General features: G+C 42.4%; 47 protein-coding genes and 1 rRNA gene (1 of these 48 running past the window's edge). 30 read left to right on the top strand and 18 right to left on the bottom strand.

The genetic code is table 11. From position 1 onward, the window contains the following. Positions 1 to 631 carry the 3' portion of a glycoside hydrolase family 16 protein gene (locus BM378_RS07460; protein WP_074988913.1) on the top strand. It extends 401 nt beyond the left edge of the window, so the window shows 631 of its 1032 coding nt (coding positions 402–1032); its start codon lies beyond the left edge, outside the window; the stop codon is at positions 629 to 631. Positions 632 to 696: 65 nt separating this feature from the next. Here the strand turns inward: BM378_RS07460 and BM378_RS07455 are convergent, their stop codons facing one another. The 4 genes from BM378_RS07455 to BM378_RS07440 all read right to left on the bottom strand — a co-directional run bounded on the left by BM378_RS07455 (position 697) and on the right by BM378_RS07440 (position 7226). After that, a complete protein-coding gene (locus BM378_RS07455; RefSeq protein ID WP_065979718.1) occupies positions 697 to 1707 on the bottom strand; it encodes a cupin-like domain-containing protein in 1011 nt (336 codons plus the stop codon). Beyond that, complete coding sequence (locus BM378_RS07450) at positions 1707 to 2432, bottom strand: SapC family protein (protein WP_074988912.1); 726 nt, start codon at positions 2430 to 2432, stop codon at positions 1707 to 1709. Before BM378_RS07450 ends, BM378_RS07455 begins: the two co-directional genes overlap by 1 nt. Before the next feature lie 20 nt (positions 2433 to 2452). After that, positions 2453 to 3994: a tryptophan halogenase family protein gene (locus BM378_RS07445; RefSeq protein ID WP_074988911.1), complete on the bottom strand. Its 1542-nt coding sequence runs from the start codon at positions 3992 to 3994 to the stop codon at positions 2453 to 2455. A 283-nt stretch (positions 3995 to 4277) separates the two neighbouring features. Next, on the bottom strand, positions 4278 to 7226 hold the full coding sequence (locus tag BM378_RS07440) for a TonB-dependent receptor (protein ID WP_074988910.1): 2949 nt from the start codon (positions 7224 to 7226) through the stop codon (positions 4278 to 4280). Between the two features lie 317 nt (positions 7227 to 7543). On the opposite strand from BM378_RS07440, the gene BM378_RS07435 reads away from it, so the two are divergent. Continuing rightward, positions 7544 to 8155 carry a fumarylacetoacetate hydrolase family protein gene (locus BM378_RS07435; protein WP_036966270.1) on the top strand — a complete coding sequence of 204 codons (612 nt, stop codon included), beginning with the start codon at positions 7544 to 7546 and terminating at the stop codon, positions 8153 to 8155. Here the strand turns inward: BM378_RS07435 and BM378_RS07430 are convergent. The 3 genes from BM378_RS07430 to BM378_RS07420 all read right to left on the bottom strand — a co-directional run bounded on the left by BM378_RS07430 (position 8118) and on the right by BM378_RS07420 (position 10662). Further along, positions 8118 to 9032 carry a hypothetical protein gene (locus BM378_RS07430; protein ID WP_083422886.1) on the bottom strand — a complete coding sequence of 305 codons (915 nt, stop codon included), beginning with the start codon at positions 9030 to 9032 and terminating at the stop codon, positions 8118 to 8120. The genes BM378_RS07435 and BM378_RS07430 overlap by 38 nt on opposite strands. 136 nt (positions 9033 to 9168) lie before the next feature. After that, positions 9169 to 10221 (bottom strand): aldo/keto reductase, encoded by a 1053-nt coding sequence (locus BM378_RS07425; protein WP_074988909.1) that lies wholly within the window; start codon positions 10219 to 10221, stop codon positions 9169 to 9171. A 12-nt stretch (positions 10222 to 10233) separates the two neighbouring features. Beyond that, positions 10234 to 10662, bottom strand: coding sequence for an acyl-CoA thioesterase (locus BM378_RS07420; RefSeq protein WP_036966275.1), 429 nt, complete (start codon positions 10660 to 10662; stop codon positions 10234 to 10236). Between the two features lie 151 nt (positions 10663 to 10813). Between BM378_RS07420 and BM378_RS07415 the strand changes: the two genes are divergently transcribed. The 4 genes from BM378_RS07415 (at position 10814) to BM378_RS07400 (ending at position 15553) form a co-directional block, all read left to right on the top strand. Continuing rightward, a complete protein-coding gene (locus BM378_RS07415; protein WP_074988908.1) occupies positions 10814 to 11020 on the top strand; it encodes a hypothetical protein in 207 nt (68 codons plus the stop codon). A 70-nt stretch (positions 11021 to 11090) separates the two neighbouring features. Next, entirely contained in the window at positions 11091 to 12143 is a 1053-nt protein-coding gene (dinB, locus tag BM378_RS07410; RefSeq protein ID WP_036966279.1) for a DNA polymerase IV, read from the top strand. Between the two features lie 108 nt (positions 12144 to 12251). Then, positions 12252 to 13934, top strand: a complete 1683-nt coding sequence (locus BM378_RS07405) for a carbon starvation CstA family protein (RefSeq protein ID WP_036966280.1) — start codon at positions 12252 to 12254, stop codon at positions 13932 to 13934. A 95-nt stretch (positions 13935 to 14029) separates the two neighbouring features. After that, complete coding sequence (locus BM378_RS07400; protein ID WP_074988907.1) at positions 14030 to 15553, top strand: M17 family metallopeptidase; 1524 nt, start codon at positions 14030 to 14032, stop codon at positions 15551 to 15553. 62 nt (positions 15554 to 15615) lie between these two features. Here the strand turns inward: BM378_RS07400 and BM378_RS07395 are convergent, their stop codons facing one another. Together BM378_RS07395 and BM378_RS07390 are read right to left on the bottom strand one after the other, a co-directional pair. Beyond that, positions 15616 to 17253 carry a methyl-accepting chemotaxis protein gene (locus BM378_RS07395; protein WP_036966284.1) on the bottom strand — a complete coding sequence of 546 codons (1638 nt, stop codon included), beginning with the start codon at positions 17251 to 17253 and terminating at the stop codon, positions 15616 to 15618. Between the two features lie 150 nt (positions 17254 to 17403). Then, a complete protein-coding gene (locus BM378_RS07390; RefSeq protein WP_074988906.1) occupies positions 17404 to 19629 on the bottom strand; it encodes a S9 family peptidase in 2226 nt (741 codons plus the stop codon). 112 nt (positions 19630 to 19741) lie between these two features. Between BM378_RS07390 and BM378_RS07385 the strand changes: the two genes are divergently transcribed. Beyond that, on the top strand, positions 19742 to 20146 hold the full coding sequence (locus tag BM378_RS07385; protein ID WP_065979726.1) for an HIT domain-containing protein: 405 nt from the start codon (positions 19742 to 19744) through the stop codon (positions 20144 to 20146). A gap of 86 nt (positions 20147 to 20232) precedes the next feature. Continuing rightward, positions 20233 to 20958 (top strand): substrate-binding periplasmic protein, encoded by a 726-nt coding sequence (locus tag BM378_RS07380; RefSeq protein ID WP_227006813.1) that lies wholly within the window; start codon positions 20233 to 20235, stop codon positions 20956 to 20958. A gap of 83 nt (positions 20959 to 21041) precedes the next feature. Here the strand turns inward: BM378_RS07380 and BM378_RS07375 are convergent, their stop codons facing one another. Then, on the bottom strand, positions 21042 to 22745 hold the full coding sequence (locus BM378_RS07375) for a dipeptidyl-peptidase 3 family protein (protein ID WP_065979727.1): 1704 nt from the start codon (positions 22743 to 22745) through the stop codon (positions 21042 to 21044). A 269-nt stretch (positions 22746 to 23014) separates the two neighbouring features. Here BM378_RS07375 and BM378_RS07370 point away from each other — a divergent pair, with 269 nt between their 5' ends. Beyond that, positions 23015 to 23857, top strand: a complete 843-nt coding sequence (locus BM378_RS07370; RefSeq protein WP_036966295.1) for an HDOD domain-containing protein — start codon at positions 23015 to 23017, stop codon at positions 23855 to 23857. A 55-nt stretch (positions 23858 to 23912) separates the two neighbouring features. Here BM378_RS07370 and rdgC read toward each other — a convergent pair whose 3' ends face one another. After that, a complete protein-coding gene (gene rdgC, locus BM378_RS07365; RefSeq protein ID WP_036966297.1) occupies positions 23913 to 24821 on the bottom strand; it encodes a recombination-associated protein RdgC in 909 nt (302 codons plus the stop codon). A gap of 90 nt (positions 24822 to 24911) precedes the next feature. Next, on the bottom strand, positions 24912 to 26675 hold the full coding sequence (locus BM378_RS07360; protein ID WP_036966299.1) for a sensor histidine kinase: 1764 nt from the start codon (positions 26673 to 26675) through the stop codon (positions 24912 to 24914). 235 nt (positions 26676 to 26910) lie between these two features. Between BM378_RS07360 and BM378_RS07355 the strand changes: the two genes are divergently transcribed. The 4 genes from BM378_RS07355 to thrC all read left to right on the top strand — a co-directional run bounded on the left by BM378_RS07355 (position 26911) and on the right by thrC (position 32169). Next, positions 26911 to 27285: a response regulator gene (locus BM378_RS07355; RefSeq protein ID WP_036966301.1), complete on the top strand. Its 375-nt coding sequence runs from the start codon at positions 26911 to 26913 to the stop codon at positions 27283 to 27285. 228 nt (positions 27286 to 27513) lie between these two features. After that, a complete protein-coding gene (gene thrA, locus BM378_RS07350) occupies positions 27514 to 29931 on the top strand; it encodes a bifunctional aspartate kinase/homoserine dehydrogenase I (RefSeq protein ID WP_036966303.1) in 2418 nt (805 codons plus the stop codon). A gap of 9 nt (positions 29932 to 29940) precedes the next feature. Further along, the gene (gene thrB / locus BM378_RS07345) at positions 29941 to 30867 is read left to right on the top strand and encodes a homoserine kinase (RefSeq protein WP_074988905.1); all 927 of its coding nucleotides are present in this window, start codon (positions 29941 to 29943) and stop codon (positions 30865 to 30867) included. Between the two features lie 18 nt (positions 30868 to 30885). Continuing rightward, positions 30886 to 32169 carry a threonine synthase gene (gene thrC / locus BM378_RS07340; RefSeq protein WP_074988904.1) on the top strand — a complete coding sequence of 428 codons (1284 nt, stop codon included), beginning with the start codon at positions 30886 to 30888 and terminating at the stop codon, positions 32167 to 32169. Between the two features lie 35 nt (positions 32170 to 32204). Here the strand turns inward: thrC and BM378_RS07335 are convergent, their stop codons facing one another. Next, the gene (locus BM378_RS07335; protein WP_036966310.1) at positions 32205 to 32573 is read right to left on the bottom strand and encodes a hypothetical protein; all 369 of its coding nucleotides are present in this window, start codon (positions 32571 to 32573) and stop codon (positions 32205 to 32207) included. Between the two features lie 293 nt (positions 32574 to 32866). Here BM378_RS07335 and glyA point away from each other — a divergent pair, with 293 nt between their 5' ends. From glyA to BM378_RS07280, 11 genes are all read left to right on the top strand, one after another. Continuing rightward, positions 32867 to 34123, top strand: coding sequence for a serine hydroxymethyltransferase (gene glyA / locus BM378_RS07330; RefSeq protein WP_036966312.1), 1257 nt, complete (start codon positions 32867 to 32869; stop codon positions 34121 to 34123). 107 nt (positions 34124 to 34230) lie between these two features. Further along, positions 34231 to 34680: a transcriptional regulator NrdR gene (gene nrdR, locus BM378_RS07325; RefSeq protein ID WP_036966316.1), complete on the top strand. Its 450-nt coding sequence runs from the start codon at positions 34231 to 34233 to the stop codon at positions 34678 to 34680. A 2-nt stretch (positions 34681 to 34682) separates the two neighbouring features. Beyond that, on the top strand, positions 34683 to 35822 hold the full coding sequence (gene ribD, locus BM378_RS07320; RefSeq protein WP_036966319.1) for a bifunctional diaminohydroxyphosphoribosylaminopyrimidine deaminase/5-amino-6-(5-phosphoribosylamino)uracil reductase RibD: 1140 nt from the start codon (positions 34683 to 34685) through the stop codon (positions 35820 to 35822). 4 nt (positions 35823 to 35826) lie between these two features. After that, positions 35827 to 36480 carry a riboflavin synthase gene (locus BM378_RS07315; protein ID WP_074988903.1) on the top strand — a complete coding sequence of 218 codons (654 nt, stop codon included), beginning with the start codon at positions 35827 to 35829 and terminating at the stop codon, positions 36478 to 36480. A 42-nt stretch (positions 36481 to 36522) separates the two neighbouring features. Next, a complete protein-coding gene (ribBA, locus tag BM378_RS07310; protein WP_065979732.1) occupies positions 36523 to 37638 on the top strand; it encodes a bifunctional 3,4-dihydroxy-2-butanone-4-phosphate synthase/GTP cyclohydrolase II in 1116 nt (371 codons plus the stop codon). Positions 37639 to 37868: 230 nt separating this feature from the next. After that, entirely contained in the window at positions 37869 to 38333 is a 465-nt protein-coding gene (gene ribH, locus BM378_RS07305) for a 6,7-dimethyl-8-ribityllumazine synthase (protein ID WP_036966328.1), read from the top strand. A 15-nt stretch (positions 38334 to 38348) separates the two neighbouring features. Beyond that, positions 38349 to 38759, top strand: coding sequence for a transcription antitermination factor NusB (nusB, locus tag BM378_RS07300; protein ID WP_036966330.1), 411 nt, complete (start codon positions 38349 to 38351; stop codon positions 38757 to 38759). A 44-nt stretch (positions 38760 to 38803) separates the two neighbouring features. Next, the gene (thiL, locus tag BM378_RS07295; protein ID WP_074988902.1) at positions 38804 to 39778 is read left to right on the top strand and encodes a thiamine-phosphate kinase; all 975 of its coding nucleotides are present in this window, start codon (positions 38804 to 38806) and stop codon (positions 39776 to 39778) included. Beyond that, positions 39775 to 40260: a phosphatidylglycerophosphatase A family protein gene (locus tag BM378_RS07290; RefSeq protein ID WP_036966334.1), complete on the top strand. Its 486-nt coding sequence runs from the start codon at positions 39775 to 39777 to the stop codon at positions 40258 to 40260. The genes thiL and BM378_RS07290 overlap by 4 nt, the downstream gene beginning before the upstream one ends. A gap of 33 nt (positions 40261 to 40293) precedes the next feature. Next, positions 40294 to 43380 (top strand): ligand-binding sensor domain-containing diguanylate cyclase, encoded by a 3087-nt coding sequence (locus tag BM378_RS07285; protein ID WP_065979734.1) that lies wholly within the window; start codon positions 40294 to 40296, stop codon positions 43378 to 43380. A gap of 73 nt (positions 43381 to 43453) precedes the next feature. After that, positions 43454 to 44566 carry a hypothetical protein gene (locus BM378_RS07280; protein WP_036966338.1) on the top strand — a complete coding sequence of 371 codons (1113 nt, stop codon included), beginning with the start codon at positions 43454 to 43456 and terminating at the stop codon, positions 44564 to 44566. 76 nt (positions 44567 to 44642) lie between these two features. On the opposite strand, the gene BM378_RS07275 is transcribed toward BM378_RS07280, so the two are convergent. The 4 genes from BM378_RS07275 to xseB all read right to left on the bottom strand — a co-directional run bounded on the left by BM378_RS07275 (position 44643) and on the right by xseB (position 50142). After that, positions 44643 to 46823, bottom strand: coding sequence for a hypothetical protein (locus BM378_RS07275; protein ID WP_074988901.1), 2181 nt, complete (start codon positions 46821 to 46823; stop codon positions 44643 to 44645). 233 nt (positions 46824 to 47056) lie between these two features. After that, entirely contained in the window at positions 47057 to 48919 is a 1863-nt protein-coding gene (gene dxs / locus BM378_RS07270) for a 1-deoxy-D-xylulose-5-phosphate synthase (protein WP_065979736.1), read from the bottom strand. An 88-nt stretch (positions 48920 to 49007) separates the two neighbouring features. Beyond that, entirely contained in the window at positions 49008 to 49895 is an 888-nt protein-coding gene (ispA, locus tag BM378_RS07265; RefSeq protein WP_036966342.1) for a (2E,6E)-farnesyl diphosphate synthase, read from the bottom strand. Between the two features lie 4 nt (positions 49896 to 49899). Then, a complete protein-coding gene (xseB, locus tag BM378_RS07260) occupies positions 49900 to 50142 on the bottom strand; it encodes an exodeoxyribonuclease VII small subunit (RefSeq protein ID WP_074988900.1) in 243 nt (80 codons plus the stop codon). Between the two features lie 271 nt (positions 50143 to 50413). On the opposite strand from xseB, the gene pomA reads away from it, so the two are divergent. The 4 genes from pomA (at position 50414) to BM378_RS07240 (ending at position 54690) form a co-directional block, all read left to right on the top strand. Then, the gene (gene pomA, locus BM378_RS07255) at positions 50414 to 51181 is read left to right on the top strand and encodes a flagellar motor protein PomA (RefSeq protein WP_036966347.1); all 768 of its coding nucleotides are present in this window, start codon (positions 50414 to 50416) and stop codon (positions 51179 to 51181) included. A gap of 2 nt (positions 51182 to 51183) precedes the next feature. After that, positions 51184 to 52107 carry a flagellar motor protein MotB gene (locus tag BM378_RS07250; protein WP_036966350.1) on the top strand — a complete coding sequence of 308 codons (924 nt, stop codon included), beginning with the start codon at positions 51184 to 51186 and terminating at the stop codon, positions 52105 to 52107. Between the two features lie 129 nt (positions 52108 to 52236). Beyond that, positions 52237 to 52713: a hypothetical protein gene (locus tag BM378_RS07245; protein WP_036966353.1), complete on the top strand. Its 477-nt coding sequence runs from the start codon at positions 52237 to 52239 to the stop codon at positions 52711 to 52713. A 66-nt stretch (positions 52714 to 52779) separates the two neighbouring features. Next, positions 52780 to 54690, top strand: coding sequence for a DNA topoisomerase III (locus tag BM378_RS07240; RefSeq protein WP_074988899.1), 1911 nt, complete (start codon positions 52780 to 52782; stop codon positions 54688 to 54690). Positions 54691 to 54701: 11 nt separating this feature from the next. Here BM378_RS07240 and BM378_RS07235 read toward each other — a convergent pair whose 3' ends face one another. Then, positions 54702 to 56012, bottom strand: coding sequence for a M20 metallopeptidase family protein (locus tag BM378_RS07235; protein WP_074988898.1), 1311 nt, complete (start codon positions 56010 to 56012; stop codon positions 54702 to 54704). An 83-nt stretch (positions 56013 to 56095) separates the two neighbouring features. On the opposite strand from BM378_RS07235, the gene BM378_RS07230 reads away from it, so the two are divergent. Together BM378_RS07230 and BM378_RS07225 are read left to right on the top strand one after the other, a co-directional pair. Continuing rightward, a complete protein-coding gene (locus BM378_RS07230) occupies positions 56096 to 56953 on the top strand; it encodes a tetratricopeptide repeat protein (RefSeq protein WP_074988897.1) in 858 nt (285 codons plus the stop codon). Between the two features lie 653 nt (positions 56954 to 57606). Continuing rightward, positions 57607 to 57671 (top strand): 16S ribosomal RNA (locus BM378_RS07225); the annotation flags it as partial.

Raw genomic sequence — 57671 nt, 5'->3', positions numbered from 1 at the left:
AGTTCGCGCTAAATTGCCAGCAGGACAAGGGGCGTGGCCTGCTATTTGGATGCTGCCTACGGATTGGCACTATGGTCGCTGGGCGTCATCAGGCGAAATTGACATTATGGAAGCGGTTAATTTAAACACTCAAACCGATGATAAAACAGCCCCAGCTGGTAGCTTGGAAACACGCGTGCATGGCACCTTGCATTACGGTGGACCTGCTCCTGAAAATGTTTACAGTGGCACGCCTTATCGTTTTAGTGATGCAGATAACCCCGCTGATAATTTTCATGTTTATGCGCTTGAATGGCAGCAAGATGAAATTCGTTGGTATGTTGATAATGTGCACTATGCAACGTTTCGCCATGACCAGTGGTATTCAACATCACAGCAAGCCGATGGCTCATTTGTAGAAAACAGCGGTTTTGCCCCTTTTGATCAGCGTTTTCATTTATTACTCAACTTTGCAGTTGGGGGTAATTGGCCCGCCAATGTCAATGACAAAGGGGTTGACATGAGTGGTTATCCAAAGCAAATGCTAGTGGATTATGTGCGTGTTTTTCAGTGTAGTCAAAACAGTGAAACGGGCAAGGGGTGCGCTTCTGTGCAGCCATCAGCAGTGCACATAAAAGGCAAGCGTCAGTGAATTATGAGCCAAGAGCCTGCAGGTGTTTCGCCGAACTCGTTGCATCTGCTGGCTTTTGGCTCATTCTATCGGTTGAGCTTTTGTAGTAATAATTGTCTTATTTTTCTTGCGGTTAATTCATCAATATCAGCCAAAATACCGTGTGCAGGCTGTGCAATATGGCTGGTTAAATCGAGCTCATCAGCAAATACATAGTGATTAAACAATTGCTGCCATTTTTGTTTATGCTCTTTTGGTAAGTCCTTTATCGCCAACATGCTATGCAACATAGCATCAAAGGGGTTGGCCAAATACTCCGGAGCTTGTCGCCACCAATAATTAACTAACACATTAAATGGCTGTGTTGCACTGACTTGGTGCCACCAAAGTGCAGGAATATAAATAGCATCCCCAGGTGTTAATGTCGCTGTTTGCGCCTTTTCTGCTGCCTCTTTGAAACGTGGAAAACGCGTGAAATCAGGGTTATTAAAATCGACTAAGCTAATAGCCTGACCCGCGGGTGTAAACTCAAGAGGCCCAACATATAAATTATTTACCTGCTCAGTGGGTAGTAGGGTAAAGGTGCGCTTACCCGCAGCAACACACGCCAAGTTATCGGCATTGTCGTAATGAGCCGCAATATGACTGTGATTTCCCACCCAGAGACTTGTTAGGCAGTTATAATCGGTCACCTCTAATGGGTTGTCGAGACTAAAGCCCGGCGCGCAGTATTCCACAGCGGTTGACCCCATATACAGCGAGTCAGCCTGTGTGTGCGCTAATTTATCGACTAACTTGTCTAGCACGCTTTTGAGTGAGTCGGCGTGTTGTGAAAAATTAAGTCCCGATAAATCAGCATTATAAAAATAGCGGCCTTGATGCATAGCATCGGCACTAAAACTACGAACAGGCGCATTATTGGCCAGCTCTAAAAGGTAGCTCAATGCCTGTTTTTCGCCTTTTTTGGCTGCTGCAACCTGAGGCCAGTGAGCACACAGCTCTCTTATCACCAAAGGCTCAGTTAAGTCGGCTAAAAACGCTTTGAGGTTGGTAATCTCTGAGGCATTGCACTCATTAATTGGCGCTGCGCTAAACATTACTGCTGCGCCCACTTCTTATTCAGTAAGTGTGGGATCTGTTCCATTGATGCAAGTACCATATAAATGGCTTGTAAGTCGCCTTGCTGTTGCAACTGCTTTAACTGTTGCGGTGTTAAATCATTTAGTGCGTGTTGATTAATGGTATAAAAACCTGTCACTGTGACTTTTTCGCCATTCTTTTGGGCATATTCGATACTGAATGCTTCCAGTAGGTTGGCGGCAAGTAGGCGCTCAAAAAAACCATTAATTGTTTGATGCTCTTGATGCAGGGTATTCAGTACTTGAGCAATGTGATTTAAGTAATCACTGTTACCGCCATGCTCAAGGAAAATGGCTTCCCCCTGACTTGTACTAACACGAGGGCTGTCTAAATCAATATGCACCACTAATGATTGCTCAGGAATTCCATTGTTATATTGCGTCTGTTGGCCTATTAAAAACGGTTGGCGCAGCATGCTAAGCGGTAAGTAACTTAGTTTTAATTCGCCTTTTTCATCAAGCAGTAGGTTTTCACCATTTTCAAAACCAAATAATGCCAATGCTTCAAACTGGCCTGTTTGTGGCTGCTTACGAAATACGATCGGTTGGTTTGCTTGTATTTTTGCAAACTCGCTTGGGAAAATAGTGGCGCAGCTAATTTTATCGCCCCAGTCGGCACCGCGTGCGGTGATCACTTTCAGGTCTTTATGGCTAATATTATCAAGTAAAACGTGATTGGCCATTGGGCCTCCTAATGCTGATATTAAATAGGTTGAATACCAAATTGCTGAATATGGTTTAGCAGCTCACGATTTGTTGGTAGCTGCTGTAAAGCATGTTTGGCATGTTGTTGATTAGCAGTAAAGTGCTCAACAATTGCAGCAGGCATTGCCATGCTTGGAAATTTAGGCAGCTGTTTCATGCCATAGAGCACATACTGATAACTGGCCGCAGAGAATACCTCTTGGGCACGATCAAAATCGTTGAGCCATGGACTTTGATACTGCCACAGCGCTAAATTCTCTTGCAGTTGCGCCGGTACACTTGCGGCTTCTTTATGTGCTTGCCAGTATGGACTGGTCCGTTTTGATAACACGTAATGCAGTTTTAAAAATTCGATTATGCGCTGCCAGCGATAATGGCATTGGTCATCAAAGCGTTTGGCAAGCGTAAGCATCGCTGCACGGTGTGTGGGGAAATTAGCCAGTAAATTATTAAGACCAAGCTCCACCATCACGAGTGCAGAGGCTTCTAGCGGTTCAATAAAGCCAGCTGACATTCCGATTGCTAAACAGTTTTTATGCCAAAAAGTACGCCTGTAGCCGGGTGTAAAACGAATCTCGCGAAATGTTAATTGGCTTTGGTCTGTGCCTGGCTGGGTGCTTTCAATGTAGCGGCCAAGCGCTTGTTTGGCATCATCACTGTTGGCAAAACGACTTGAGTAAACCATACCAAGCCCACGACGACTTTGTAGGCCAATATCCCAAATCCAGCCCGCATCTTGAGCGGTGGCTTTGGTATAAGACAAAATGTCTTGTTGTGGGCTTGCATAAGGTACTTGCACTGCCACTGCGCGGTCGTTAAATAGCACATCTTGTTGCTCGATTAATTCAACGCCGTAATGCTGATGTAAGAGCTTTGCGTGTGTCCCCGAGCAGTCAATAAACAAGTCGCCGGTAATTATTCCATGATCGCGTGTTTCTAATGAGCTGATGTAGCCTTCATCATCGTTATTAATGCTTTCAACATGGCTTACAATATGCTCGACATTAAGTTGAGTGGTGCAGTGAGTTTGCAATAACATTGCAAACTTTCCAGCATCTAAATGATAACCATAGTTTGCTTCGCCTTGGTAGGCGCTGTGTAGGTGGTTTTTTGGGGCTTTGTGGTGATCGCATAAGTAGGTTTGACTTGCGACGGCATGGCTAAAACTTACGGCCTCTTTATTGGCGAACCAATAGGGAGCAATGTTTAGCTGCTGATAGGCAACAGGCAAACTAAACGGGTGGTAATAATGGGTGCTGCCATCATCTTCGCACCAGCCATCAAAGCGTGAACCTTGTTTAAATGAAGCATCGCAGGTTTGAATAAAGTCACTTTCACTAATGCCGATGGTTTTCAGTGTTTGGCGCATTGTCGGCCAGGTACCTTCACCAACACCAATGGTGGCAATATCAGGGGATTCAATGAGGGTGATCTGTGCGTTATGGGTTAAATGTGGCTGTGCGGCAATTAAACCCGCGGTTAACCAACCGGCAGTTCCCCCTCCTAAAATGACCACTTTTTTTACATTATTCTGTTGCATGTTCAAAGCTACCTTAAACGCTATAAAGACAAACTAGCATATTTGTGAAAAAAAAAGCCGCTGTTGAGTAATGCCAGTCAGTTAAGCAGTTTTTTGAATAAATATGTGAATATTATTCAGTTAAAGCTGCTTAAAGCAGGTGGGGATAAAATTAGCTAAAGACCATATAGCAAAAGGGCTACAGTAAGATTTTTATAAATCATCGCTGTAACCCTTTATTTTATTGGTTTTTCCTTAACTGATCTGCATTACGCTGTTGAGCGGCTTTTTTGACAACAAAATGCTAGAACGAGTAGCGGAAGCCGATGTTGTAGCGCGCACCGTACTGGTTTGCACGTAACAGCTGCTCAGAGTAACGAACGTAGGTACGCTGCGTTTCATCTGTCAGGTTTAGACCTTCAACAAACACCGTTAGCTTTTCGTTCACGGCGTAGTTCACGTTGATATCCCACTGGCCATAAGACTCAGTAAAAACAGGTGATGAGTGTTGATCAAAGCCTGTTAAGAATTCATCGCGCCAGTTATATGAAATACGCGCCGATAAGCCGTTTAAATCATAAATAGCTGAGAAGTTTGCTGAATCACTTAAGCCCGGTAAGGCAAATTGATAACCGATAGCATCTCTGTCTGCTTCAACATCACCAAATACAAACGTTGCGTTGGCTGCGATACCAAATCCAGTTTCACCAAACATGTGCTGTGCAGCAAGCTCCCAACCCCAAAGGTTAGCGGTCTCAACGTTGTTATCGCGAGATACAAAGAAGTTTGCCAGTGGGTCAGTGCTATTGCCCACAATCGGTGTGCCTTCTTCAGTGCCTTGGTTTTCGTTGATTTTATCGTGAATTGCTTGGTCAGACGGTTGCTCACCTGCTGCAGCTAGGTCTTCACGCGCTTGCTCAGCACGGTCACCAATGAATGGGTCTGTGATGCCGTCAATTGTTTCTTCTGTGGTGATGTTCACTAAGAAGTTATCAACTTGCTTACGGTAGTAACCAGCAGAAACATAGCTGCCTTCACCGTAGTAGTACTCAAGTGATAAGTCGATGTTATCGGCTGTATAAGGTTTTAAGTTCGGGTTACCTACCGCAACTTTACGTTGACCCACTTTGGGGTTACCCAAGAAAGACGTTGTTGAACGCAGTGCGCCAACAGGTGGGCGAGCTAGGGTACGACTATATGAGAAACGAGCAATCACATCTTCAACCACTTCGATGTTCATATCGATATTTGGTAAAAATTCTTTCGTGCTGCCTTCACCGTTTGAGAAGGTACGCTCATCAGCATAAATGTATGACCATTCGTTGCCGTTTACCCATTCCATTGCAACAGCAGGGCGCTCTAGGCTGTTTGCTGTAACATCTGTCGATTCGTAGCGTAAGCCTGCGGTAATGTTAATTGGCATGCCGTTGAATTCTGTTTCGAAGTTAGCTTGTGCATAAAATGCCGTCGTTTCTTCGCTAACACGGTGGTCATCATCAATTGGACCCGCTTGCACATTGCCGTTTACATCCGCTGGCCAACTACATGCACCAATGCCGCCATCTGGGTGGTCACAGTCAATGCTTTCGGCGATTGCAACGATTTCATCAAAGTCAGCATCGTAGTAGTAGTTTAATAGCTTGTCGCTACCGCCACCTGAGAAGCCATCAAGTAAACCAGAGCTGTCAACGCGCGTAAACATGCTGTCATCATACCAATCAGCAGAATTTAGCCACCAACCAGCCGCTAACTGACCTGAATAAGCCGTGGTAGTACGGAAATCAACTTTTGTATGTGATACACCAAAGTTAATGCTTGAAAGCGCGCCTGTGTTTTCATTGTACCAAGTACCTTTTAACTGGTACTGGTCTAGATCGTTAGTGTTCGTGTCTTTATTAACACCAGCGAATAGGGTTCCCATATCGCTTGGTAATAGCTCTGCTTGACCGTTGGTCAATGTCATATCGATCAGTGGGATTTCGCCTTGGCTGAAGTCAGCCATTTTCTCATCAATATTCACTGTTGGGTTTTCACACCATGAACACGATGTATTACCAATGATCATAAATGCATCATGGCCAAGACCAACCCCAGCACTTTCTGCTGATGAGTTGTGAGCATCAAACTCGATGTTTAAGTTATCAGTTACTTGCCAATCAATGTTTAAACCCAGTGATTTGTTTTCGTTTTCTGTGGCACCACGGTTAAGGTTTGTCGAATAATCACCACCAATTTCAGTAACTTTTGTGTAAGTGCCATTTTCGTTGATGTTCGCTGAACTTACGTTACCACCATTATTGAACCACACACCGAAACTACGACCGTCTTTTTCAAATTCAAGTTTTGAGTAGGTGTAATCGAGTGTTGCTGTAATACGGTCTGTTGGCGCGTATTGCAATACAAGTTGACCGTTAGTACGTTTACGTGTGTTGTCCGAGAAGGCATAACCGGCATTTTGTGGATACCATGTTGCCCCATCGGCACGTTGATTGTTGTCTGTTAACGCTAAATCTGGAGATGACGAAATATCAACATTCGGGATCCAGTTATCAACCGCCATTGATTGCTCGCGGTTGTTACGCTCTTGCACTGAACCTGAAATTAAAACACCAAAACGGTCATCATTGAAAGTGTTACTGTAAATGCCAGAAACTTCAGGTGTAATATTATCGCCAGTTTCGTTTGATGTATCATGAACCGCTTTTGCACCAATTGATGCCTTAAGACCTGGGTTCGATAATGGTTTTGCTGTAGTGATATTAACGGTTGCACCGATACCACCACTAGGTATGTCTGAACGAGCTGTTTTGTAGACTTCAACACCGCTGACGCTTTCAGTCGCGATATCACCAAAATCAAATGAGCGGCCGCCCGTTGTTGGCATTTGGCGGTTGTTTAACGTGACTAAGTTAAACTCAGGACCAAAACCACGTACAGTGATTTTACTGCCTTCACCGTTACTGCGGTCTATAGACACACCTGTAATACGTTGCAGAGATTCTGCTAAGTTTGTGTCTGGAAACTTACCGATATCTTCTGACGTGATTGCATCAACAACACCTGCAGATTGACGTTTGATATCCATTGATTTTACAAGGCTACCGCGGATCCCCGATACTTGTATTACTTCAATATCACTCGCTTTCTCGGATTTTTCTTCGGCAGCAGCTGAGTGAGGAACTAGCGTGCTTAATCCCATTGCCATGGAAAGGCTAATGGCAAGCTGCTTTTTCTTGAATAGTGTGTGGTTCATGCAAATCTCCAGATTTGGTTTTATTTTTCGTGTTTGTTGTCTAAATGTAAGCGCTTACATTCTATTGCAAAAAAAATCGCCGAACCCGATTTTTATAAATGTAACCGCTTACAATAAGTTATTAGAAAGTTAAACAATGGTCAATATAAATCACTTTTTAGTTGGCAATTAATATGTATGTTCATGTTATTATAAGGAATAATTAAGTGTAACTTTTTGGCTTTTTAACGGGTTTTGCAGCTGTTTTAGGTAAAATTAGATAATTCAATTAATGTTAATATAGTACAAAAGGTGTTGTAGATTATAAGGAACCCACAATGCACTCAGTCAAATTTGTTAACGAAATAGTGACACCAAGTAAAGTGGTGTGTGTTGGTCGAAACTATGCCGCTCATATCGCAGAGCTCAATAACGAAACACCGACCAGTATGGTGTTATTTGTAAAACCGAACAGCGCATTAACGCAGTCGCTGTATGCTAAGCACGGTTCTGAGCAATTACATTACGAAGCAGAGTTGTGTTTTTTAGTTAAAAATAAACAGCTTGCTGGTGTTGGCCTTGGACTTGATTTAACCAAACGCGATTTACAAACTCAGCTAAAACAAAAAAGCTTACCCTGGGAGCGTGCTAAAGCCTTTGATGGAGCGGCACTTTTTACAGAATTTGTGCCAGTCAATGAGTCAGGGCAGTATCAATTTAGTCTACACATTGATGGTAAATTAGCCCAGCTTGGCGACACTCAGTTGATGATCCACACTGCTCAGCAGATTTTAGCTGAGATCAATGAATTTATGAGTTTACAGGATGGTGACATCATTATGACAGGCACCCCTGAGGGAGTGGGTAAAGTTATTTCAGGTGCCACTTTTAATGTGGCGCTAAAAGATGGCTCTACTCAAGTTCTAACCCATCAATGGCAGGCGATTTAAGTGGCGCTAAGATAAATCGTTGGTAGTAATTTAAAAAATCAGGAAAACTTTCCTCTAACCAAGCTCGTTGGTTTTGTTGATATTTTTCACTTGGTAATACGGTGTTTTTAAGCGCGTTATTAATGTCGACTAGCACGCGTTGTGCATAATTATTGGGGGCGCTGGTTGAGCAGCCAATCGCACCCAGCACAACATGTTGTTCAGGGTCACCGATGGCGAGTTTCTTTATATCTTGCTGGTATTTTTTATTGTAATAGTCTGCCACAAATGGGTAATCAATGGTGTAGTCAATATAGCCGTGCTCAAGCTGCGTGAGTAGTGCATAACTTGCTTGACTGCCGGTACTGCTCAGTGCTGCATAGTCATAAAGCTTAATGTTTTTTGCAATGTTATCCAGGGGGTTGCCAAACTTGCGTGCATCATTTTGACCATACATAAAGTGTGCATCCGTTAACAGCGAAATTAATGACACGGGATTACCGTGAGCTTTATAAATTTTTTCAGCTTGTTCGCTATTACTTAAGACAGTAAACGGCGGGTAAACCGTGGTCGGAATAGAGTAAGTAACGCGATGTGTTTTTTGTTCACGATGAATCATACACGCATAACAAGCCATGTGGCCTTCATCTAAATATTTATTTGCTCGCTTTTGTGGGATTGTCACCTTGGTATGTTTTATGTGTGGTAGGGCGGTGATGAGTAAATCGGTTATTTCGTTACATAAACCCGCGTGAGGAGTTGTTTCATTTTTTTCGATATAAAAAGGCCCGCTATCGTTTTCGAGCCATGTAATTGATAGTTGTTCAGAAGCATGCACATACGAGCCAAGTAATAAGCTAGAAATAACATAGAATGCTTTTTTTAGATGTTTTCTCATCGTTTACCTTACAACTCAATAACGATGATTAACTATACACCAAAGTATTGAAAATAAAATAAACAGCAATTAAAAATGGTCATATAGTATCGGTTTTGGCGGGATTAAAGCCTATCAAACGATAGGCTTTACAGCATTAAAATGGCATTGGGTAGCGATTAAATACCTGTGCTATTTTTTCAAGTGCCTCATCGGTGAGCGTCACTGAGAAAGCATCAATATTTTCTTTTAACTGCGACATTGACGTGGCACCGATGATGGTTGAACTGACACCATCGACCTGATCACACCATGCAAGCGCAAGTTGTGAAGGGGTTAGATTAAAGGCACTCGCTATCTCTACATACTCTGCGATAGCTTGTTGCGACTGAGGCGTGTCTCTAAATAGGCCATTGCGTTGTACCAGTGTCCAGCGGCTACCTTCAGGGCGCGCACCATTAAGGTATTTACCACTTAACATACCACCACCGAGGGGTGACCAAGGTAAATACGCAATATCTTCGTGAATACATTGCTCGATTAAGTAAGGCCAGTCTTTGGCATGCAGTAGACTAAATTCGTTTTGAATAGACACCATGCGCGGCAAATTATGTTGCTCACTTAAACGCAAGTATTGGCTAATACCCCATGGACTATCATCAGAAAGACCACAGTGTTTAATTTTACCAGCTTTAACACAGTCATTCAGGCCTTCAAGAATATCGAGCATACCTGCAATATTTTGCTCGGTGTCGGCATCTGAAAAACGCACAATGCCGGGCCATTGTTTACCAAAATGCGGCGAGGTGCGGTTAGGCCAATGAAGCTGATATAAGTCGATAACATCGGTTTGTAATCGTTTTAATGAGGCATCAACGGCGTTAACCACCGCTTGACGAGTGATATCTTCGCCTTCACGAACCCAAGGTAAACCATTACCGGCAATTTTAGTCGCAATAACGAGGTTTTCACGTTTATCTTTATTACGTGCAAGCCAATGACCAATAATCTCTTCGGTCTTACCATAGGTGTCGGGCGAGGGCGGTACGGCATACATTTCTGCCGTGTCGATAAAATTAACGCCTTTATCTAACGCATAGGCAATTTGTTCATCGGCATCAGCTTGGTTATTTTGCATACCCCATGTCATGCTTCCTAAGCAAACACGGGAGACGTCAATACCACTTCGGCCAAGTGGGCTATAAAGCATATTAGTTCCTTGTTAATCGTTAGAGTGGGCTTTAAGTGCAGCTAAAAGCTCATCGCTTAGCTCTGCTTTTTTACCCGTAGTAAAGTTAAACATGACAACGTGTGATGAGCCAACAGTGGTAACTGCCTTTTGGCTTTCACTGAATACGGTGTAGTGCATCATAAAGCGGTCTTTTTCAATGTCACTTATGGTTACACCAACATGCACGGAATCTGGAAACGTCACGGGGCGTTTATAGCGAGCATTGTTTTCGCTGATCACCGGACCCACGCCTGTTGCTTGTAAATCTTTAAGAAAGCCTAATTGTGTAAAAAAGTCGATACGTGCGGTTTCAAAGTAACGAAAATAGACCACATTATTCACATGCTGAAGGGCGTCCATTTCACCCCATGCTACATTAATTTTTGTTCTGATAGGGTGTTGTTCTATAAACGATTGCATAGCAAATCCAGGTTAATTGTGAGAAAAGCTAGGTTAGCAACATGCTGCTTTTAGCTCAAGAAAATTAGAAAACTAAGTATATTGTGCTAACTTTATAAGTTCACGCTTACGTAAAGTGTGAGTAAATCGAACACACATGAAGGACCTAGTTATGCAGCAACTAACAGCGAAAATGATAAAGTGGGTAGTATTATTCATCTTACTGGCTCTGGCTCTACTGTGCTACAGTATGGGCACAATGTCTGGGTTTATCGTACTAATTGTATTGGGACTTTTACTCGAAGCCGCCTTTTGGTTATTTGGAGCACGGCTGTTTAGTCGCAAAAAAACACGCGAGCAAGCACGTCAAACCTCTTAGTATGTTCGCTTGCACTATCAGGTAGATTAAATAATAATAACTGTATAAATGAACAGTTGTTGTATGCCTGATGAAAAAATTCATTCATATTGATATGGATTGCTTTTTTGCTGCAGTAGAGATGCGTGACAATCCTGCACTTGCCAGTGTGCCTCTTGCGATTGGTGGGAACAGTCGCCGTGGTGTGCTTTCTACGGCCAACTATATTGCGCGCCAATATGGCGTTCGTTCAGCTATGTCTAACTACCATGCTAAACAATTGTGTCCTGATCTAGTCATTGTGCCCGGACGAATGCATGTATACAAAGAAGTCTCTCAACAAATCCGTGAAATTTTCGCTAAATACACTGACCTGATTGAACCCTTATCGCTTGATGAAGCTTATTTAGATGTTACCCAAAGCAGTGCATGCAGAGGCAGTGCGACTCTTATGGCTGAGCAAATTCGACAAGAAATTTTTACCACAACAGGCCTAACTGCATCGGCGGGTATCGCACCGATTAAATTTATTGCCAAAATAGCCAGTGATGAGAATAAACCCAATGGTCAGTGCGTGGTACTGCCTGAGCAAGTGGATAGCTTTTTAGCCAAGTTGCCGCTAGGCAAGATCCCAGGTGTAGGGAAGGTGACGCTTGAAAAATTGCAACTTAAAGGCTTATACACGGGAGCTGATGTTCGCGAAAAAGGGGTTAATTGGATGCAGCAACACGTGGGGAACTTTGGTGTTTCGCTTTATCAAAAATGCGCAGGAGAATACGTAGGTAAAGTGTCTACGGAACGCGTACGTAAATCGCTGAGTGTGGAACACACTTATGAATTCAACAAAAATAGCTTAGCTGAGTGTTTATCTGAGTTACCCCGTTTAATGACAGAGTTAGTACGCCGTTTAGAAAGGCAGCAACTGAGTAACAGAATCAACAAATTATCAGTTAAAGTGAAGTTCGCAAATTTCACAGTGACCAGTGCTGACCAAAGTCATCATCAGTTAGATGACAGCATTTTTACAGAGTTAATGAGTAAAGCGTATGAACGCGGAAATAATAAACCCGTCAGACTCTTGGGCATTGGTGTGGGAATAAAGAGTGAAGCCCACGAGCATTTTCAGTTAAGTATATTAGACTAAAGGTTAACACCTAGGTTGTTTAAAGTTTGTTAGTGTTCAGTGTGGGGTGTTGAACCATTTGTGTTCACGGCCTCTAGACAACATTATAACTACATAAGAGAGATGACTATGCAATCGGTCGTGATCGTGCTGCTCGGAATAGTCGGTATGTTATTCGGATGGTTTGTTTATTCGAAATTCATCGCCGAAAAAATCTTTAAAATGGATGATAACTTCGTCACACCTGCTCATGAGCTTGAGGATGGTGTGGATTATGTACCCACCAATAAGGTCGTGTTGTGGGGCCACCATTTCACGTCTGTAGCAGGTGCGGCACCGATAGTCGGTCCTGCTATTGCTGTTTATTGGGGCTGGGTGCCTGCCGTGTTATGGGTCGTATTTGGAACAATCTTTTTTGCTGGCGTCCATGATATGGGGGCTCTTTGGGCCAGTGCTCGCAACAAAGGTAAGTCGATGGGGGCTTTGTCTGAAAGCGTCATCGGTAAGCGTACCCGTGCGTTATTTATGATTGTGGTATTTTTAGTGCTACTGATGGTGAATGCGGTGTTTGGGGTTGTTATTGCTAAATCCTTTGTATCCCAGCCAAATGCGGTTTTTCCTGCTTGGTCAGCCATTGTTGTGGCCCTTGTTATAGGCCAGTTACTGCGCCGTAAAGTTTCTTTAATTCCTCTGTGTTTAATTGGTGTCGGTATCCTTTATTACACCATTTATCTTGGCAGTAGTATGCCCATTGCGTTGCCAGATGAGATGTTTGGCTTAAGTGCAAACGCAAACTGGATCATTATTTTGTTCATCTACGCTGCAATTGCTTCTTTACTGCCTGTGTGGATGTTATTACAACCTCGCGATTTTATTAATGGTATGCAGTTGCTGGTTGGTTTAGTGCTTTTATATGGCGCGGTCTTTATTTCAATGCCAGATATCACCGCACCTGCATTTAATACACAAACGGCAGTGGATACGCCGAGTATTATTCCGCTGTTGTTTGTCACCATAGCCTGTGGTGCGGTATCGGGTTTCCATGGAATCGTGTCATCAGGTACCAGCTCTAAACAGTTAAACAAAGAAACTGACGGTCGCTTTGTTGGGTATTTAGGTGCTGTGGGTGAAGGCATGCTTGCACTTATTACGCTGGTGGCGGTAAGTGGTGTTGCATTGGCTGTATCACCTGAAGAATGGCATGAAATTTACAGCCACTTAGGAGCGGGGAGCGTGAGTGCCTTTATCAATGGGGGTGCAAACTTAATCGAAAGTGGTTGGGGTATTTCACAAGAAGTCGCGTCGACCTTACTTGCGGTAATGGTGGTGCTATTTGCAGGCACGACAATGGACTCTGGCGTTCGTTTACAACGCTACATTATTCAAGAGTGGGGTGATATTTATAATATCAGTATTATTCGCAATGGGATTGTCGCAACGCTCGTCGCTGTGCTGTGCTGCTTGCTACTTGCCTTTGGTGCAGGTGGTGCCGATGGCAGCGGCGGAATGATCATTTGGCCGCTGTTTGGCTCTACCAACCAAATCCTTGCAAGTTTAACGTTACTGGTTATTTCGGTAATGTTAATCAAAGCGAATCGTCCAGCGAAGTACACGTTAATACCGATGAGCTTTGTACTGGTAATGGCATTCTTCGCGGGTGTGATTAAGCTAGGTGAATATTACCAACAAGGCAACTGGTTACTTGTAACACTCGATTTACTGGTACTGGTGATCAGTGTGCTGGTGATGCTAGAAGCATGGTCTGTCATTGTGAAACATCGCAAAGACAACCAATCTGTGTCAGAGCAGTAAACTTTGCTTGCCAGCCGCTCATTTGCACGGCTGGCAATAGCGCGTTAAATCAATGATAATAAGGTCCTATGTTTCTAACAGCAGGACCTTTTTTTATGGCATACCCTCATGCAGTTGTCGCCTCTCAATTAGCTGATGCAGATCACGATGCATTGATTATTATAGGTGATAATTTTTCGTCTTTAGCCGATGCAAGCTTAAGCGACGCTATCAGTGCTCAACAAGCCATTGATGCACGTATCTCTAAGCAAGTCACATTACTTGTGATTGACTCAAAGCGCGTTATTTTAGCGCCTACAGGTCCGCTTAATCGCGATTATGACGATGTACGTCGTTATTTTGATGCTGCTAAATTAGCCGTGCTAGAAGCAAAAGCTTCGGGCAGCACCAAGCCTGCTATTTTACTTGCGAGTGCACACCACGATGCGCGTTACAAACATGCACTTGAAGTTGCCTTTTTAGGCGCTTGCCAAGCATTATGGCAGCCACTTGAAGCGCGTGAGTTTCATGGCCAAGCGATTGAGCCAATCAGTCAAATTAGCTTAGTGGGTGCTGATGAGGCCATGGTTAAAGCATTGAATGCAATTGCCGCAGGCCAATATGCTGCGCGTGACTTATGCGGTACAGAGCCTGAGCGCATGGCACCGCCACGTTTTGCCGATTATTGTGTTGAGTTATTTGCGGGCAGTAAAGTGTCTGTTGATGTGATTTCAGATATCGACACTATCGATAAAGATTACCCAATGATGAGCACTGTAGCGCGTGCATCATACGCTGTTGAGCGTCATCATCCACGTGTTGTTAAGCTTGAATATGTTCCTGAGGGTGACATTGAGCGTACGTTAATGTTCGTTGGTAAGGGGCTTGTTTATGATACCGGTGGTGCCGACCTTAAAGTGGGTGGCTTTATGGCGGGTATGAGCCGCGATAAAGGTGGCGCAGCATCGGTCGCTGGTTTTATGAAGTCAGTGGCTGATTATGCACCTAAAGGTGTCAAGGTGATTGCTTACTTAGCCGTGGTTCGAAACTCAATTGGTTCTGATTGTTTCGTGCCTGACGAAATCATTACGTGCCGTGAAGGCGTTCGTGTACGCATCGGTAATACCGACGCAGAGGGGCGTTTAGCAATGGGTGATTTACTCAGTGAAATGAAAGACCGCGCATTAAATGAAGTAAATCCAGAGCTATTCACTGTTGCAACGCTAACAGGTCACGCAGCACGTGCGATGGGTCCTTACAGCGCTTATGTTGAAAATGGACCCGCTCGTCAAGCGCAGGTTTCACGTAAAATTGCTGATTTAGGTGATTTATGGGCTGATGGCGCAGAGGTCTCTCGCAGCCGTCGTGAAGACTACGACTTTGTTAAGCCTCGTACATTAGCCGATGATGTACTTTCGAGTAACAATGCACCGTCAGCTGTGACTGCACGTGGACACCAGTTCCCAATGGCATTCTTAGCGATTGTAGGTGGTTTAGATAAGCATGGCACTGAATCAGCACACCCATTACCGTATGTTCATATGGACATCGCGGGCAGTGGTGTAGAAGGCGGTGATTGGCAACATGGTAAGCCAACCGCAGCAGCTGTCAGCAGTTTATTTGCACGTTATTGCTTGTAATATTTAAGCATTAAAAAAGCCCCGCAAAAATGAAGCGGGGCTTTTTTTCGTTAAAATTTAGCTTAATCAAGTCTAAAGCGATTTACCACATCGCTCAGTGCTTGTGAGCTTTGCTTTAAGCTTTCACTGGCATCTGATAGCCCTTGGGTATTAGATAGTGACTGTTCGGTTGATTGTGACAGCTCATTGATACGTAAGTTAACTTCATCTGCCGCACTCGTTTGTTGTTCTGTGGCGCGGGCTATTTGGCTATTCATATCTTTAATAATTGTGACCAAACGCTCAATTTCACTGAGTGAGCTGCTTGCTTCACCTGCTTGTAAGACGGTTTCGCTCGACAGTTGTTGACTGGCAGATACCGCATCAACCGCAGCTTTAGCACCTGCTTGTAACTTACTGATCATGGCCTGAATTTCATCAGTACTTTTACCGGTACGGCTAGCCAGTGTACGCACTTCATCGGCTACGACAGCAAAGCCGCGCCCTTGCTCTCCCGCGCGCGCCGCTTCAATCGCGGCATTAAGCGCAAGTAAGTTTGTTTGCTCTGCTATGCTGCGAATAACATCCAGTACAGAGCCTATATTGTTACTCTCTGCTGCAAGGTCAGTGGTTACCTTACTAACCTGCTCAATATTATGCGACAGAGTTTCAATAGCGGTAATGGTTTTGTTGAGCACCTGTTTACCGGTTGAAGCATTTTGCGCCGCGTCGTTTGCTGCATGCTCAGCTTGATCTGCATTTTGGCTAACATCATGAATTTGATGAGTCATTTCTTCCATTGCGGTGGCAACTTGTGTTGAGCTGTCATTTTGCAGTTCAATAAAAGAATGATTGGTTTTAGTGGCATCATCCACATTGTGGGCGTACTGATTGACCTGTTGAGCATTTTGCGCGACTTGCTTGAGTGACTCTCGCATTTTTGCAGTGTATAGGTTGAAGTAACGCGATAGCCGAGAGACCTCATCATTGCCGTTTTCATCAAGTTGTTGGGTTAAATCACCTTCACCTTGCGAAATGTCTTTCATCATATCAGCAGCCAATTGAGTTGGTCGTAATATACTATTTGCAATTAAATAACTGAGCGCAATTAACAGACCAATAATAACCACCGCAGTGATAATGACGTGATTTCGTAGTGAAGCAAATGCATCTTCTATGGTGTCAATGTAGACACCCGAACCAATAATCCATTGCCATGGTGTGAAACCCTTAACATAGGCAATTTTGTCAACGGGTTGATCCTTTCCAGGCTTAGGCCATTTGTATGGAACAAACCCTTCGCCTTGTCGTTTAACCACGTTCACCATGTCAACAAACAGGTGTACCCCGTCGGGGTCTTTATTGTTGGCAAGTGATTTACCTTCAAGCTCTGGTTTGAATGGGTGCATAACCATCGCAGGTTGATAGTCGTTTATCCAAAAGTAATTGCTTTTGTCATAGCGAAGTGCAGCGATAGTATCCAGCGCAGCTTGTTTTGCTTGTTGTTCACTGAGTTTACCTTGTTGGAATAAAGCATAATTGTGTTCAATAATGCTGTGGGCTGACTCCACTAGGTTTTGAGTTTTGGTGTATTGTTCTTGTTCTAAAGAATCATATTGCTTCATTAAGCTTGAGATACTTAAAAAGATCAATCCAACCACCACTACACTAACCAACATGGCAAGGCGTTGTAAGATTGTAAAACGGCGTAAGTAGTTCATGTGTATTCCTTGGTCATGCTTGTTTAAAAGCAATATGTTAAGTGTAGTTAAAACAGGTATTAAATCTAGTTGTGGATGGAATACATTGAGACAAAAAAAAGGCTGATTGGACAATCAGCCTTTAGTCTAAGTTACCGAATTTAAATTTAACTATTGTACGTTAAAGTGACGGTTGAAAAAGCTTGTGATAGTTTGGTGCAAGTGTGTTTGCACACTCTTACCACGTAAACTGTGCTTAGAACCTGGGTACGTCATCATCTCGAACTGCTTTTCTTGATCTTGCAGTTGTTTAAATAACTTCGTGGCGTGAGTGAATAACACGTTGTCATCAGCCATGCCGTGGTAAATCATTAGCGGTCCTTTTAAGCCTTCAGCATAAGGGAAAACGGCACTTGCTTCGTAGCCTTTTGCATTTGTTGCAGGGTGGCCTACGTAGCGTTCTGTGTAGTGTGTGTCGTAAAGTGCCCAGTCGGTCACTGGCGCGCCCGATACACCCGCTTTGAAATAATCACCGGCTTTAAACATGGTCATCAGTGCCATATAGCCACCGTAACTGTGACCGTAAATACCTATGCGCTCAGGATCAACGTAATCAAGAGTGCGTAAGAACTCAACCCCTTTAATTTGGTCAGCGACTTCAGCAACCCCTAAGTGTTTATAGATAACGTCTTCAAACTTTTTACCACGGTTGTAAGAGCCACGGTTATCGAGTTGAAAAATAACGTAGCCTTGCTGTGCCATGTATTGGAAATACAAGTTTTTGCTGCGCCAGCTATTTGTCACTCGTTGGGCATGTGGGCCGCCGTATACGTTTACAATAACAGGGTGCTTTTTACCATCTTGATAGTTAGTCGGCTTGAATAAACGGTAATGCATTATTTGGCCGTCTTCAGCTGTTAATGTACCGTATTCAGGAGTGATTAAATCGTCTAAGTACGGTGTAAGTGGATGCGACTTATCGAGTTTGTTTTCTTCAAGCCAGGTAATAAACTCGCCGTTAATTTTACGAAGTGCGGCTGAACCTGGTTTATTAACCGATGAGCTGTTGTCGATAAAGGTTTTATTATCTTTGGCGATAACCACATTATGATAAGCACCGAGCTCTGTTATGCGCTTAATATCCCCTTTTTTGAATAACGGTGCACTGTATAAATGGCTTTCAAGATCGGTGTCTTTACGCGCTGCAAAATACACAATGCCTTTTTTCTCATCGATTCCTTTTAAGCTATCAACCACCCAGTCACCTTGCGTGATTTGGCGGATCATTTCGCCATTTGTGCGGTACAAATAAAGGTGTTTAAAGCCGTCACGTTCAGAGGCCCACACGAAGTGTTTTTTATCGTTTAGGAACTGTAGATCAAAGTGTAAGTTAATCCATGTATCGCTTGTTTCTGTTAGGGCGACCTTTTGCTTTTTCGTTTCACTGTTGTAAAAACGCAGCTCTAACGTTTGCTGTGAGCGGTCTTGCCATTGATAAGATAGCGTTTTGTTATCTTTTAACCAGTTGGCGCGAGCAATGTAGATATCTTCGTCTTCGCCTAAATCAACCCAATCAGTTTGTTGGTTGTTAATGCTAACAACACCGAGTTTAATTTTAACGTTGTCTGTACCCGTGAACGGGTAACGCTGGTTGAAAAGCTTTACTTCATCAGCGTAAATTTCGTTTCGAATCGCTTCTTTTACAGGGCTTTCATCGACACGCGTATAGGCAATTTTTGTTTCATCACCTGACCACCAGTAGCCCGTCATGCGGCCCATTTCTTCTTGAGCCACGAATTCAGCCATGCCGTTTTTAATAACGCCACCGCCGTCTTTACTTAACTGGATTTCTTGACCCGTTTTTAAGTTCAGTGCGTAAAGGTTTTGCTCGCGAATAAACGATACAAAATGACCTTTCGGTGAAAAACGTGCATCGGTTTCGAATGCTTCGGTATCGGTCAGTTTGCGGCTTTTAGCTGAGGCAAGTTCGTAGTAATAAAGGTCGCCATTCAGTGGGAAAAGCAGTGCTTTACCATCTTTTGACCATTTATACTCTAAAATCCCTTTACCAAAGATACGCTGACGCTCACGTCGTGCTTTTTCTTCATCTGATAGGTTTTCTGGGCCTGAGAATAGTGCCGCAGAGTCAACTAATAAGCGGTTTTTGTTATCTTTTAAATTGTATTCCCACAAGTCATAACGGTTGTAGTCGTCGGTTTTACCTTGTAAGTAGGTAACGCGGCTACCATCGGGTGAGAATTTAAGTTGTACAGGTGCTTTACCTGCTAAACTAGGATCGTCAAAAATACGCTCTAGTGATAGTGGTTCAGCATTCACACTCAGTGCTGTTGCCACTATTGGTAAGGCAAGTGAGAGAGATTTAATTTTTTTTAGCACAGGGGTACCTTCGCTCGAATAAAAACTGCCACGATGTTAATGGTAAGCTTAGGCAACTGCAACTAAATGCTATAAAGTAGCAGGGGTACAACTTAGATTTAAGGACTTATTGATGAAAAATGCTGATATGCCATTTTCCTTGGCACCTGAATTACAGCGTGATTGTATTGAATTAGCAGATTGGCCACTGTGTAAAGTATTGCTAATGAATGACAGCCAATATCCGTGGTTTATTTTAGTCCCGAGAGAAGCGGGTTTAAAAGAAATTATCGACCTTTGTGAAACGCAGCAAGTGACACTTTTACGCGAGTCGGCCAAACTAAGTAAATTATTACAGCAGGTTTTTAATCCAGACAAGCTCAATGTGGCTGCTTTGGGAAATATGGTGCCACAACTGCATATTCATCATATCGCACGCTTTAAAACAGATGCTGCTTGGCCTGCACCTGTGTGGGGTAAGTTACCGGCGGTTCCGTATTCTGATGAGCAGATTACTTCGCTTAAAGCGTATTTTTAAACGGTGAATATCGAAAATATAGTCCAGCAAATATGAAAAAGTGGCACGTTAGCGCGGCAATAATAACACGTTGTTTTTTTGTGACGATGTTATCTTTGAGTGCCTTTGAGAGTGTGGCAAAAAGTTATTATTTTGTAGGAAGTCATTTTCCTGCCATTTTAGAACAGGATCAGCACGGTTCTCCTACAGGACTCGGGGCTGACATCGTTTATGAAATAGGCAAGCGATTGGGGCATACTATTGTGATTGATATTATGCCGCTTAAACGGGCTTTAAAAATGGTTGAGCAAGGTGATGCCGATGCCATTATTGGCCCTTATAAATCGTTTCAGCGTAACCAATACATGCTCTTTAGTGCATTACCCTTTTATGAAGACCCTATTGTTTTTTATACCAAACCGAATAATGAAGTTACTTGGCGAGGAAACTTCGCCAGTTTAAAAAAAGATGCAATAGGGGTTATTCGTGGCTGGGATTATGGGGTTGAATTTAAGCGCCATGAATCGAGTTTACTGTTATCAGAAGTCGCCAATGTGCGGGCAAGTTTTTTACAATTAATGTATGACAGGGTTGATTTAATTCTAACTCACCCCCGCGCAGCAAGGCCGGTGATAGAAAGTTTGGGTATTGCCGATAAGGTGATCATACTTTCTCCTATTTTAACGGTTAATCAAGGTTATTTTGGTTTTACTAAGCAGCGAGATTTAGCGCAATTTATTGATGAGTTTAATGCTGAGTTTCAAAAAATGTTGCTAAATGGGGAAATCGTAAAACTAAACAATAAATATGGGCTGAGCTTTGTGGCGCATTAATGACTGTTGTTTAAGCATAAAAAACGCTGCTCGAAAGCAGCGTTTTTTTGTTTAAACTGGTTATTACTCAGATGAGAGTGCGTTTAGTTTAAACCTAATACCTCTTTACCTTGTTTAAAGGTCACATCAACAGGGATGTTTGCTTGGCTTAGCTTTTCTAAATCTTTAGCAAGCTCGGCTTTAATTTCACCATGAGTCGCGATTAATTGGTCGACTTTTTGATAATCGCCGTCACCTTGAATCGTTAAGATAAGGCGCGATAGTTTTGCCATCGCTAAGCTCATTTTTTCCATATTTACGCTGTATAAGCCATCTGCATTTTTAGAAAATGCACCTTCTTCGGCAAAAAAGTTAAAACGGATCATGTTTGCTTTACCATGTGCACTTGATGCACCAAAACGCACTGAGCGGAATATACCAGCCATAAAGGTGATGTAGTAATCTTCTAGCGTACCGTCAGTGATTTCACCTTTTTTAAGTAACTGCTCAACCATGTAAAGGCCAAGGATATCTGCTTTACCTTCTTCAAGCGCGCTGGCATGCTCTTGCAGTGATTGACGCACAGTCCCTTTGTTGGTGATGGTGTTTTTAATTCCCAAGCCATGTGCGACTTCATGAAACATAGTGTTTGCAAAAAATGCATCAAAGGTGATGTGTTTACGCTGCTCAGGCACAATTAATTGCTCTGAAATTGGCACTAAGATTTTGTCGAATTTAGCGCGCATCGCGTTTTTAAGCTGTAAACGGCGGGTGCCTTTTTCAAGCTGTACTTGCTCATCATTAGGCAAGTTAATAGCAATTGTTTTGCTGCCGGCATTTGAGTGGCCCGCATAGTAAACAACATCATATGCATTAAGGTCAGCGTCTGAACCCGGTACTTCTTGCTTGTACTTATCGTCTACGGGTAAGCCTTTTTGTAGCTCTGGTAAGAAAGCTGCAAACTTAGCTAAACGCTCACTCCACGCAAGGTCTTTAATTAACACGTAAGACTCGTAAGCGGCACGGTAACCAAAGAGTTGATCTTCGTAGGTTTCGATTGGACCAATAACAACATCAATTGGGTTGTTTTTCATGTCCATCCATGCGAAGTCAGAGGGTTGGAAGTTATCACTAACAAGTGCATCAGCACGCATGCTTAAGTAGTTTGCAAATTCTTTGTCATCGGCAAGTTTACTTGCTTCACGGAGTAAGTTTGCCGCTTTTTCTAGTTCCTGTGCGTATTCTACTGAGTAAGCCACGCTGTATAGTTTGCCATTTTCATCACGTTTAATAACTGAATAAAGGCCTGTTTTATCTTCAACTGTTGCGTTGTTTAACTCTTCTTTAGTGATATCGCTTGGGTAAAACTCTGCGCCAAGTGGCTTTTCTTCATAACCAGATAAGAACACCTGATCGCCGTTTAAACGGTCCCATGGGCCGTAGTTGATATCTGCAAATTTTTGCACTTTTTCGTCATTAATTTTTGCCAAAAATGCTTCTTTGTTTTCACCAAATGCTTGACGCCAAAATAATGCATCCATGATTTTTGATGCGTCAATAAGTTTGCCAACCATTTGCTTTTGGTTATCGCTTAAGTGGCTCAAGTCTGAGGTTAATGTAAAGTCTGTATAGATATCTAAGCGGTTTCTGTCTGCATTGATTAGTTGCGGATTATTTTCTTCAGTATTTTGAGTCGTTTGCTCTGCAGCAGGCTTTGTTTGAGAAGGGGTCGCTTGTTGGTCAGAACATGCACCTAGAAAAACTGCACCAGATAAGATAAGTGCGTGGCTAATTTTATTTAATGTCATTTTTTTGCCCGTTAAAAAGAGAGAGTCGTTGCTTTGAAAATAAATGTGTAAGCATTAAAGCAAACCTAACATATAAATGGCAAGTTTACTGCGCAGTATGTGATTTTAAGCAATTAAATCGGTGTCTTAAAATATAAAAGTAGATTATTACTGTGAATTTCTTAACTTTAGCGCTAACTTAGACAATACTAAAACAATAATTAATCTAACAATGTCAGTCATTAGTTTGATTTTATAAAAGCAAGCTAATTCAAGAGGATGGCAAAGATATGTCAACAGAAAATGCACTACTGACCATTTTGGTCGACCGAATTAATAATGACACCCTAGTGTTGCCTACTTTACCTGAAGTGGCTGTAAAAGTCAGACAAGCTGCAGACAATCCTAATGTCAATTTGATGCAAATGGCCGATGTGATTTCACACGACCCCGCGCTTTCAGCCCGCATGATTAAGGTGGCGAACAGTGCCTTTATGGGGCGCTCGGTTAAGGTGACAAACCTACACCAAGCTGTAACGCGGATAGGTTTAAGGCAAATTAAAAACATTGCAACGGCCATGGCAATGGAGCAACTGTTTGTATCGCACAATGAGTTAATTAAAGGCTACATGGACAAAGCGTGGCAAAAAACGCTGAAGGTGGCTTGCCACTCAATTACCTTAATGGATTTTTTCCTACGTGATAATAAGAAGACGTCATTAAATCGCGACACCATTACGCTAGCGGCTTTAGTGTATAACATTGGCGTGTTACCCATTTTAACGGAAGCCGAAAAACACCCCGAAGTATTTGCGAACCCCAGCTTTCTTGCGCATGCAATTCAAAAATTGGGAGGCAAAGTAGGGGGAGCGATTATGCGAGCGTGGGGCTTCACTGATGAATTTGTTGAAGTTGCTGAGAGCTGGGCAAACCCTAACTATCGTCCTGAGCATATTTGCTATGTTGACTTTATTCGCATAGGCGCGATCTTAGAGGGCATCCTGCAAGTATCAGATAAGTCTTCAGCATTACAGACCTATTTAGATAAAGGTGTTATTTCGTCACTTGATATGTTTAATTCAGATGAATATCACGACATGTTAAATGATGTAAAAGCGGTGTTTACTGAATAACGCATTAAAAAGCGCAGATTACGACTAATCTGCGCTTTTAGTGTCAACAAGCTGATTATAAATCGCTTGCATCTCCTAATCCTTGAGTTAGTTCTTCAAGTAATTGCTTAATTTCTTCTGATGCTAAAATGAAGTCTGCATCTAGTTTTACGGCCATATCTTCTTTAGGGATATCGGCGTTTTCTTCTTTAAGTGTTTCTGAGTAGCTTAGTCGTTTTATTGACCCATCGTTTTGCAGCATGAACTTAACTCGCTCTTGCCAATCAAGTGCAAGCTTAGTCACGCGCTTGCCATTTTCTAGATGCGATTTCACTTCATCACACGATAAATCATGGCCTTTAAGTTTAACCTGTGCGCCACTATCGTCTGCTTCTTCAAGTTCTGCATCGTTGCCAATAGCGAACCCCTCAGGCGCATTAAATTGTGTTAGCCAATCGGTTAGAAACACATCCAGATCATAGTTTGCAAATGCGGGCACTACAGGTAACGATCCTAACGATTTACGTAACAAGGCAAGAAGTTCTTCGGCTTTGTTAAAACTACCACTGTTAACAACCACCCAGCCATTCTTTTGGTCAATAAATGCAAACTGTAAGCTCGACTTTTTGAATGCTTGAGGAAGTAGGGTATGCAGAATATTTTCTTTTAGTTCGTCTTTTTCTTTTTTCTTAACTGGGCGGTTTTCTTCCGCTTCAATCTGCTCTACTTTTTCAGCAACTAGTTCGTTAATAACCGCAGCGGGTAATACTTTTTCTTCACGTTTTGCGCACACTAAAATGCTATCTTGAGAAAAGTGCGATAGGGTTTGACCATGTTTACCAAAGGCTTTGGTCCAACCAAACGTTGATAACTCTTGACCACCACATGAGCGAAACAGGTCTTGTTCTAGGGCTTTATCGAAGTCTTCTTGGTTGTATGATACGTCTTGTTTAAAACGGTAACAGATAAGGTTACTAAACCACATAATTAGGCTAATCCTTTCATTAAATTTGCCCAATCATAGCAATAAAAAAGTGATGCCGAAATGAATGATTTCGGCATCAGGGGGTTTTGTTTATGTATTAAACATTGAAAGTGGCTTTGGCATGTTTTTAGGGAAACTAATGTGGTAATGCAAGCCTTGTCCAGGCTCGCTTGTTACTTCTATATCGCCACTGAGCGTTTGTTTTACTAAGTTAAAAGTAATGTGTGTGCCTAAACCGCTGCCGCCTTGGTCGCGCTTGGTAGTAAAAAATGGGTCAAATAGCTTTTCTAACTGCTCTTGAGTTACACCATTACCGTTATCTTTAAAGTCGATGATAACCTCATCGTCTTCTTCTTTTATAACAATCTCTATGATGCCGCTTTCTATGCCTTCGAAACCGTGAATGAGTGAATTCATGATTAAGTTAGTGAAAATTTGACTAATTGCCCCCGCAGGTAAATTGAGTGTTAAGTCTTCAGGGCAATCTAGGTTTATATGGTGCGATGTTTTTTTAAGTTTAGGGTGTAACGAGCGGATCACCTCGCCTAAATACTCTTTAAAATTAATTGTACGCACCGCTTCACTGGCTTGGTCTACCGCGATTTGTTTGAAGCTGGCGACCAGCTCAGAAGCACGGTCTAAATTACTGGTTAATAAGCTGGTGCTTTGTTTTGCGTCGTTTATAAATTCTTCTAATGCTTTCGGCGAAAGGGTTTTGTCTTTATAGGCTGCTTCAATTTGATTCAGGCGCTCTTGTAAAAAAGAGGTCGCTGTAACACCAATACCAATCGGGGTGTTCACATCATGAGTAATACCGGCAACAAGCCCCCCTAATGCGGCCATTTTCTCTGAGCCTACTAACCGCTCTTGTGCCATGTTCAGTTCATCAAGGTAACGCTGTAGTTCAGTTTGCTTTGTTATGAGCTCTTGTTCGGTTTGTTTACGTAAATCGATTTCTTCAGTTAAGGTGAACTTTTGTTTTTCTAGCTCGTATTTTTGTTGCTGTAAGTCCATCATTGCTTGGCTCAAGTTTGATGTCTTACGAGCGACTTCCTGCTCTAATTGCAGGTTTTGTTGATCCAGTTTTTCGTTGCTTATCAGTAATTCTTTTTGTGTATGTTCAAGCTCTTCTCGGTACAGTACCACTTTATCAATCAGGCGATTAAATGACTCTTCCATCACTTTTAATTCGTTATGCTCACTGGTTTGAATGTCGATATGGCGACCTTCTAAATCATTGAGTTCAAGATCTTCTATTTGTTCTGTGAGTTGGGCTAAGGGTTCTGTTAACTGCTTTCTAAAGGCAATTAAGAACAGGATGATCAAAAATGTTGTTTTGATCATCGCATTACCGATTAAGAAATAAATCGAGATCATAATACGGCTAAATACGACGTCTCGGCTTGAAAATAGGGTGACATCACCCACTTGGGTGGCTCTGCCTGAAAACTCAAAAATCAGCGGGAAAGTGTAACCAAATAAACCTGACGGGGTGTCTTCAATAATCGCCTCTTCTTGCACTAGCTGCTGACTGTATAACTCATGTATGTCTAAAGAGCGCCCTAATTGTGATAACACTTCACCACTGTCATCTCGCACAATAATGCCTTCAATCATAGGGATCGCAAGTAACCCCTCAGCAGTGGTGATCGTTTGCTTAGTGTTAAGCTCCCAAATGGCGCGTGTGAGGCTGCGACTGAATGTTTTTTGCAACGTGGTTAATTCATCGCGAATGTAATCTTTGGTATTAACGTACTCAGCAATAACCTGCCCACACGTAACGACAAACGTTAATAAAAAATAAACCGAGAGCACACTGGTTAATAATTTTTTTGACAGGCTTTTTTGTAGCATGGATTATCCATAGCTCCTTGGTGAGATTTGTAATACATTCAGCTAAATCTAAAGTTAGCTAATAAATGATTAAAAATAAATAAATATATCCTTTTTTACGGGATCATTTACAGATTGTAACTAAATCATGAAAAAACTTGACCTTACTGCCTTTTAAAAAGTGTGATATAAAATTAGTCATCTTTAATTTATCCTCTATTAACGCTGTGTTTGCAACAGCGAAGATGTATATTTCATGAGTAATTCTAATTTTTCAGTGCTTGTCTGTGATGATTCAAACGTTGCCCGAAAACAGGTCGTACGCTGTTTAGGTGACTGCATCAGTGCCGACATTAAACAAGCCAGTAACGGCCGTGAGGCACTTGCTTTATTGCGGCAGCAAAACTTTGATTTGCTTTGCCTCGACTTAACCATGCCAGAAGTTGATGGTGTTGCTGTACTTGAAACGATTAAAGCCGAAAAAATAGAGTGTTTTGTGTTGGTTATTTCGGCGGATATTCAAACAGAAATGAAGCAACGAGTCGCAAAACTTGGTGCCATTGATTTTATTGATAAGCCGATAGAACTTGTCCGCTTAAAAACAACTTTGCATAAATTTGGTATTCATTAAGTCTTTATATAACCTAATTGCATAATTTATCTTTTTATTAAGGGTTGACAGACTGGCTGTTTTTAAGGCAGTCTAGGGGCTATGAAAACATTTAATCACGCAACGACCATTATTATTACAACCATCATCCTTACGGGATAGTGGCATAGGTCGGTGCAACAAAATTAAAGGCCTGTGTTCACTAGAACACAGGCCTTTTTTCGTTTATGGGATGAGGAAACATAAATAATGCGAGTATTAAAATTTGGCGGGTCGTCCTTGGCTGACTTCGCATGTTTGCAACAGGTAGCTCAGTTAGTCAAACAAGAACTTAAAGATGAAATGCTATTAGTGCTTTCTGCACCGGGCGGCATGACTGATTCACTCGTTGCGCTAGCGAGTGCAGCAGAGCAGGGGCGTGATTATAGTGAGTTATGGCATGCACTGGTTAATCGTTGTGAGCAGTTAAAGGCGGATGTAGAAGCAGAGTTTGGCGCAGTTGATAATTGGCCTAATTTAAATGACCTAAAAAATAAATTGGATGGTGTTGCATTATTAACGTGCTGCCCAGACCAAGTTAAAGCTTATGTTATTAGCTTTGGTGAGCGAGTGAGTGTAGCGCTCATGCAGCGTATGTTAAAAGAGAGTAATGCGCACTACCTTGAGGCAACCGATTGTATTGCTTCTGTTGGTGGATATATTGATGCAGAAGCAGACTTAGCCGCGAGTAAGTTGCGTTTTCGTGAAGCATTAAAAGCAGCACCAAGTACCATTTACATCATGCCTGGTTTTACTGCGGCTAATGAGCAAGGCGAGCTTACAACACTTGGCCGTAATGGCTCTGATTATTCAGCAGCAATTGCTGCAGCCTGCTTAGAAGCCGATGTTTGTCAAATTTGGACCGATGTTGACGGTGTTTACAATGCGGACCCGCGTTATATCAAAAAAGCCTCTAAAGTAGATTCGCTGTCTTATAAAGAAGCGATGGAACTTTCTTACTTTGGTGCCAAGGTGTTACACCCAAAAACAATTTTGCCATGTGCTAAAGCTGGCGTACCTTGCGAGATCAAAAATACTCATAACCCTCGCGCTGAAGGCTCTGTGATCAGTAACGATAGCGTATCATCAGAACCTGTTAAAGCGTTATCAAGCTTACAAAACCTTGCAATGCTAACGGTCTCAGGTCCCGGCATGAAAGGTAAAGTGGGTATGGCATCTAAGGTGTTTAATGCCCTTGCTCATGACAATGTATCGATTGTGTTAATTACGCAATCGTCGTGTGAATTTAGTATCAGTTTTTGTGTTCACGAAAGTGATTTAGCGCTGGCTCTAGAAGCGTTGCAAACGGCTTTCGAACTTGAGTCGCAAGCTGGGCTTATTGAACCCGTTCAAGTACAACGTAATTTAGCGATTGTTACTTTAGTGGGCGACAATATGCGAGCGCATAAGGGTCTTGCAGCAAAATTCTTTGCTTCATTAGCGCAAGCGCAAGTCAACATTGTGGCGATTGCCCAAGATTCAACAGAGAGTGCTATTTCTGCGGTTATTGATGGTGAGCTGTGCAATGATGCTGTGAAAGTGTGCCACGAGAACTTTTTTACACATATTCCATCAATCGATATGTTCTTATTAGGCTGTGGTTTAGTTGGTCAAGAGCTTATCCAGCAACTTGAGCGCCAGCAAGCATGGCTTGAAAAGCGCAATATTAAGCTTAATTTGTACGGTGTTGCTAACTCAAAACAACTCTATCTCGACAGTGACGGTATTGCCTTTAGTGATTGGCAAGAAAAATTAGCGGTATCGGAGCAAGGTTTTGACTTAAAACTCGTTGAGCAATTTGTGAAACAAAACCATTTAATCAACCCTGTTATTGTTGATTGTAGCTCAGCCGATAAACTCGCCGCGCAGTATGTTGATTTCTTAAATGCTGGTTTCCATGTTGTGGCTGCGAATAAAAAAGCAAATACCAGCTCATTTGCGTACTATCAAGATTTGATTTCTGCGACACAAAAGAATAACCGTAAGTTTTTATACGAAACCAACGTAGGGGCAGGTTTACCAGTCCTTGATAATTTAAAGTCATTATTTGGCGCGGGTGATGAACTTATTAAGTTCAGCGGCATATTATCAGGCTCATTGTCGTACATGTTTGGTGCTTTGCAAGATGGCCTCTCGTTGAGCGAAGCAACTGTAAAGGCAAAAGAAAGTGGCTTCACTGAGCCAGACCCACGTGATGACTTATCGGGGACCGATGTTGCTAGAAAGCTGCTGATCATTGCGCGTGAGTCTGGACTTGAACTTGAGTTAAGCGATATTGAAGTTGAATCTGTATTACCAACAGGGTTTGCAGAGGGAGATTCGGTTGCTGAGTTTATGGAAAAACTGCCCAGTCTTGATGCTGCTTTTAATGACCGTATCCAAAGTGCAGCAAGCGAAGGTAAAGTGCTGCGTTATGTTGGCACTATTGAAAATGGTCACTGCAAAGTAGGTATTGAAGCGGTTGATAGTAAGCATGCACTTTATGATATTCGTGATGGTGAAAATGCACTGGCGATTCTTAGCCAATATTATCAGCCTCGTCCGTTTGTTATCCGTGGCTATGGTGCGGGTGCAGAAGTGACTGCCGCAGGTGTATTTGCTGATATCTTAAAAACATTATCACGCTAGGAGAAGGTTATGATCCGTATTTACGCACCGGCTTCTATCGGTAACTTTGCGGTTGGATTTGATGCTTTAGGTGCCGCATTGGCCCCTATTGATGGCAGCCTACTTGGTGATGTGGTTGAGGTATCTGCAGCTGAGCAAGACACATTTGTGTGCTCAGGAGAGTATGCCAGTAAGTTACCAGCTAACGCAGAAGAAAATCTTGCCTATCAGTGCCTTATTCATTTTAAAGCGCATGTTGCACCGGCCATGCCCACAGTGAAACTAGAGCTTAAAAAGAACTTACCAATCGGTTCTGGGCTTGGGTCAAGTGCATGTTCTGTGGTTGCTACATTTGCTGCGCTTGATCAGTTTGCTAAAACTGACTTATCGCAAGAGCAGTTGATTGAACTTATGGCTGATTTTGAGGCGATTGTGAGTGGTGGTCGTCATTACGATAACATCACGCCATGTTACCTAGGTGGTTTACAGTTAACAGGCGATCTTATTCCCAATAAATCCATTGCGTTACCGGTTGATGAGCGCTGGTATTACGTGGCAGCTTTTCCTGGCTTTTCTCTTAATACGGCAAAAGCTCGCTCGGTTTTACCCACGCAACTATCAATGCATGACAGTGTCGAGTTCGCACAAAGATTGTCTGCATTCAGCAGCTTGTTACTGACAGGGCGTTTTGATGATGCCTTATCAATTATGCGTGATGAAATTGCTGAGCCACACCGAGCGCCACTTATAAACGGGTTTAGCGAGGCGAAGCATGCTTTACCAGAACTTGGCGCTGAGATTGTGAGTATTTCGGGTGCTGGACCGACTCTTTTTACAGTGTGTAAAAGTCTAGAAGCCGCTAAGCAATGCGCAGCGTGGCTTAATGATAATTACATTAATGAACATGGTTTTTGCCATATTTGCCAGCTTGATCAGCTTGGCACGCGACAGCTATAAAGAATTTAAGGAACTACAATGCAATTACATAATTTAAAAGATGCAACACAACAGGTGTCGTTTATTGAAGCTGTAAAAACGGGTTTGGGTCGTAACCAAGGCGTTTTCTTTCCAGATAGCTTGGCGCCTATTGCTGATATTGATGCTTTATTGGATTTGGACTTTGTTACTCGCAGTAGCAAAATCTTATCCCATTTGATTGGGGATGAATTACCCGCAGACACCGTTGCTGAGATGGTACAAAATGCGTTTAACTTTGATGTAAAACTTGTTGAAGTCGAAAAGGATATTTACTGTTTAGAGCTTTTTCACGGGCCAACATTAGCGTTTAAAGATTTTGGTGGGCGTTTCATGGCAGAGTGTCTTGCACAATTTAGCCAAGGAGAAAAAGTTACTATTCTAACCGCAACGTCGGGTGACACAGGTGCTGCGGTTGCGCACGCCTTTTACAACAAACCGAATATTGATGTGGTTATTCTATATCCGAAAGGCAAAATTTCGCTAGCACAGCAAAAACTATTCACTACGTTAGGCAACAACATTCATTGCTATGCGGTTGATGGCAGCTTTGATGATTGCCAAAGCATGGTAAAACAAGCGTTTCTCGATGATGAAGTAAAAGAAAAGCTAGGGTTAAACTCAGCGAATTCAATCAACATCAGTCGTTTAGTTGCACAGGTGTGTTACTACTTTGAAGCAATAGCACAATTGCCAAAAGCGCAACGTGCTAAAGCGCATATCTCTGTACCAAGTGGAAACTTTGGTAACGTGTGTGCTGCGATGATTGGCGCTGTACTAGGGATGCCAGTGGCAAAACTTAGTGCAACAACCAACCAAAACGATACGGTGCCTCGTTTCTTGCAAAATAAAGAGTGGGCTCCTAACGCAACGATTGAATCGTTATCGAACGCGATGGATGTGAGTAAACCAAACAATTGGCCGCGTGTTCAGCACATGTTAGATAATGCATGGTTTAGTTATGATGACTTTTATTCAAGCTGTGTCGATGAAGAGAAAACCAAAGAGGTGATGAAAAAAATTCATCAAACAGGGTATGTTGCAGAGCCTCATACTGCGATTGCATACCAAGGCTTAAAAGAAAACATTGCACCGGGCAGTGCGGGTATCTTTTTAGCGACGGCACACCCCGCTAAATTTAAAGAAAGCGTGGAAGAAATACTCGAGATTGAGTTACCGATGCCAAAGCCTTTAGCAGATGCGTTAGCAAAGCAATGTCTTGCAGAAGATATTGTGTGTGATTACCAGCTTTTGCGTACTGAGCTGTTAAAAAAACTGGCGTAAAAAACCATAAAAAAGAGCGGCTGAGCCGCTCTTTTTTAATGCAATATTGAATGACTATGCCGGTTTAAAATTCGCATCACAAGAATCACCACAGCGGTAATACACAGTAACACGCCAATCACTGAAACAAGTTCATTTTGTGTCCATTGGATCAAGGTATATGCCGCAATAAAAACAATAAATGGTTTAAATTCATAGTAATAATAGAGCTTTCTTTGATTTACTCGTTGACTCGAATGATCTGTGCGTCTTGCATTTGAGCGCATTCGCCAAATATTTGCACCCAGTAAAAAGAGTACGATACCGATGACTGTAGGCACCACATTATTCGCTAATGTGATGCAACTAATGCCGAGGATAAAGTAGCCATAGGGGGCGGCTTCGTAAAGAGGTTTTGCTAACATGAGATTTATACCATCCTTGATATTTATTAAGACTATTAGGGTAGTTTGAAAATAGTAAAAAGCAATGCCTGTGTGCTATTTTTTATGCAAATGACATTTTAAAAACCTATGTAATATTTTAAATTCATAAATTTTCGTTATGTATCAATAAAAAAATATCATTATTAAAACACTGTGAAATAAATTCAATCCCTGTTTAAATATGTTCATCTTTACACGATAGGCAAATGTGCGTTTTCAGCGTACAATATAGCCTTCAAAAAAACACCATACACGTTGCCTTAGGAGACCCCATGTTAGAACGTAGCATGAATATTTCGGATTTCGATCCAGAGTTATTTGCAGCCATCACTAAAGAGACGGCTCGTCAAGAAGAGCACATCGAACTGATCGCGTCTGAAAACTACTGTAGCCCACGCGTGCTAGAAGCACAGGGTTCTCAGCTTACAAACAAATATGCTGAAGGTTATCCAGGCAAACGTTACTATGGCGGTTGTGAGCACGTTGACGTTGTTGAACAATTAGCAATTGACCGTGCAAACGAGTTATTCGGCACAGACTACGCAAACGTACAACCGCACGCTGGTTCACAAGCTAATGCGGCTGTTTTCCAAGCGCTTCTTCAGCCACATGACACCGTACTAGGTATGAGCTTAGCTCATGGTGGCCACTTAACGCATGGTTCACACGTTAACTTTTCTGGTAAAACGTACAACGCAATTCAATATGGCCTAAATGAAGAAACGGGCGAAATTGATTACGCTCAAGTTGAAGCGCTAGCACTAGAGCACAAACCAAAAATGATCATTGCGGGTTTCTCTGCATACTCAGGTATCGTTGATTGGGCTAAGTTCCGTGAAATCGCTGATAAAGTGGATGCGTACTTATTCGTAGATATGGCACACGTTGCAGGTCTTATTGCGGCTGGCGTATACCCAAGCCCAATCCCTCACGCGCATGTTGTTACAACAACAACTCATAAAACATTAGCGGGTCCTCGTGGCGGTCTAATTGTTTCTGCGTGTGGTGATGAAGAGATCTATAAAAAGCTTAACAGCGCCGTATTCCCGGGTGGCCAAGGTGGTCCTTTATGTCACATCATCGCTGCTAAAGCGGTTGCGTTTAAAGAAGCATTACAGCCTGAATTCAAAACGTACCAAGCGCAAGTGGTTAAAAACGCACAAGCAATGGTTGAAGTGTTACAAGAGCGTGGCTATAAAGTTGTTTCTGGTAAAACAGACAACCACTTATTCCTTCTAGACCTAATTGATAAAGATATCACAGGTAAAGATGCTGACGCTGCCCTTGGTAATGCAAACATCACAGTAAACAAAAACTCAGTACCAAATGACCCACGTTCACCGTTTGTAACGTCGGGTCTTCGTATTGGTTCTCCGGCAATTACGCGCCGTGGTTTCAAAGAAGCTGAGTCTAAAGAACTTGCTGGCTGGATCTGTGACGTACTAGACAACATCAACGATGCATCAGTACAAGCAGAAGTAAAAGAGAAAGTTAAAGCAATCTGTAAAAAACTACCTGTTTACGCTTAATTGCTGGTTAAACCGTAATTAAGATAACAATAGTGTTGTTTTTTGCTATTATAAAGGCCGCTTATTAAGCGGTCTTTTTTTGTTTTTATAAACGGAAGTTTAACCTTATGCATTGCCCTTTTTGCACAGCAAAAGATACTAAAGTAATCGATTCACGACTTGTTGGCGGTGGTCACCAAGTTAGACGCCGTCGCGAATGCAACGAATGTCACGAGCGTTTTACCACCTTTGAAGGTGCTGAACTTGTTATGCCAAGGGTGATAAAGCAAGACGGTAGTCGAGAACCTTTTAACGAAGACAAATTATTAAATGGTCTGCACCGCGCATTAGAAAAACGCCCAGTGAGTACAGAGCAAATCGAAGAAGTCGTCAACGTGATTAAATCACAGCTACGTGCCACCGGAGAGCGTGAAATCTCAAGCCATTTAATCGGCGAGTGTATTATGGAATCGCTCAAAAAGCTTGACAAAGTAGCTTATGTTAGGTTTGCCTCAGTATATCGCTCATTTGAAGATATTCGTGAGTTTGGCGAAGAAATTGCCCGTTTAGGTGATTAAGCATGTCGTTCACTGAACTTGATAGCATTTATATGGCACGCGCTATTGAGCTTGCCAAACAGGGCCGTTTTACCACGACGCCAAACCCTAATGTGGGTTGTGTACTTGTTAAAGACGGCCATATAGTTGGTGAGGGTTTTCATCAACTTGCCGGGCAGGGTCATGCCGAGGTGAATGCACTGGCCGTTGCTGGCGATAATGCCAAAGGGGCAACAGCCTATGTGACGCTTGAACCTTGCAGTCATTATGGTCGTACTCCGCCCTGTGCTGAAGGCCTAAAAGCGGCTGGTGTAAGTAAAGTGATTGCTGCAATGGTAGACCCAAATCCAGCAGTCAGTGGCCGTGGCTTACAAATATTGGCTGATGCAGGTATTGACGTTGCCTCTGGGTTACTTGAGCAACAGGCGCGCGATTTAAACAAAGGCTTTTTGAAGCGAATGGAAACAGGGTTGCCTTTTGTTACCTGTAAAATGGCCTGTAGTTTAGATGGAAAAACGGCACTTAATAACGGTCAAAGTAAATGGATCACGGGTCCGCAAGCACGCCAAGACGTTCAAGCATTTCGCGCACAAAGCTGCGCAATTTTGAGTGGTGCAGATACCGTTATCAGTGATAACGCCAAATTAAATGTGCGTACTGAAGAGCTGCCATTTGCAATGCCAACATCATTGCCGATACGTCAGCCAACACGTGTGATTATCGATTCGCAAAACAGACTCACCCCAGATCTCGCTTTATTTAGTATTGAGAGTCCGGTGATTATTTTCACAACACAGCTTGATAATCAGCAACAATGGCCACATTTTGTAAAACACGAAGTGGTGGCAGCTAACAAGAATAAAGTTGATTTATCGGCCGTTTTAGCACGGTTAGCCGAATTACAATTTAATCATATTTGGCTTGAAGCAGGAGCAACCCTAGCGGGCGCTTTTGCACAGCAAGACCTAATAGACGAATACATTGTTTATATTGCCCCAAAGTTAATAGGTGATATGGGCAAAAGCTTACTAAACTTTGCAGAAGTAACAGCCATGGGTGATGTCACTCAATTAACGTTTACCGACACACAGATAATTGGCGACGATATCCGCTTAACAGCGTACAAAGCAAAGCAAGCCACACACACTGAAGATAAAGAGTAGCATTATGTTTACTGGAATAATTGAAGCAACAGGTAAAATTGTTGAATTAACACAAAAACAAGGTGATCTCGCTATTCGTATTCAAAGTAATGATTTGGATATGAAAGACGTAAAACTAGGCGACAGTATTGCAACAAATGGTGTGTGCTTAACATTGGTTACTAAACATAGCGATGGCTTCAGTGCTGATTTATCAAATGAAACCATTAGCCTGACAGGGTTTGCGCACTATAAAAAAGGCCAAACCGTGAATCTAGAAAAGGCCATGCAGCCAATTTCTCGCCTTGGTGGGCATTTAGTGTCAGGCCATGTTGATGGCATCGCGACAGTTGAAAGCATTACCGCCAATGCCAGAGCAACAGAGTACTGGCTAAGTACTGACCATAATTTAATGAAATACATTCCGTATAAAGGGTCGGTATGTATTGATGGAATTAGTTTAACGGTGAATGAGATCGAGCAAAATCGCTTCAAGCTGACCATTGTTCCACACACCGCTGAGCAAACGACGATTGCAGAATTTCAAGTGGGCACGCAGGTTAACTTAGAAGTTGATCAAATTGCTCGCTACTTAGAGCGCCTGATCAAAGGGGCTGAACAACCTTCCCGTTCAGACATATCTATGAGCTTGTTAGCGCAAGCTGGTTTTATTAAATAAGCGAAGATACGTCATTATTAATCATACTCTCATGGGCACATTATGAATTTACACAGCGCGCAAGAAATTATCGATGACATTAAAGCCGGTAAAATGGTTATTTTAATGGACGATGAAGATAGAGAAAATGAAGGCGATTTAATTATCGCAGCAGAGCACATAAGTGCAGATGCTATCAATTTTATGGCAACGCATGGTCGTGGTTTAATTTGTTTAACCATGACTCAAGAGCGTTGTCAGCAGTTAGAATTACCGTTAATGGTTAAAAATAACGGAGCGGCTTTCTCAACAAACTTCACAATGTCGATTGAAGCTGCAAAAGGCGTAACAACCGGTATTTCAGCTGCTGACCGTGCACGCACAGTGCAAGCGGCCATCGCGAAAGGAGCTGTGCCAAGCGATATCGTACAGCCGGGTCATATTTTCCCTATTATGGCACAACCTGGCGGCGTTCTTACCCGTGCGGGTCACACTGAAGCGGGCTGTGATTTAGCGCGCTTGGCTGGTCTTGAGCCTTCTTCTGTTATTGTTGAAATTCTCAATGCCGATGGCACCATGGCCCGTCGTCCCGACCTTGAAGTGTTTGCTAAAGAGCATGGTCTGAAGATTGGTACAATTGCTGATTTAATCGAGTACAGAAATCTAAACGAAACCACCATTGAACGTGTTGCAAAATGTAAGTTGCCAACCGATCACGGTGAATTCGATTTAGTGACGTATAAAGACACCATTGATGGTCAGCTCCACTATGCATTGCAAAAAGGCGACGTATCGAAAGATGACGCTACGTTAGTACGTGTTCACTTACAAAGTACGTTTAACGATATTTTACTGTCAGACCGCAGCGCAGATCGTAGCTGGAGTTTATCAGATGCAATGGCCTATATTGCTGAGCATAACGGCGTATTGGTTATCTTAGGTAAACAAGAATCAACCGAAGATCTTGAAGCAACGGTCAAAGCATTTGCAGCAGAAGATGCGGGTGAAAATGTCAGTCATCGTAAATTCCAAGGCACGTCACGCACAGTGGGTGTGGGGTCACAAATTTTAGCAGACCTTGGCATTGAGAAAATGCGCTTGATGAGTCGTCCGAAGAAGTATCATGCATTGTCTGGTTTCCACTTAGAAGTGGTTGATTACGTTGAGCCGCAGTCTTAATTAACGCACAGCTTAGTTAACAAAATTTACTAGCAAGCTAATTTTAAGGCCAAGGTATTCTTGGCCTATTGCATGTAAATTCAAGGCAGTAAGCGTTGAAAGTAACCGCTGGAGATAGATTTATTATCCAGAGTTCAGGTTAACTAGGCGACTTTTATATTTTTGTGGTATTATGCGCCGTAATTTTTGCGCAATCGCAACCGCTTAAACTTATTTTTTAGGGTTATTAAATGAAAATTATTGAAGGTAACAAATACGCACCGGGCAAAAAATTTGCCATTGTCATTTCACGCTTTAATGACTTTATTGGTAGCAGCCTTTTAGCAGGTGCTGTTGATGAGCTTAAGCGCACAGGTGGTGTATCTGACGACGACATTACTGTTGTTTACGTACCAGGTGCCGTTGAATTACCTTTAGCAGCGAAACGCGTTGCAGCAAAGAAAGAACATGATGCAATCATCGCCCTCGGTGTCGTGATCAGAGGTGGTACACCACACTTTGATTTAGTCGCTGGCGAATCAAACAAAGGTCTTGCACAAGTATCACTTGAGTACGATATCCCGGTTGCATTTGGCGTATTAACCACTGAAAGCATTGAACAAGCAATCGAACGCGCAGGCACCAAAATGGGCAATAAAGGCGGCGAAGCTGCTTTAGGCGCGCTCGAAATGGTTAATGTGTTAGACAAAATTTAAGTTTAAGGAATCTCTGTGAAACCAGCAGCAAGACGTAAAGCACGCATCTTAGCACTTCAGGCCGTATATTCTTGGCAGTTAAGTGCCAACCCAATTGCTGATATCGAACAGCAAATGTTAATTGAAAATGATGTGACTAAAATCGACGTCGAATATTTCAAAGACCTAGCACGTGGTGTTGTTGTTAACTGTAAGCAACTTGATGAGATTGTTGCACCACATTTAGCACGCCCTGCTGATGAGTTAGATATGGTCGAAAAAGCAATTTTACGTCTGTCTGCCTATGAGCTTAAGTTCCGTGAAGACGTACCCTATAAAGTAGCAATCAATGAAGGTATTGAGCTTGCGAAAATGTTTGGTGCTGAAGACAGTCATAAATTTGTCAACGGTGTACTTGATAAAGCAGTTAAAGAACTGCGTAAGTAAGTAACCCCGTAGAGGAGAGCCGGCTTGGGCCGGCTTTTTTGTGTATGAAGGAATTTGAATTAATCAATCGTTACTTTAAAGGTCGCGGTATTATCCGCCGTGATGTAAACCTTGGAATAGGTGACGATTGTGCGTTGGTCACCGTGCCTGAAAACTGTCAGTTAGCCGTGACAACTGATACCCTAGTTGCAGGAGTTCACTTTTTTGATGATATCTCTCCTCGTGCACTTGGACATCGAGCACTGGCCGTCAACTTAAGTGATTTAGCGGCGATGGGTGCAGAGCCTACGTGGATTTCGGTTGGTTTAACTTTGCCAGAAGCAAACGTTGAATGGCTTGAAGAGTTCACTGAAGGGATGAATGAAATTGCCGAATACTTTAATGTGCAAATTATAGGGGGAGACACCACGCAAGGGCCTCTCACCATTACTATTTGTGCAAAAGGTATCGTACCGCAAGGCAAAGCTCTGCGTCGCAGTGGTGCAAAAGTGGGTGATTGGATTTACGTGACAGGCCCCTTAGGTGATGCAGGTGTGGCGATTGAAGCGCGCAAGCAAGGTTTCAATATCGCACCAGAGCATTTATCGTATTTAAATAATCGCTTTGATTACCCCGCTCCTCGTGTTGCCGCAGGACAAGTATTACGTGGTGCAGCATCTGCTGCAATCGATATCTCCGATGGCTTGTTGGCTGACTTAGGGCATATTTTAGCGCTTTCTCAAGTAAGCGCGGTTATAAATGTTGATAAAGTTCCGGTGTCTGACGCCGTGAATGCGTCAATTCCGCGTGCTGAGCAGTTTGATTATATTTTAAATTATGGTGACGATTACGAACTACTTTTCACTGTGCCAGAAAGTAACAAAAGCATGGTGGATATGAAGCTTCGTCAGTATGGCGTTGAAGCCAGTTGTATTGGACAAATCAAAAATGGCGTAGGCGAAATTGAACTTTTACTTGATGGTGAAAAATTTAACTATCAAGGTAAAGGATTTCAGCATTTTACGAAGGAGCCGGTTTGAGCAGTAACCGTTTATTCAATTTAAAACGTCCACATCAATTTTTTGGTTTGGGTTTCGGTTTAGGTTTAGCGCCTAAAGCGCCGGGTACATTTGGTACTTTTGCTGCGTTGCCACTAATTTTTACTACAATGTACTTTCCACTGTGGTTGCAAATTGTGTTTGCTGTGGTGATTAGTGTGTTTGGTATTTGGGCATGCGGTAAAACAGCTGATGACTTAGGGGTACATGATCATCCTGCCATTGTATGGGACGAAGTAGCTGGTTATTATATCACCATGATTGGTGCTGCTCTCAGTTGGCAGTCACTGTTAGTTGGTTTTTTATTGTTCCGTTTTTTTGATATCGCTAAACCAGGCCCAATACGTATTCTTGATAGACGTTTACATGGTGGTCTGGGCATCATGGCTGATGATATTCTAGCAGGTGTATTTTCATTGATTTGTGTTCAAGCTTTGTTTAAAAGTGGCCTTTTACCTTTTTAAGCAATGAATTAAGGTTTTCTTGGTGGCAAAGGTATGATGCGATTTCTAGTGGTTTGTTTGTTGATGTTTTGTAGCACGTCGGTGTTTGCATCTATCACTGAGTACGTTGTCAAACAATGGAATATCCAAAATGGCTTGCCATCACAATCATTAAAAAGCATTGCGCAAGACGAACAGGGTTATATGTGGCTAGGCACCCAGTTTGGTCTTAGTCGTTTTGACGGTAATACATTTACTAACTTTAATACACAAAATAGCGATTTTTTACCAAGCAATGGTATCAACAAGCTATTAGTTGATAGTGATGGTTTGCTGTGGGTTGGCACCAAAAATGGGTTAGTCACACTCGACCCCGAAACCATGATGTCGCAAACTTTCAATGTGAAAGGCCCCGTGCGGGACATTTTAGAAGACTCAAAGGGCAGTATTTGGATTGCTGCGAATGGTCTTTATTATGTCGCTCGTAACCAGGTAGCACTGCAACAGAACTCAGCGTTAAGTGTTCCGGTGTCTAACGCGACCGCAATCACGCAAATTGTGGGTTCTGTCAGTCAAATGGCGCTCTCTCCTGAAGGAATTTGGCTGGTAAATGAACGTCACTTACTGCGCTTAACCAATACCTCATCTGATTTTGCGAAACTGCGCTTAGAGTTAACCGCAAAAGTCTCACTTCCCGAGCGTTTAGCACAAACGATTATCCATGATATGGCTTGGCTTGAAGGTAACTTGTATCTTGCTTCTGAGCTGGGTGCTTACTTTCTTGATTTAGACGATGAACTACGCCCATTTCCTTTGCCTAATGCGAGTAACTCGGCGGTGTATAAATTCATGAGTGACTCCGATGGGGCATTGTGGATCTCAACCTATGGGCGACTCTTGTTCCGTGATAACTCGGGTGACTGGCAATGGGTAGAGCCGAGCCAACTTGATCAAAGTATTTGGTTTGCAGATATCTTCCGCGATAACCAAAATAATATTTGGTTAGCAAGCTTTAGTGAAGGTTTATGGCTTGCACATGAAGGGCGTATTGAGCGCCACTCAGCAATTTCTAACATGACCGAGGCGGTAATGGCGATAAGCCAAGCCCCCGACGGCAAGCTGTGGGTTGCTAACCGAAGTGGTGTTGGCTATTTCGATTACAATAAAAACTTTGTTAACAAAATCCCTAGTAATCAATTTGGTCGTGCCGCTGTGCACGATTTGCAGTTTGATGGTGATCGCCTTTATATCGCAACAGGTCGTGGCGTTTTTTATTACGAGAACCAAAGTTTATATACGGTGCCCGGCCGTGCATTACGAGACAACCCAGTGTTTGCTATTAGTCGCTCCAATAAAGGAGGATTTTGGTTAGGGACTGGGCGCGGTATGTATCGTTTAAGTTACGGGGGGCTTACTCCATTTGCCTATAACGCGTTCCTTGGTAGTAAATTTATTACTTATGTACTTGATGAACAGAACTTTGGTCTTATCGGAACCAGTAAAGGAGCTTACTACTTTACCGACCGCGGTATTGAAAAAATAGGCGACCAAACAAGCTTAGAAAGTGCCTACGTCACCAGTATTTTAAACATTGAAGGGGTTGGCATTTTAATAGGCTCATTAAATGACGGCTTATTTTATCGCAGTACAAAAGGGCAGTGGCGGCAGCTTGATGCCACCGATGGTTTACCTTATGGCTCTATTTTTAGTCTAGTGTATGACAAGCAGTTGAAGCGTATTTGGGTTAGTACCATGAAAGGCGTATACCGTATGCCGGTTGAACAGTTTGGTACTGATATTGAAAGCTTGAAAGTGGAGCAGGTTATCTCATCGTTTGATCGTCAACTCGATGGTAAAGCGAGTCAATGTTGTGCGGGGCTTGGCCATGATGCGGTTGCAGATACAGGAAATTCAATTTGGTACCCAAGCTTGCAAGGTGTTGTTGAGATTCCGAAAAGTGTAGAGCTTTTTGGAGTGAAAGCATTAAAGCCACGCATTGAAAATATTGTTACTCCATTGCGCCATTTGAGCACCGCAACATTAGGTAACAAACCTGAGCTGCAAATAGATGAGCGTGACATAACGATTAAGTACACAGCGATTGATTACTATGCGCCTTCGAGTATTGAATTTCGTTATCGATTAAGCGGATTAGACAATGATTGGCGATACGCGAATACGCGACGTGAAGCTATTTATACTAACTTACCCCCAGGTTCTTTCTTATTTCAACTTGAAGCAAAACGCCGGGGTGAAGATTGGAAAAAAGCACGCCGAACAGAGTATTCATTTATTGTACCGCGCCGCTTTGATGAGACTATTTACTTTAGGTTGCTGATCACCAGCAGCTTTATTCTATTGTTTTATCTTGTATTCTGGGTGTTTAGAGCGCAAGAGAAGCGTAAGCAATTGGCGCTGGAAAGTTTAGTTACTGAGCGTACCGTAGAGCTTCGTGAGGCTAACGATAAACTTAACCAAGTGAACTCGCAGCTTAAGTTAGTCAGCCACTCTGATGAGCTAACGGGGCTTCGTAGTCGTCGCTTCTTATTTGATCAATTACCGAAAGACATTGAACACTTTCAGCGAAATTCACAGTCATTGCAGGCACAAGGTAAATCGTTGGTACTGTTAATTATTAATTTTGATAATTTTAGCCGTATTAATGACGCGTATGGTCCGCTTGCAGGCGACAGCTGTTTACAACAAATGGCTACGTTGCTTAATAGCCGTACTCAAGGTTCCGACTACGTGGCTCGATGGAGCGGCGATGAGTTTTTACTCTTACTGCGCGATTTTAAACGCACCGCGATAGATGATTATGTTGCAGAATTATGTGAAGCAGTGGCGAGTAACTCATTTAGGTTACCAAATGGTGAGTCGACAACAATCACCGCATCAATCGGTTGGTCGTTTTATCCATTGCCTTTATTAGGCGGCCAAGTAATTGGCTGGGAAACGTCTGTCAATTTAGCTGATATTGCACTGCATCAAGTTAAAAAGCGCGGGGGTGATGGTGTGGCTAATATTACCTTTGATGAGCAGCTAGATGCATTTGAGTTTGAACAAACCAATAATGTTGATCAGCAACTCAGTGTTTTACAAGAGAATGGCCTAGCAGACATCAAGATTTGGATGCGCTAGATATGATTTTTTGATTTACTAATATATAGTGGTGATAACATTTTGTTGGAGTTGTATTTAAAAGGAATGAAATATGAAAACAATGAAAGTAATTTTAATTTCCCTTTTGTGTCTTTATTCGTTTAGTGGTGTAGCAGATATTCAATCTGAGGCTTTTTTTTGCAAGCAATGTACAAGTAAAGACATTGCTAGAACAATAGCAAAAAATGAGTACGTAAACCCTAAGAAGTGTTACCCAGAAGACCCTAACCGTCCAATGAACGATGCTAATATGATTTGTAGCTCTGTTCAGAAAAATGTGGTTTTAGTTAACCCTGACACGAAAGCTGTTTATAGTTTTTTATTAGGGCACAGTAACGTTGCTCCAATTTTTCCTACCCTAGCATTAGACATGACACTGAGCCAGAATCAAATTGAAGGCTACCAAGCTGTTGTTGATTACAATGCTGCGCTTAATTATGCAGTAAGCAATATTCAAAATTATAAAGCAATTAACTCTCAGTATTTAATGACTTTTAATGCAAAGGCTACGCGTACATCTTCATCGGCATCTTGCCCAGATAATTCAGCTTTATCCATCATAGTCGAGCCGAATAAAATAAATCAGCTCAAAGAGTTGATGAATTTATCTCTAATGTTTAACTTAGAAAGTTCTCCAAGCGCAGACGTCTTAGATCGTATTAACAATTCAGGGCGAGTCAGCTCCACTAGTGTTGGAGTTAACCTAATGGGTGTAAATTTCACCGTACAATACACTGATGAAACGAAAAAGCCTACCCTAATTTGGGAGTTTGAACAAAGCGAAAAAGAAAGTTCGTTCAAAGATGGTTTAGTTTTTGATTATGAAATCTACCTTCATGATTCTAATGGCGCGCCACGTGCCCGTTACACTATTATTGATGAAGCATCGAGAGTTGCAGGCATGACTCTTTCAGCTCTAAAAGGGCATGATGCAGGACCTTCAGTAATTGACAATGAATGTACTCTAGATAAGTTAGCAGAATTGAATGAAACAGGCATGTTCACTAATTCAAATGGAGATGTTTTAGGTTTTAATGGTTCAGATGGGGCTACAAATACTGTAATTAACGGTGCTGGAAGCGGTAGAACATGCACAATCTTTTTTCAGCAATATGGAACTGGTGACACTATAGTATTCCGTGTTCCTAGGTCAATGTGTAATTAAAAATGCCTTGTCTATTACTAGAGAAGGCATTGTGAGGCTAACCAGGGCGCTTGTTACCTAAGCCCCCTTTTTAGTTTTAATGGTTAAGCCAAGCCGGTAAAATAGCCACTGACTCTGGTGCCGTGAATGAGTAACTCACAGTCGCGGCAATATCACCACTTGGGCTATTTAAAATATTATCGAAGCGCATTACCAAACCATTCGACTTTTCAGCGACATATAAATGGTTGCCTGTATACATAATATCAACGGGGTTACCAAGCTGACTAGCTGGCCCTGCAATGTTGACGCTTACATTGGTTAAGCCGCTTGCTTTTGATGCGTTATTTAACACGTAAATTTTACCGTCGGTAGCATCGGCTGCACTGCCTACATCTGACACTATCAATGAATCACTTAGAGGATCATAATCAATACCATGAAGGTTAGTTGGCGCTGCAAACGCCGTACCGCCGGATGCTGGTGTGATCAAACGGTCTTCTCCAGTGATGGTTGTCATGCCTGCCATTAATTTGCTTTTCACTTCGTCAAATACTGCAACTGTGCCATTAGTCAGGGCAACAAATGCTTTGTCTGTTGCAGGGTCATAATCAACATCCCATGGGCGAGCACCGCCATTGGCTGTTAAAGTCATGAGTGGGCTAACATTGCCCGTTGCACAGCTCGAAAAGATTAAAATACCAGGGGTTGTGGCATTAAATTCAGCCACAAATACCATGCCATTATCAGAGGCCACATCGATACCTTTAGGTGAAATGATACCTGTATTTGCTCCAGTGATTAGCCTGTCTTGGCTGGTTGTAAATGTGTCGCCATCACGATGGGTTGCTACTTTGTTCGAGACAACGAGACCGCCTATTGATGTCGTTGCATTATCGTACGTGGCATAGCTTGTCCCTGATTTGTCGAAGGCGACACTTTCAATGGTTTGACTTGCATTATAGCTGGCAAGCTCTGCAGTCAAGGGGGCATTAATGCGGCTAATTTGACCGGTTGTAGCGCCTAGTACAGCTGGGTTGCTACTGACAGCAACGCCCAATAATGGCATGTTAATCATGACACTGTCAGAGCTATCTTGCATACCATTGTGCATGACTGTAGGTGTGATTGATTCAGGCTTTGTGGTTGCTGTCACTAAGTCAGGAGCAATATCACCGCTGTCACCAGCGAAAATATTGCTAAACACGAGTACGGCATCATTTGATTTTTCGGCAACACGTAAATCAGTGCCTGTCAGACTAATATCAACCGGATTGCCAAGCATAGACATTGGGCCTGCGATATGGCGGTCAACTGTGACCATGCCATCAGCCTGTGATGCATTTGAAATAACAAAGAGTGCACCGTCGGTTGCATCAGATGCACTACCTACATCAGAGAGCACTAATTTATTAGTATGTGATTCAAGCGAGATGCCATGAAGGTTCACTGATATTTTGGCGCCGGTTTCATCGCTAGGGGTAATTGTCCGCGCGGGTGTAGCTGCAAAGCCGCCCATTACATAGTTATCATATACGGCCACATCACCATTAGTGAGTGCAACGTATAATCGGTCGTTAATTTCATCGTAGGTTAAATCCCACGGTTTTGCGTCTGTCACTGTGCTGGCCAGTGGTGCAACATCTCCTGCGGCTTCTTTACCGAACACTGTTACTTGCATACCATTAAAGTCAGCAGCAAAAATTAGCCCGTGCTTGTTCGAAATAGTGATGCCTTTGGGGTTGACTAAGGTGCTGTTTGTACCTGATATGATTCTATCAACGTCACTGTTATACATCCCGCCATCACCTCGGCTGAGAATCTGACACACTGTGCTGATTGCCCCATTGCCCGAATCGGCTGCTTGTACAAGGTTACCTAAACTGTCGAATACGACACCTTCATTTGCCCCAGTGTTAAAACTTGAAAGCTTAGCGGCATTTTGATTGATAACATTGACTGTCCCCGCATTTTCTTGGCCATTATTAGCGAGAATAAAGGTGGCAGCTGCAAAACCGGGTGCACCATCGTTACCATCCATACCGTCTGAACCATCAGTGCCATTTGTACCATCTTGACCGTCAACGCCATTGGCTCCGTCAGCACCATCTTGACCTGCAACACCCTGAGCACCCATCGCACCGTCTTTACCGTCGTCACCACTACATCCACTTACGCCGAGCAACACGGCTAGTGTTAATGCACAAAGTGTAAATTTTGTTAGTGTTGAATCTGTGTGAGTATGTAGTGCTGTTTCATCATTTTTAAACGCTTTCATTTGTTCATACCTTATTTAATAATCCATCAAAAAGTGAACAGACAACGTGTAGTGCTCAGAACCGCTTTCAAAAGCATAACCCTTGCTCACGAGTTAACCTCATTGAGTAAACGGGGAAGGGGGAAGATTGGATGCAGGAAAAAATAACTTTTTTAGTATTTGTTTTTATATTATTGATTTTAAAATTAAAAAAGGAGCATTATGCTCCTTTTTATTTGAACTGATTGTGTAAGTTAAGCAATAAAGGCTTTAATACTAGCTAAAATACCGTTTGCATCTAGGCCCATTTCGGCATGCATTTCTTCCTGCGTACCGTGCTTTATAAACTCATCAGGGATACCCAAATTCAAGATAGATGCATTGGCTTTAATGGTAGCAAGGTATTCATTAACTGCAGAACCTGCACCGCCAGCAATCGCGTTGTCCTCGAGAGTGACAATCACATCGTGCTCGCTTAGTAAGTCGCTAATTGCCTGTGTATCGAGTGGCTTAATAAAGCGCATATCAAGCAGAGTTGCATTTAATGCTTCTGCGGCAAGCTGTGCATTATCTAACAAGGTTCCAAATGATAATATGGCCACCTTGTTTCCTTGTTTTATTGTACGGGCTTTACCAAGTTCAATTGCATGCATCTGTGCTTGCACTTCACAATGGCCAGCGCTACCGCGCGGATAACGTACCGCAACTGGTTGATTACATTGATAGCCAGTATAAAGCATTTGGCGGCATTCATTGGTGTCACTCGGTGCCATGATGATCATGTTTGGTATACAGCGCATAAAGCTTAAATCGTAAGCTCCTTGGTGTGTTTCACCGTCGGCGCCAACAATACCTGCACGGTCAATGGCAAATAAAACAGGGAGGTTTTGCAGTGCAACATCATGAATTAGTTGGTCATAGGCACGTTGTAAGAAACTAGAGTAAATAGCAACGACAGGCTTTAAGCCTTCGCACGCAAAACCTGCAGCGAGTGTCACGGCGTGTTGTTCTGCAATGGCAACATCGAAGTACTGGTTAGGAAACTCTTTTGAAAAGCGTACCATGCCCGAGCCTTCTCGCATTGCAGGGGTAATTGCCATGAGTTTGTCGTCTTGTTTTGCCATGTCACAAAGCCAATCACCAAACACGTTCGAGAATGTGGCTGCGCCCGGTTTTGATTTAGGCAATTTTGACATGCTAGGGTCAAATTTCGGTACCCCATGGTAGCCAATAGGATCCGCTTCAGCAGGTTTATAACCTTTGCCTTTTTGCGTTTTTATATGCAGTAATTGCGGCCCTTTAAGGTTACGCATATTACGCAGGGTATCGACCAACATATTCACGTCGTGGCCATCTATTGGGCCGATATAGTTTAAACCTAACTCTTCAAAGAAAGTGCCTGGAATGACCATGCCTTTCAAGTGCTCTTCCATTCGGCTGGCAAGTTCTTTTACGGGCGGTAAACCCGAAAGTAGCTTTTTACTGCCTTCTCGGATATTGGTATAGAAACTACCTGATAAAATGCGAGCGAAGTGGTTGTTTAATGCGCCCACGTTTTCTGAAATCGACATTTCGTTATCATTTAAGATAATCAGCACATTTGGGTTTACATCACCCATGTGGTTCATCGCTTCAAATGCCATACCCGCAGTAATGGCACCATCACCAATTACGGCAACTGTTTTTCGATCTTTACCTTCTTTTTCTGCCGCAATTGCCATGCCTAGGGCTGCAGAAATAGAGGTGCTAGAGTGACCTACACTGAATGTATCGTATTTACTTTCTTCACGGAATGGGAAAGGGTGTAAGCCATCCTTTTGACGAATCGTATGCATTTGGTCACGACGACCCGTTAAGATTTTGTGTGGGTATGCTTGGTGACCCACATCCCATACTAAACGATCTTCAGGGGTGTTATAGACATAATGCAGCGCAACAGTTAACTCAACAGTGCCTAATCCTGATGCTAAATGACCACTACTTTGCGAAACTGAGTTCAAAAGGTATTCACGTAACTCTTTACTAAACGCAGGTAATTTGTCTTGCGCTAAATCACGCAGTTGTGCTGGTTCGTCAACCAAACTTAATAATGGATACTTGCTACTATCAAGTGTCATGTTTTTTATACATCCTTCGCTAACCAGAGTGCATTATAGCCCATAGCGGCTCTGATTTTTTAGTTATTTTGTCTTTCTTTTGTAGGCACTAATATTTACGTTCAACTATATAGCTGGCAAGGCTTGCCAACTCATTTGTGTCGTAATCTATTGCCTCAAGAGCCTGATGAGCTTGGGCAAGTAAATCTTGCGCTTTTTGTTTAGCACCTGCCATGCCTAATAAAGCAGGGTAGGTTGCTTTATTAGCCGCAATATCTGACCCTTGAGGCTTTCCTAATGTTTCAGTATCAGCTTCAACGTCTAGGATATCGTCTTGTACCTGAAAAGCCAGACCTATCGCTTGACCAAATAGATTTAGTTGCTGCAATGTATGCTGATCACAGTGAGTCGCGCACAAAGCTCCCAGTGTAATTGCACAATTTAAAAGCGCCCCGGTTTTCAGTTGGTGGATACGTTCCAATTGCTCAACACTGATCACTTGATCGGTAGAGACAATATCCAGTGCTTGTCCCCCAACCATACCTTCAATACCTGAGGCTTTGCTTAATGAGGCTATCATTTTAACCTGTTGTGTCGCTGGCACCGTAAATTGATGATTAGCAATTAAATCAAATGCAAGCGTTTGCAGTGCATCGCCGGCTAAAATTGCCTGTGCTTCGCCATAAACAATGTGGCAAGTTGGTCGGCCTCGGCGTAAATCATCATCGTCCATTGCTGGCAAATCATCGTGTACAAGTGAGTAACTATGGATACACTCAATGGCTGCTGCAAGTACATCTAAATCGGCTTTGTTTGCTCCCATCATACGACCGGTTGCGTAAACAAGGTACGGCCGTAAACGCTTCCCCCCATTTAAAACACCATAATGGGTTGCGTCTTTAATTGTTTGTTCGGTATTAAGTGGCTGATCAAAATAGCGATTTAACATGGCTTCAACATCGTGTTGAGCACGTTGTAGTTGTTCTTTTAATTGCACTGAATTAGTCCAGGTTTGAATCAAAGTTGCTCAGAGGAGCTTGGCTATCGTTGCCCATTAAAATGGCCACTTTTTGTTCTGCTTGCTGTAATTTACCTGATGAGGCATTTGCCAGTGAAATACCACGTTCAAACTGTTTAAGTGACTGTTCTAAAGACAGTTCACCTTGCTCCATTTGCACAACTATTTGAGATAATTCATCCAGCGCTTCTTCAAAGCTTAAGTTTTCTGGTTTCTTTGCCGCCATTGTGGCCTCGATAGCTATTAGAAAGTGAGGCCAATTTTAGGGGGAATGCTAAACTAGGTCAAAGAATGATGTGTTTTTTTACGCATAAAGCGATTTCGATATGCTATTTTTACGCTTTTAGATACAGCTTAAACTTGTAGCTTAAAAATCTTACATTAAAATAAAATTAATTCATTTAATGATTTAAGTAATTCAATTGCTTGCCGATAAGCAGTTAATAATAAAAATTTGATGCCTGAGGGTGTCGTGTTATTTTCCTCTGGAGGGGTATGTGGATTTAGCAACCATAATAGGTATTCTTGGTGCCATAGGCTTAATTGCTATGTCGATGGTGTTAAGTAGTGACGGCCAAGTTGCAATGTTTTACAACACACCTTCGGTGGTCATTGTATTCGGTGGCTCGATTTTTATTGTGTTATCAAACTTCACCATGGGACAGTTTTTGGGGATAGGGAAGGTTGCAGCTAAAGCCTTCATGTTCAAAATTGAATCTCCAGAAGAGTTAATTGAAAAAGCAGTTGAACTAGCTGACTCTGCACGTAAAGGTGGCTTTCTCGCGCTGGAAGAGGCTGATATCCCCAATGCGTTCATGCGAAAAGGGGTTGATATGCTGGTTGATGGTCATGATGCCGATGTTGTGAGGGCTACGCTACAAAAAGATATTTCTTTGACATCTGCACGTCATGAACATGGTGCCACTTTATTTAAATCGCTTGCTGATATCGCCCCGGCAATGGGTATGATTGGTACGCTGATAGGGTTGGTTGCGATGTTATCAAACATGGATGACCCTAAAGCGATTGGTCCTGCTATGGCGGTGGCCTTACTTACCACCTTATACGGTGCATTTTTAGCGAATGTTATTGCTATTCCAATCCAGGTAAAGCTTGAGCTTCGTAAAGACGAAGAAGCACTAAACCAGCGCCTCATTTTGGATGCGGTTTTAGGCATACAAGATGGTCAAAACCCGAAAGTAATTGAAGGGATTTTGAAAAACTATTTAGCCGAATCTAAACGTAAAGTAGATACTGAGGAGTAGGCATGTCTGATCAAGAGTGCAAATGTCCGCCCCCTGGCCTGCCAGCTTGGATGGGCACATTTGCTGACTTAATGTCGTTATTAATGTGCTTCTTTGTACTCTTACTTGCTTTCTCTGAAATGGATGTACTTAAGTTTAAGCAAATAGCAGGCTCGATGAAGTTTGCTTTTGGTGTGCAAAATAAGATTGAAGTAAAAGATATTCCCAAAGGAACCTCGGTGATTGCAATGGAGTTCACGCCAGGTAAACCTGAGCCCACGCCGATTGAAACGATTCAACAACAAACCGTTGAAATGACTCAGCAAATGTTAGAGTTTCAAGCGGGTGATGAAAGCTCTGCTGGTGGTCGCCAAGAGCAACGAGGTAACAAGCGCGGTGGTGAATCGCAAAGTACAGCGCAAGAGCAAGCGATGGAGCAGTCAATTTCAGCGGCTGATCAAGAGCAAACTAATGAGCTTGTGAAAAAAATTGCTCAGCAATTAGAGCAACAGATTATGGATGGGGCGATTGAGCTTGAGTCGCTTGGTCAGCAAATTATTATCCGTATTCGTGAAAATGGCTCGTTCCCATCGGGCAGCGCATTTTTACAGCCTAAATTTAAACCTATCATTCGTGATATAGCGACCTTACTTAAAGACGTACCTGGTGAAATTACGGTGTCTGGCCATACCGATGATTTTCAGGTTTCTAATGAGCTATACACCAATAACTGGGATTTATCTTCGAAAAGAGCGGTGGCGGTTGCCAGTGAAATGGAAAAAGCCTCAGGTTTTGATAAGTCGCGCATGGTGGTTGTCGGGCATGCTGAAACACGGCCGCTTGTTCCCAATGTGACCGATGAAGATCGCCGACGTAATCGACGTGTCGAGATCTCTATAATGCAGGGTAAAGCGCACGAGTCAGACCCTATTGATGTGAGACCATAAATCCATTACAGTAAAACTTCGTTAACAGATGTAATGGAGTATACAAATGAAAAAAATAGATAAGTACTGCTACATGCCAGGTAATGGTAGTGGTGATGATGATGATAAAACTGATTAAGGTAGGTAATTTTGCCTGATTGGTTTGGCTCCATCATATCAATATTAAATAATAGCTGGGTATTCATGTTGAGCCCAGCTATTTTCGTTTTCTATCTACAAAAAGACTGGTTTGCCTTTCGGTTTGCACTAATCACAGCCTGCTTCTTTTTATACGGCACGTTGATTCATGACCATTTACGTGGTTTTGATGATATTTATGTCTGGCGCTATGTAGTGTGGGCTTTCAATGATATTGCTTGGATGGCTGTAATTGCGTATTTAGGGATCAAAGATAAAGTTTATTTGTGGCAGAGTGTATTGGGTCAACTTGTTGTTATTATGGCCCCTATTTTACAACTCTTTCGTTTAGTCGATCGCCACCTTTGGGACTTATCGTACAGCACATATATGTATAAGACGCTGCTGCCTCTCATTAATATTGCTACTGTTATTGTGTGTTATTTACCACTGATTTACTTACTAACACGGCGAGCAAAGCACGCTTAACTTATTCCTAAGTTAAAAACCCTATGCTAGACTACTGTTCATATAAACAGTATCCAGTGTTGCTTTATGAAACTTTACATTGCCGAAAAACCTTCTTTAGCACGCGCTATAGCAGATGCGCTGCCAAAACCTCAAAAAAAGCAGGATGGTTTTATTGAACTTGCCAATGGTGATTGTGTTTCATGGTGTATAGGTCATTTACTTGAGCAAGCGGAACCTGATGAGTACGATGAACGCTTTAAAAAATGGCGTTTTGAACATTTACCTATCGTGCCAGAGCAATGGCAACTAAAGCCAAAACCAAAAACGCGCAAACAACTTACCGTTTTAAAAAAGTTAATCAAACAGGCTACTCAGATTGTACACGCAGGCGATCCTGACCGCGAAGGGCAATTACTTGTCGATCAAGTGATCGATCAAGTTAAACTTAGCCAAGCAAAAAAACAGCAAATACAACGTTTACTAATCAGCGATTTAAACTTAAATGCAGTAAAAAAAGCACTCAATAATTTGCGGTCTAATCGCGAGTTTATTCCATTAAGTGTCTCTGCTTTGGCTCGTTCACGCGCTGACTGGTTATTTGGCATGAATTTGACTCGTGCTTATACATTAGCCGGTCAAAAAGCTGGATTTGGTAATGTGTTATCTGTTGGCCGTGTGCAAACGCCTATTTTAGGTTTAGTCGTCAACCGTGATAATGAAATTGCTAATTTTACAGCCAAGCCTTTTTATGAAGTATTGGCCCATCTAAAAACCCAAAACCAGCAAACATTTACAGCTAAGTGGCAACCGAGTAAAGCGTGTGAGCCGTATCAAGATGACGAAGGTCGCGTGTTGCACCGAGGGCTTGCAGAAAATGTTGTATCGCGAATAACTGACCAGCCAGCAACGGTATCAGAACTTGAGCAAAAGCAAAAAAAACAACAAGCACCTTTGCCTTATAACTTATCCGCTTTACAAATAGATGCAGCAAAAGCGTTTTCGATGCCAGCACAAAGTGTGCTCGATATCTGCCAAAATTTATACGAGCGCCATAAATTAATTACTTATCCTCGTTCAGATAATCGTTACTTACCAAAAGATCATCACCGTGAGGCTGCGGGCATTATTGCTGCAATTGCGCATAATAATGGACAACCTAATGAAGCATGCAATAAAGCTGATAGCAGTAAGCGAAGTAAATGTTTTAATGATAGCAAGGTCGCTGCGCATCATGCGATAGTGCCAACAGTTAAACAATTACGTACTGCAGCCTTAAATGCCGATGAGCAAAAGGTTTATAGACTTATTTGTCGTCAATATTTAGCTCAGTTTTATCCAGATTATATTTTTAATGAAACCAAAGTGAGTGTGATGATTGCGGGCGGGCTTTTTAAAACAACAGCTAAGCAAGATGTTAGTCTGGGCTTTAAAGCATTAATGGGTAAAACAGAATTAAAAGACGAACAAACACTTCCTCCATTAGAAAAAGGCCAGCAACTGCATTGTTACGAAGCTCAGCTCGTTGACAAAATGACGTCACCGCCCGCGCATTTCACAGACGCCACTCTATTAAGTGCTATGACGGGCATTAGTCGTTATGTAAAAGATTCAGAAATCAAAAAAATACTGAAAGAAACTGATGGACTTGGAACAGAGGCCACGCGAGCGGGCATTATTGAGTTACTCTTTAAACGACGTTTTCTAAAACGCCAAGGTAAAAGTATTATTGCTACAGAAACAGGGCAAGCGCTTATAAGTGCCTTACCTCTTGCGTTAGCGAGTCCTGATTTAACAGCGAAGTGGGAAGCTTCTTTGAGTAACATTGCTGAACAGCAAATGAGTTATCAGCAATTTTTAACACCGCTACTTGATGAATTGCAGCAACTTGTTGAACAAGCCAAACACTGCGATAGCCAGGTATTCGCGCAACTACCAAAAACGCCACCTAAGCGGCGTTTTAAAAGAAAAGCAAAATCTAAGGCTAAGCCAGCTTAGCCTTAAAACAGTTATTGATTGAATAATGCGACAGCGGCGTTGCTCATCGCAGTTATTCCTGTGGGTAGGGCTTTTTTATAATCTGGCGCAAATTTACTGGAGTGCAGTGAAGGTAAAGTGCTACCCGATTTTATTGCATCATTGTACTGGTTAGGTTCGACACCCCCTAACCAAAATAGCGTGATAGGGACATGGTGCTCTGTACGGCCATACAAACCAAAATCTTCACCTGCCATTACTGCATCTGCATCAAGTACATTTTCTTCACCAAGTGCACTGGAAATCGCATTACGTACAACATTTGTTTGTGCGGGATTATTATAAGTCGATGGAATAGACTCATCTTCATGAACGTATACCTCTGGGATTAAGCTTTCATCCAAGCCAGCACTCAGTGCAATACCTTTACTAATTCGTTTAATCGCCGCAATTTGCTGCAAACGTACTTCGGGATTATAGCTGCGAAGTGTTAATTGCAGTTTTACTTCATCAGAAATGACATTATGTTTAGAACCACCATGAATAGAGCCAACAGTAATGACCGAGGGTTCTAATGGAGAAAGCTCGCGACTGGTTATTGTTTGTAATGCTAAAACAATGCGCGAAGCGATAACAACGGGGTCAATTGTTGTATGTGGGTAAGCACCATGGCCCCCTTTACCTTTTACAGTGATATCTACAGAGTCAACACTGGCCATGGTATATTCATTTTTCATACTCACTTTCCCCGCAGGGACGCTCGCACTAACATGCAGCGCAATGACATGATCTGGGGTCGGATATTGAGAGAAAAGTCCTTCTTTTAGCATGGCTTTTGCACCGCCACCAACTTCTTCAGCGGGCTGTGCTACCATCATTAGCGTGCCTTGCCATTGATCTTTGTGAGATATTAATTGCTCTGCGGTCCCAATAAAAGAGCTCATATGGATATCATGGCCACAACCATGCATCACACCAACAGTCGCACCGCTGTCATTTTTCACAGTGACTTTAGAAGCGTAAGGCTTTCCCGTTTGTTCAACAATAGGTAATCCGTCAGTATCTGTGCGGATCATGATAGTTGGGCCTTCACCATTTTTATAAAGGCCTACAACCCCGTAACCACCCACATTATCAGTCACAGTAAAACCAAGCTTTTTAAGTTCTTTTGCTAGTTTTTGACCTGTTTGCTTTTCGTGATAAGACAATTCGGGTGTTTGATGTAAATCTAAATAAAGCTTTTCGATATTTGGCATTGATTGCGTTAGATTTAAATCCAATGATGCGGCGTGAGCAAGTGGACTAAGGAGTACTAATGCAGCACATATGCGCGATAATTTCATAATGACCTCGACTGAGTGGGCTTGTAATTGTTATGTTCGTCACCATATAAAAACCTAAATGAATATATAGTGCAATCGATCACATGAACAATATGATAAATCTTACACCGCAGAATCTGCAGCAAGCATTGGGTGAAACATCTTCAGAAAAAATAGTGCTACTTAGTTTTTATTCTGCACAAAACCCAGAATGTCATCAGCAAGCTGCAATTTTAGAGAAAATAGCCAGTGAATATGGTGAGCATTTATTAGTAGCAACACTAGACTGTGATGTGGAACAAGCGCTGGCGTCGCAATTGGCACAACAAATTGGCTTGCAAGCTTTGCCTACATTAGTATTGCTAAAAGATGCTGCTCCTGTTGATATGTTGCCAGGCGCACAGTCTGAGCAGCAAATTCGTGATGCGCTTGCAAAGCATTTACCTGCACAACATGAGTTATTACTTGAGCAAGCTAAACAAGCCTTAATTAATCAAGATCTAAACAATGCTTTTAATTATGCCAAGAAAGCGTATGAGCTAGACCCAAGTCATACGCGCGTAAAATTAGTGCTCGCGGATATTTGTATTCAAATTCATAAATTAGATGATGCGCAAGCTTTATTAGATTCAGTTGATGAAAGCGAGCGCGATGCTTATTTTACAAACATTAAAGCTAAATGTGAGCAGGCATTGGCAGCAACAGACTCACCAGAGATAAAAGCGTTACAAGTAAAAGTAGAAAAGTACCCGAACGATTTAGAAATAAAGCTGGAATTAAGTAATGCATTTAATGGAGCAGGGCGCAAAGAAGAAGCATTAGAGTTATTGTTTAATGTACTTAAGAAAGATCTAAACTTTGCAGATGCAAAACCAACATACCTAGAAATTATTGCTTCATTACCAGATGGTGATGCGTTAGCTTCAAAGTATCGTCGTAAACTCTACAGTATCTTGTATTAATATTTAGAAAATGAAAGAAAGCGTCATTTAAATAAGGGCGCTTTTTTTATTTTTAAAACTTGCTTATTACCTAATTTCGATAATACTTAAGATCCTCTCGAGAAAAGTTGGCTGTATTTTGTACAGTAAACTGTGTTTTTTACTGCCTTTAGCTTGTTTTTTGCGCGAAAGGTAAGTTTTTAGTAGTTTTCTGCAAAAAAGTGCTTGCGTAAAAAATCCATCTCCCTATAATGCGCATCCACTGACACGGCGGGCAGCAACGAAAGACGCTGAACAACGTAGCAGAGAGTTAAGTAAAACTTCGGTTTTAAGTCTTCGAAAGAAAGTTTAAAATTAAGTGTTGACTCGAAAAATTAAGGATGTATTATACGCATCCCTCGAGACGCGAAAGCAACTCGAAACGTTCTTTAACAATATAAAGCAATCATCTGTGTGGGCACTCGTGCAGATTGAGTTCTAACAGCGAAGCTACTTAGGTAGTAACGCAAACAAATTTAGAGTCTCAATGTTTTTTCCTTTAATGGAAAGTGAGTGACCAACGGAAATAAGTTTACTTATTTCAGCACAGTCAATTCAACATCGAAAGATGTTAAATAAATTCAGAATTCATTGAGCATGTCCGCTCCCTTAATGGGAAGGACAGAAAAAACTTTTAATTGAAGAGTTTGATCATGGCTCAGATTGAACGCTGGCGGCAGGCCTAACACATGCAAGTCGA

The sequence above is a fragment of the Pseudoalteromonas lipolytica genome (assembly GCF_900116435.1).
GTDB lineage: Bacteria > Pseudomonadota > Gammaproteobacteria > Enterobacterales > Alteromonadaceae > Pseudoalteromonas > Pseudoalteromonas lipolytica.
Note: the sequence above shows the minus strand (reverse complement) of the source record. Positions and strands in the feature narration are given on the sequence as shown.

Coding starts and splice junctions, on each gene's coding strand:
- BM378_RS07370 (WP_036966295.1), top strand. CDS start 23,015: ATGTCAACAGAAAATGCACTACTGACCATTTTGGTCGACCGAATTAAT.
- BM378_RS07280 (WP_036966338.1), top strand. CDS start 43,454: ATGAAAACAATGAAAGTAATTTTAATTTCCCTTTTGTGTCTTTATTCG.
- thrC (WP_074988904.1), top strand. CDS start 30,886: ATGCAATTACATAATTTAAAAGATGCAACACAACAGGTGTCGTTTATT.
- BM378_RS07405 (WP_036966280.1), top strand. CDS start 12,252: ATGCAATCGGTCGTGATCGTGCTGCTCGGAATAGTCGGTATGTTATTC.
- BM378_RS07315 (WP_074988903.1), top strand. CDS start 35,827: ATGTTTACTGGAATAATTGAAGCAACAGGTAAAATTGTTGAATTAACA.
- BM378_RS07455 (WP_065979718.1), bottom strand. CDS start 1,707: ATGTTTAGCGCAGCGCCAATTAATGAGTGCAATGCCTCAGAGATTACC.
- BM378_RS07335 (WP_036966310.1), bottom strand. CDS start 32,573: ATGTTAGCAAAACCTCTTTACGAAGCCGCCCCCTATGGCTACTTTATC.
- BM378_RS07420 (WP_036966275.1), bottom strand. CDS start 10,662: ATGCAATCGTTTATAGAACAACACCCTATCAGAACAAAAATTAATGTA.
- rdgC (WP_036966297.1), bottom strand. CDS start 24,821: ATGTGGTTTAGTAACCTTATCTGTTACCGTTTTAAACAAGACGTATCA.
- xseB (WP_074988900.1), bottom strand. CDS start 50,142: ATGGCGGCAAAGAAACCAGAAAACTTAAGCTTTGAAGAAGCGCTGGAT.
- BM378_RS07400 (WP_074988907.1), top strand. CDS start 14,030: ATGGCATACCCTCATGCAGTTGTCGCCTCTCAATTAGCTGATGCAGAT.
- BM378_RS07360 (WP_036966299.1), bottom strand. CDS start 26,675: ATGCTACAAAAAAGCCTGTCAAAAAAATTATTAACCAGTGTGCTCTCG.
- BM378_RS07380 (WP_227006813.1), top strand. CDS start 20,233: ATGTTATCTTTGAGTGCCTTTGAGAGTGTGGCAAAAAGTTATTATTTT.
- glyA (WP_036966312.1), top strand. CDS start 32,867: ATGTTAGAACGTAGCATGAATATTTCGGATTTCGATCCAGAGTTATTT.
- dxs (WP_065979736.1), bottom strand. CDS start 48,919: ATGACACTTGATAGTAGCAAGTATCCATTATTAAGTTTGGTTGACGAA.
- BM378_RS07375 (WP_065979727.1), bottom strand. CDS start 22,745: ATGACATTAAATAAAATTAGCCACGCACTTATCTTATCTGGTGCAGTT.
- BM378_RS07395 (WP_036966284.1), bottom strand. CDS start 17,253: ATGAACTACTTACGCCGTTTTACAATCTTACAACGCCTTGCCATGTTG.
- BM378_RS07240 (WP_074988899.1), top strand. CDS start 52,780: ATGAAACTTTACATTGCCGAAAAACCTTCTTTAGCACGCGCTATAGCA.
- BM378_RS07450 (WP_074988912.1), bottom strand. CDS start 2,432: ATGGCCAATCACGTTTTACTTGATAATATTAGCCATAAAGACCTGAAA.
- thiL (WP_074988902.1), top strand. CDS start 38,804: ATGAAGGAATTTGAATTAATCAATCGTTACTTTAAAGGTCGCGGTATT.
- ribD (WP_036966319.1), top strand. CDS start 34,683: ATGTCGTTCACTGAACTTGATAGCATTTATATGGCACGCGCTATTGAG.
- BM378_RS07415 (WP_074988908.1), top strand. CDS start 10,814: ATGCAGCAACTAACAGCGAAAATGATAAAGTGGGTAGTATTATTCATC.
- BM378_RS07435 (WP_036966270.1), top strand. CDS start 7,544: ATGCACTCAGTCAAATTTGTTAACGAAATAGTGACACCAAGTAAAGTG.
- BM378_RS07275 (WP_074988901.1), bottom strand. CDS start 46,823: ATGAAAGCGTTTAAAAATGATGAAACAGCACTACATACTCACACAGAT.
- BM378_RS07425 (WP_074988909.1), bottom strand. CDS start 10,221: ATGCTTTATAGCCCACTTGGCCGAAGTGGTATTGACGTCTCCCGTGTT.
- ribH (WP_036966328.1), top strand. CDS start 37,869: ATGAAAATTATTGAAGGTAACAAATACGCACCGGGCAAAAAATTTGCC.
- ribBA (WP_065979732.1), top strand. CDS start 36,523: ATGAATTTACACAGCGCGCAAGAAATTATCGATGACATTAAAGCCGGT.
- BM378_RS07235 (WP_074988898.1), bottom strand. CDS start 56,012: ATGAAATTATCGCGCATATGTGCTGCATTAGTACTCCTTAGTCCACTT.
- BM378_RS07355 (WP_036966301.1), top strand. CDS start 26,911: ATGAGTAATTCTAATTTTTCAGTGCTTGTCTGTGATGATTCAAACGTT.
- nrdR (WP_036966316.1), top strand. CDS start 34,231: ATGCATTGCCCTTTTTGCACAGCAAAAGATACTAAAGTAATCGATTCA.
- thrA (WP_036966303.1), top strand. CDS start 27,514: ATGCGAGTATTAAAATTTGGCGGGTCGTCCTTGGCTGACTTCGCATGT.
- BM378_RS07285 (WP_065979734.1), top strand. CDS start 40,294: ATGATGCGATTTCTAGTGGTTTGTTTGTTGATGTTTTGTAGCACGTCG.
- dinB (WP_036966279.1), top strand. CDS start 11,091: ATGAAAAAATTCATTCATATTGATATGGATTGCTTTTTTGCTGCAGTA.
- BM378_RS07230 (WP_074988897.1), top strand. CDS start 56,096: ATGAACAATATGATAAATCTTACACCGCAGAATCTGCAGCAAGCATTG.
- BM378_RS07430 (WP_083422886.1), bottom strand. CDS start 9,032: ATGAGAAAACATCTAAAAAAAGCATTCTATGTTATTTCTAGCTTATTA.
- BM378_RS07385 (WP_065979726.1), top strand. CDS start 19,742: ATGAAAAATGCTGATATGCCATTTTCCTTGGCACCTGAATTACAGCGT.
- thrB (WP_074988905.1), top strand. CDS start 29,941: ATGATCCGTATTTACGCACCGGCTTCTATCGGTAACTTTGCGGTTGGA.
- BM378_RS07440 (WP_074988910.1), bottom strand. CDS start 7,226: ATGAACCACACACTATTCAAGAAAAAGCAGCTTGCCATTAGCCTTTCC.
- BM378_RS07250 (WP_036966350.1), top strand. CDS start 51,184: ATGTCTGATCAAGAGTGCAAATGTCCGCCCCCTGGCCTGCCAGCTTGG.
- BM378_RS07445 (WP_074988911.1), bottom strand. CDS start 3,994: ATGCAACAGAATAATGTAAAAAAAGTGGTCATTTTAGGAGGGGGAACT.